General features: G+C 61.8%; 59 protein-coding genes and 1 pseudogene (1 of these 60 running past the window's edge). 14 read left to right on the plus strand and 46 right to left on the minus strand.

Annotation, left to right across the window (positions count from 1 at the left end; translation table 11 throughout):
- From SH809_07300 to SH809_07310, 3 genes are all read right to left on the minus strand, one after another.
- On the minus strand, window positions 1–1,205 hold a 1,205-nt coding region (locus SH809_07300; GenBank protein ID MDZ4699494.1), incomplete at its 3' end, for a D-alanine--D-alanine ligase family protein.
- Between the two features lie 71 nt (window positions 1,206–1,276).
- On the minus strand, window positions 1,277–2,560 hold the full coding sequence (locus SH809_07305; GenBank protein ID MDZ4699495.1) for a dihydroorotase: 1,284 nt from the start codon (window positions 2,558–2,560) through the stop codon (window positions 1,277–1,279).
- A 193-nt stretch (window positions 2,561–2,753) separates the two neighbouring features.
- The gene (locus tag SH809_07310) at window positions 2,754–5,138 is read right to left on the minus strand and encodes a DPP IV N-terminal domain-containing protein (protein ID MDZ4699496.1); all 2,385 of its coding nucleotides are present in this window, start codon (window positions 5,136–5,138) and stop codon (window positions 2,754–2,756) included.
- Between the two features lie 107 nt (window positions 5,139–5,245).
- On the opposite strand from SH809_07310, the gene alr reads away from it, so the two are divergent.
- From alr to SH809_07340, 6 genes are all read left to right on the plus strand, one after another.
- Complete coding sequence (gene alr / locus SH809_07315; GenBank protein MDZ4699497.1) at window positions 5,246–6,388, plus strand: alanine racemase; 1,143 nt, start codon at window positions 5,246–5,248, stop codon at window positions 6,386–6,388.
- Between the two features lie 157 nt (window positions 6,389–6,545).
- Window positions 6,546–7,253: a response regulator transcription factor gene (locus tag SH809_07320; protein MDZ4699498.1), complete on the plus strand. Its 708-nt coding sequence runs from the start codon at window positions 6,546–6,548 to the stop codon at window positions 7,251–7,253.
- On the plus strand, window positions 7,254–8,747 hold the full coding sequence (locus SH809_07325; GenBank protein MDZ4699499.1) for a HAMP domain-containing sensor histidine kinase: 1,494 nt from the start codon (window positions 7,254–7,256) through the stop codon (window positions 8,745–8,747).
- Between the two features lie 144 nt (window positions 8,748–8,891).
- Window positions 8,892–11,015: a dehydrogenase E1 component subunit alpha/beta gene (locus SH809_07330; GenBank protein ID MDZ4699500.1), complete on the plus strand. Its 2,124-nt coding sequence runs from the start codon at window positions 8,892–8,894 to the stop codon at window positions 11,013–11,015.
- A 306-nt stretch (window positions 11,016–11,321) separates the two neighbouring features.
- Complete coding sequence (locus tag SH809_07335) at window positions 11,322–12,332, plus strand: hypothetical protein (GenBank protein ID MDZ4699501.1); 1,011 nt, start codon at window positions 11,322–11,324, stop codon at window positions 12,330–12,332.
- Window positions 12,333–12,337: 5 nt separating this feature from the next.
- The gene (locus tag SH809_07340) at window positions 12,338–13,486 is read left to right on the plus strand and encodes a molybdopterin-dependent oxidoreductase (GenBank protein MDZ4699502.1); all 1,149 of its coding nucleotides are present in this window, start codon (window positions 12,338–12,340) and stop codon (window positions 13,484–13,486) included.
- Between the two features lie 188 nt (window positions 13,487–13,674).
- Here SH809_07340 and SH809_07345 read toward each other — a convergent pair whose 3' ends face one another.
- Together SH809_07345 and SH809_07350 are read right to left on the minus strand one after the other, a co-directional pair.
- The gene (locus SH809_07345) at window positions 13,675–14,844 is read right to left on the minus strand and encodes a cystathionine gamma-synthase (GenBank protein MDZ4699503.1); all 1,170 of its coding nucleotides are present in this window, start codon (window positions 14,842–14,844) and stop codon (window positions 13,675–13,677) included.
- Between the two features lie 172 nt (window positions 14,845–15,016).
- Entirely contained in the window at window positions 15,017–16,222 is a 1,206-nt protein-coding gene (locus SH809_07350) for a tetratricopeptide repeat protein (GenBank protein ID MDZ4699504.1), read from the minus strand.
- Window positions 16,223–16,504: 282 nt separating this feature from the next.
- Here SH809_07350 and SH809_07355 point away from each other — a divergent pair, with 282 nt between their 5' ends.
- Window positions 16,505–17,437 (plus strand): hypothetical protein, encoded by a 933-nt coding sequence (locus tag SH809_07355; protein MDZ4699505.1) that lies wholly within the window; start codon window positions 16,505–16,507, stop codon window positions 17,435–17,437.
- Window positions 17,438–18,195: 758 nt separating this feature from the next.
- Complete coding sequence (locus SH809_07360; protein ID MDZ4699506.1) at window positions 18,196–18,639, plus strand: Hsp20/alpha crystallin family protein; 444 nt, start codon at window positions 18,196–18,198, stop codon at window positions 18,637–18,639.
- Here SH809_07360 and SH809_07365 read toward each other — a convergent pair.
- Together SH809_07365 and SH809_07370 are read right to left on the minus strand one after the other, a co-directional pair.
- The gene (locus SH809_07365) at window positions 18,636–20,201 is read right to left on the minus strand and encodes a HAMP domain-containing sensor histidine kinase (protein ID MDZ4699507.1); all 1,566 of its coding nucleotides are present in this window, start codon (window positions 20,199–20,201) and stop codon (window positions 18,636–18,638) included. The two genes, SH809_07360 and SH809_07365, sit on opposite strands and share 4 nt — an antisense overlap.
- Window positions 20,198–20,923, minus strand: a complete 726-nt coding sequence (locus tag SH809_07370) for a response regulator transcription factor (protein MDZ4699508.1) — start codon at window positions 20,921–20,923, stop codon at window positions 20,198–20,200. The genes SH809_07365 and SH809_07370 overlap by 4 nt, the downstream gene beginning before the upstream one ends.
- A gap of 521 nt (window positions 20,924–21,444) precedes the next feature.
- On the opposite strand from SH809_07370, the gene SH809_07375 reads away from it, so the two are divergent.
- Together SH809_07375 and SH809_07380 are read left to right on the plus strand one after the other, a co-directional pair.
- A complete protein-coding gene (locus tag SH809_07375) occupies window positions 21,445–21,981 on the plus strand; it encodes a hypothetical protein (protein ID MDZ4699509.1) in 537 nt (178 codons plus the stop codon).
- A 126-nt stretch (window positions 21,982–22,107) separates the two neighbouring features.
- On the plus strand, window positions 22,108–22,746 hold the full coding sequence (locus SH809_07380; GenBank protein ID MDZ4699510.1) for a CoA pyrophosphatase: 639 nt from the start codon (window positions 22,108–22,110) through the stop codon (window positions 22,744–22,746).
- 40 nt (window positions 22,747–22,786) lie between these two features.
- Here the strand turns inward: SH809_07380 and SH809_07385 are convergent, their stop codons facing one another.
- The 7 genes from SH809_07385 to SH809_07415 form a co-directional block, all read right to left on the minus strand.
- Window positions 22,787–23,200: a SufE family protein gene (locus SH809_07385; protein MDZ4699511.1), complete on the minus strand. Its 414-nt coding sequence runs from the start codon at window positions 23,198–23,200 to the stop codon at window positions 22,787–22,789.
- Window positions 23,201–23,206: 6 nt separating this feature from the next.
- Window positions 23,207–24,127, minus strand: coding sequence for a DUF4249 family protein (locus SH809_07390; protein MDZ4699512.1), 921 nt, complete (start codon window positions 24,125–24,127; stop codon window positions 23,207–23,209).
- A complete protein-coding gene (locus SH809_07395; GenBank protein ID MDZ4699513.1) occupies window positions 24,102–26,297 on the minus strand; it encodes a TonB-dependent receptor in 2,196 nt (731 codons plus the stop codon). Before SH809_07395 ends, SH809_07390 begins: the two co-directional genes overlap by 26 nt.
- Before the next feature lie 229 nt (window positions 26,298–26,526).
- Entirely contained in the window at window positions 26,527–27,642 is a 1,116-nt protein-coding gene (locus SH809_07400) for an Mrp/NBP35 family ATP-binding protein (GenBank protein ID MDZ4699514.1), read from the minus strand.
- A gap of 90 nt (window positions 27,643–27,732) precedes the next feature.
- Entirely contained in the window at window positions 27,733–28,710 is a 978-nt protein-coding gene (locus SH809_07405) for an exopolyphosphatase (GenBank protein MDZ4699515.1), read from the minus strand.
- Entirely contained in the window at window positions 28,707–29,582 is an 876-nt protein-coding gene (prmA, locus tag SH809_07410; GenBank protein MDZ4699516.1) for a 50S ribosomal protein L11 methyltransferase, read from the minus strand. The genes SH809_07405 and prmA overlap by 4 nt, the downstream gene beginning before the upstream one ends.
- A 6-nt stretch (window positions 29,583–29,588) precedes the next feature.
- Window positions 29,589–31,487 carry a hypothetical protein gene (locus tag SH809_07415; GenBank protein ID MDZ4699517.1) on the minus strand — a complete coding sequence of 633 codons (1,899 nt, stop codon included), beginning with the start codon at window positions 31,485–31,487 and terminating at the stop codon, window positions 29,589–29,591.
- A gap of 330 nt (window positions 31,488–31,817) precedes the next feature.
- On the opposite strand from SH809_07415, the gene SH809_07420 reads away from it, so the two are divergent.
- The 3 genes from SH809_07420 to SH809_07430 are packed head-to-tail and all read left to right on the plus strand — an operon-like array spanning window position 31,818 to window position 34,891.
- Window positions 31,818–33,989 carry a GAF domain-containing SpoIIE family protein phosphatase gene (locus SH809_07420; protein ID MDZ4699518.1) on the plus strand — a complete coding sequence of 724 codons (2,172 nt, stop codon included), beginning with the start codon at window positions 31,818–31,820 and terminating at the stop codon, window positions 33,987–33,989.
- Window positions 33,990–34,041: 52 nt separating this feature from the next.
- Window positions 34,042–34,392, plus strand: coding sequence for an STAS domain-containing protein (locus SH809_07425; GenBank protein ID MDZ4699519.1), 351 nt, complete (start codon window positions 34,042–34,044; stop codon window positions 34,390–34,392).
- 55 nt (window positions 34,393–34,447) lie between these two features.
- Window positions 34,448–34,891 (plus strand): ATP-binding protein, encoded by a 444-nt coding sequence (locus tag SH809_07430; protein ID MDZ4699520.1) that lies wholly within the window; start codon window positions 34,448–34,450, stop codon window positions 34,889–34,891.
- Window positions 34,892–35,058: 167 nt separating this feature from the next.
- Here SH809_07430 and ubiE read toward each other — a convergent pair whose 3' ends face one another.
- From ubiE to aat, 4 genes are read right to left on the minus strand one after another with little or no spacing between them, the layout of a single operon-like run.
- A complete protein-coding gene (ubiE, locus tag SH809_07435; protein ID MDZ4699521.1) occupies window positions 35,059–35,781 on the minus strand; it encodes a bifunctional demethylmenaquinone methyltransferase/2-methoxy-6-polyprenyl-1,4-benzoquinol methylase UbiE in 723 nt (240 codons plus the stop codon).
- A 15-nt stretch (window positions 35,782–35,796) separates the two neighbouring features.
- Entirely contained in the window at window positions 35,797–36,780 is a 984-nt protein-coding gene (gene pfkA / locus SH809_07440; protein MDZ4699522.1) for a 6-phosphofructokinase, read from the minus strand.
- Between the two features lie 39 nt (window positions 36,781–36,819).
- Window positions 36,820–37,725, minus strand: coding sequence for a DUF1460 domain-containing protein (locus SH809_07445; protein ID MDZ4699523.1), 906 nt, complete (start codon window positions 37,723–37,725; stop codon window positions 36,820–36,822).
- Between the two features lie 6 nt (window positions 37,726–37,731).
- Complete coding sequence (gene aat / locus SH809_07450) at window positions 37,732–38,331, minus strand: leucyl/phenylalanyl-tRNA--protein transferase (GenBank protein MDZ4699524.1); 600 nt, start codon at window positions 38,329–38,331, stop codon at window positions 37,732–37,734.
- A gap of 52 nt (window positions 38,332–38,383) precedes the next feature.
- Here aat and SH809_07455 point away from each other — a divergent pair, with 52 nt between their 5' ends.
- Window positions 38,384–38,926: a biotin/lipoyl-containing protein gene (locus SH809_07455; GenBank protein MDZ4699525.1), complete on the plus strand. Its 543-nt coding sequence runs from the start codon at window positions 38,384–38,386 to the stop codon at window positions 38,924–38,926.
- Between the two features lie 13 nt (window positions 38,927–38,939).
- On the opposite strand, the gene SH809_07460 is transcribed toward SH809_07455, so the two are convergent.
- The 28 genes and pseudogenes from SH809_07460 to rpsC form a co-directional block, all read right to left on the minus strand.
- Window positions 38,940–40,004, minus strand: a complete 1,065-nt coding sequence (locus SH809_07460) for a family 16 glycoside hydrolase (GenBank protein MDZ4699526.1) — start codon at window positions 40,002–40,004, stop codon at window positions 38,940–38,942.
- Window positions 40,005–40,122: 118 nt separating this feature from the next.
- The gene (def, locus tag SH809_07465) at window positions 40,123–40,680 is read right to left on the minus strand and encodes a peptide deformylase (protein MDZ4699527.1); all 558 of its coding nucleotides are present in this window, start codon (window positions 40,678–40,680) and stop codon (window positions 40,123–40,125) included.
- Between the two features lie 75 nt (window positions 40,681–40,755).
- Window positions 40,756–41,187, minus strand: a complete 432-nt coding sequence (gene ruvX, locus SH809_07470) for a Holliday junction resolvase RuvX (GenBank protein ID MDZ4699528.1) — start codon at window positions 41,185–41,187, stop codon at window positions 40,756–40,758.
- Between the two features lie 21 nt (window positions 41,188–41,208).
- Window positions 41,209–41,598 carry an HU family DNA-binding protein gene (locus SH809_07475; protein MDZ4699529.1) on the minus strand — a complete coding sequence of 130 codons (390 nt, stop codon included), beginning with the start codon at window positions 41,596–41,598 and terminating at the stop codon, window positions 41,209–41,211.
- 98 nt (window positions 41,599–41,696) lie between these two features.
- Window positions 41,697–43,943: a bifunctional (p)ppGpp synthetase/guanosine-3',5'-bis(diphosphate) 3'-pyrophosphohydrolase gene (locus tag SH809_07480; protein MDZ4699530.1), complete on the minus strand. Its 2,247-nt coding sequence runs from the start codon at window positions 43,941–43,943 to the stop codon at window positions 41,697–41,699.
- 328 nt (window positions 43,944–44,271) lie between these two features.
- Window positions 44,272–44,628 (minus strand): annotated as a pseudogene (gene rplQ, locus SH809_07485) (50S ribosomal protein L17).
- Window positions 44,629–44,726: 98 nt separating this feature from the next.
- Window positions 44,727–45,701 carry a DNA-directed RNA polymerase subunit alpha gene (locus SH809_07490; GenBank protein ID MDZ4699531.1) on the minus strand — a complete coding sequence of 325 codons (975 nt, stop codon included), beginning with the start codon at window positions 45,699–45,701 and terminating at the stop codon, window positions 44,727–44,729.
- Window positions 45,702–45,805: 104 nt separating this feature from the next.
- Window positions 45,806–46,408 carry a 30S ribosomal protein S4 gene (gene rpsD / locus SH809_07495; protein MDZ4699532.1) on the minus strand — a complete coding sequence of 201 codons (603 nt, stop codon included), beginning with the start codon at window positions 46,406–46,408 and terminating at the stop codon, window positions 45,806–45,808.
- A gap of 107 nt (window positions 46,409–46,515) precedes the next feature.
- Window positions 46,516–46,920 (minus strand): 30S ribosomal protein S11, encoded by a 405-nt coding sequence (rpsK, locus tag SH809_07500; protein ID MDZ4699533.1) that lies wholly within the window; start codon window positions 46,918–46,920, stop codon window positions 46,516–46,518.
- Between the two features lie 24 nt (window positions 46,921–46,944).
- Window positions 46,945–47,325 carry a 30S ribosomal protein S13 gene (rpsM, locus tag SH809_07505; GenBank protein ID MDZ4699534.1) on the minus strand — a complete coding sequence of 127 codons (381 nt, stop codon included), beginning with the start codon at window positions 47,323–47,325 and terminating at the stop codon, window positions 46,945–46,947.
- A gap of 36 nt (window positions 47,326–47,361) precedes the next feature.
- Window positions 47,362–47,478: a 50S ribosomal protein L36 gene (gene rpmJ / locus SH809_07510; GenBank protein MDZ4699535.1), complete on the minus strand. Its 117-nt coding sequence runs from the start codon at window positions 47,476–47,478 to the stop codon at window positions 47,362–47,364.
- A gap of 110 nt (window positions 47,479–47,588) precedes the next feature.
- The gene (infA, locus tag SH809_07515; GenBank protein MDZ4699536.1) at window positions 47,589–47,807 is read right to left on the minus strand and encodes a translation initiation factor IF-1; all 219 of its coding nucleotides are present in this window, start codon (window positions 47,805–47,807) and stop codon (window positions 47,589–47,591) included.
- Complete coding sequence (gene map / locus SH809_07520; GenBank protein ID MDZ4699537.1) at window positions 47,800–48,612, minus strand: type I methionyl aminopeptidase; 813 nt, start codon at window positions 48,610–48,612, stop codon at window positions 47,800–47,802. The genes infA and map overlap by 8 nt, the downstream gene beginning before the upstream one ends.
- A gap of 17 nt (window positions 48,613–48,629) precedes the next feature.
- Window positions 48,630–49,946 carry a preprotein translocase subunit SecY gene (gene secY / locus SH809_07525; GenBank protein MDZ4699538.1) on the minus strand — a complete coding sequence of 439 codons (1,317 nt, stop codon included), beginning with the start codon at window positions 49,944–49,946 and terminating at the stop codon, window positions 48,630–48,632.
- 50 nt (window positions 49,947–49,996) lie between these two features.
- Window positions 49,997–50,458, minus strand: a complete 462-nt coding sequence (gene rplO / locus SH809_07530) for a 50S ribosomal protein L15 (GenBank protein ID MDZ4699539.1) — start codon at window positions 50,456–50,458, stop codon at window positions 49,997–49,999.
- Window position 50,459: 1 nt separating this feature from the next.
- Window positions 50,460–50,642, minus strand: a complete 183-nt coding sequence (gene rpmD / locus SH809_07535; GenBank protein ID MDZ4699540.1) for a 50S ribosomal protein L30 — start codon at window positions 50,640–50,642, stop codon at window positions 50,460–50,462.
- 106 nt (window positions 50,643–50,748) lie between these two features.
- Window positions 50,749–51,219, minus strand: a complete 471-nt coding sequence (gene rpsE / locus SH809_07540) for a 30S ribosomal protein S5 (GenBank protein MDZ4699541.1) — start codon at window positions 51,217–51,219, stop codon at window positions 50,749–50,751.
- A gap of 111 nt (window positions 51,220–51,330) precedes the next feature.
- A complete protein-coding gene (rplR, locus tag SH809_07545) occupies window positions 51,331–51,684 on the minus strand; it encodes a 50S ribosomal protein L18 (protein MDZ4699542.1) in 354 nt (117 codons plus the stop codon).
- A 69-nt stretch (window positions 51,685–51,753) separates the two neighbouring features.
- A complete protein-coding gene (rplF, locus tag SH809_07550) occupies window positions 51,754–52,308 on the minus strand; it encodes a 50S ribosomal protein L6 (GenBank protein ID MDZ4699543.1) in 555 nt (184 codons plus the stop codon).
- Between the two features lie 66 nt (window positions 52,309–52,374).
- The gene (gene rpsH / locus SH809_07555) at window positions 52,375–52,776 is read right to left on the minus strand and encodes a 30S ribosomal protein S8 (protein ID MDZ4699544.1); all 402 of its coding nucleotides are present in this window, start codon (window positions 52,774–52,776) and stop codon (window positions 52,375–52,377) included.
- 67 nt (window positions 52,777–52,843) lie between these two features.
- Window positions 52,844–53,113 (minus strand): 30S ribosomal protein S14, encoded by a 270-nt coding sequence (rpsN, locus tag SH809_07560; GenBank protein MDZ4699545.1) that lies wholly within the window; start codon window positions 53,111–53,113, stop codon window positions 52,844–52,846.
- Between the two features lie 42 nt (window positions 53,114–53,155).
- The gene (rplE, locus tag SH809_07565; GenBank protein ID MDZ4699546.1) at window positions 53,156–53,728 is read right to left on the minus strand and encodes a 50S ribosomal protein L5; all 573 of its coding nucleotides are present in this window, start codon (window positions 53,726–53,728) and stop codon (window positions 53,156–53,158) included.
- Window positions 53,729–53,800: 72 nt separating this feature from the next.
- On the minus strand, window positions 53,801–54,187 hold the full coding sequence (gene rplX / locus SH809_07570) for a 50S ribosomal protein L24 (protein ID MDZ4699547.1): 387 nt from the start codon (window positions 54,185–54,187) through the stop codon (window positions 53,801–53,803).
- A gap of 80 nt (window positions 54,188–54,267) precedes the next feature.
- Window positions 54,268–54,636: a 50S ribosomal protein L14 gene (gene rplN / locus SH809_07575; GenBank protein MDZ4699548.1), complete on the minus strand. Its 369-nt coding sequence runs from the start codon at window positions 54,634–54,636 to the stop codon at window positions 54,268–54,270.
- 80 nt (window positions 54,637–54,716) lie between these two features.
- Window positions 54,717–54,983 carry a 30S ribosomal protein S17 gene (gene rpsQ, locus SH809_07580; protein MDZ4699549.1) on the minus strand — a complete coding sequence of 89 codons (267 nt, stop codon included), beginning with the start codon at window positions 54,981–54,983 and terminating at the stop codon, window positions 54,717–54,719.
- Between the two features lie 61 nt (window positions 54,984–55,044).
- Window positions 55,045–55,254, minus strand: a complete 210-nt coding sequence (gene rpmC / locus SH809_07585) for a 50S ribosomal protein L29 (protein ID MDZ4699550.1) — start codon at window positions 55,252–55,254, stop codon at window positions 55,045–55,047.
- Between the two features lie 32 nt (window positions 55,255–55,286).
- Entirely contained in the window at window positions 55,287–55,715 is a 429-nt protein-coding gene (gene rplP, locus SH809_07590) for a 50S ribosomal protein L16 (GenBank protein ID MDZ4699551.1), read from the minus strand.
- A 50-nt stretch (window positions 55,716–55,765) separates the two neighbouring features.
- On the minus strand, window positions 55,766–55,793 hold the 3' end of the coding sequence (gene rpsC / locus SH809_07595) for a 30S ribosomal protein S3 (GenBank protein MDZ4699552.1). Its footprint extends 731 nt past the window's final position; the window shows 28 of its 759 coding nt (coding positions 732–759); its start codon lies off the right edge, out of view — the gene reads right to left on this strand; the stop codon is at window positions 55,766–55,768.

A 55,793-nucleotide genomic window follows, 5' to 3' on the forward strand; every position in this document is an offset into this window, starting at 1 on the left:
CCTTTGGCGCCGCCGGCGCGGAGGGCGAGCAGGTTCACGTCGTACGACCGTACGCGGCGGTTTTTTTCGCGGTGGCGTTGGAGAGCGAGTTGGATGAGGCGGTGGGCGAGTTCGTCGAACGGGACGCCGCTCGGGGCCCAGAGGTAGAAGGAGAAGGAGCCGGGAATGGTGTTGATCTCGTTGAAGAACACCTGGCCCGTGGCGCCGTCCATGAGGAAGTCGATCCGCGCCAGGCCGGCGCATTCGAACAGGGTAAACACCCGCACGGCGAGCGCCTGAACGGCGGCCGTCTGTTCGTGGGATATGGGGGCGGGGATGATCCGATCCAACGAGGCCATGCCCTCGGAAGGGGCGGCCGACTGCTTGCTCCCCTTGGCCCCGGACGCGCCGCGCATGTATTTCTCCTGGTAGGTGAGCAGCGCCTCGCCGGCGCTGGTCTTCGGCTCCTCAAGCACGCTCGCGGTCGCCTCGTCCGGGCTCCCCATCACCGAGCAGTTGATCTCCCGCAGGTTGCGGACGGCGTACTCGACCACTACTTTGTCGTCGTACCGCAGCGCATCCTCGATGGCGGCGTCGAGCGTGGCGCGGTCGCGGGCGAGGCGGATGCCGATGGACGAGCCCAGGCGGGCCGGCTTTACGACCACGGGGTAGCCGAGCCGCCTTTCGCACTCGTCGAGCCACTCTTCCTCCCGGTTGCCCCACTCACTCTCCCGGAAAGCGATGAAATCCACCACCGGAACACCCTGGTCGTGACACACCATCTTCGTGATCACCTTATCCATTCCCAGAGCCGACCCGAACACGCCGCTCCCGGTATAGGGTACATTGTACGTCTCGCAAATCCCCTGGACACCCCCATTTTCCCCCTCGCCGCCGTGCAGGGCAAGGAAAAGGACGTCTAGCCGCTGCGCCGGCGGCGCCTGTTGCCAGAACCGGAGCTTCTCGCGGGTCTGGAGCTCTACCCCTCCGCCGGGCACGGGCGCCAGCGACACCGGAGTGGCCTGCGGGATGAGGGCGTCGAGATCCTTGTACCGCTCCAACTCGAGCATCACATCGCCCGAGTACCAGGCGCCGTTTTTGGCGATGTACAGCGGCACCGGCGTGTACTTCGTGCGATCCATCGCCGCCGCCATCTGCAGCGCCGTGATCACGGATACTTCGTGCTCGGGCGACACGCCGCCGAAAACCAGGCCGATGTTAAGCATTACTTCCAGGTTTTTTCGTTACTACGTGTGGGAATGTCTACAGCCTCCCATACTCATCCCAAGCTATCCCCTCAGCCATTCTTCACCAGCCGCCCTTTATTATAGATCGCCCAGGCGCGGCCGACCATCGGGGCGCCGATAAAGGGGGTATTGACGCTTTTCGAGCGGATGTGCTCTTGGCCAAACACCCAGTGCGTGGTGGCATCGAAAACGGTGAGGTTGGCCGGCTGGCCGGCCTTGATCTCCGGCACCGGGATCCCCAGGATCTGACGGGGGGCGATGGTCAGCTTGTACACGGTCTGCGCCAGCGTGAGCACGCCGGGCGCTACGATCTCCCGGCCCGTGAGGCCCCACGCCGTCTCCAGCCCGAGGATACCAAACGGCGCCTCGATGTACTCCACTTCCTTTTCGAACGAGGCGTGCGGGGCATGATCCGTACAGATCGCGTCGATCGTGCCATCCCGCAATCCCTCCTTCATGGCCTCGACGGACGCCGCGTCGGCGAGGGGCGGGTGCATCTTCGTGTTCGTCGAAAACTCGGTGCGCTCGACCTCTTCGTCGGTGAGCGTGAAGTGGTGGGTGCAGACCTCGGCGGTGATGGGCACCCCCCGTTCCTTGGCGCGGCGGACGAGTTCGACGGCCCCGCGGGTGGAGATGTGCGCGACGTGTACGTGGCCGCCGGTAAAGTCGGCCAGGAGGATGTCGCGGGCGATCATCACCTCCTCGGCGAGGGAAGGAATGCCCGGAATGCCGAGCCGGGTGGAGACATCGCCCTCGAACATGTGACCGCCCAGGTTAAGCGTCTTCTCCTCCATGTGATTGACGATGGGTTTGCCGAGCATCGAGCTGTACTCGAGCGCGCGGCGCATCAGGCCGGCGTTCTGCACCGGCGCTCCGTCGTCGCTGAAGGCCACCGCCCCGCCGGCGACCAGGTCCGCCATCTCGGTCAACTCCAGGCCGGCGCGATCCTTCGACACACAGGCAATGGGGTATACGTCCACCGGCGTCGCCGCGCCGCGCTCGATGACGAACTCCACCACGTCGCGCGTGTGGATGGCCGGCTTCGTATTCGGCATACAGGCCACGGCCGTGAAGCCGCCAAACGCCGCCGCCGCGCAGCCGCTGGCGATCGTCTCCTTGTATTCGAAGCCCGGTTCGCGGAGGTGGACGTGCATGTCCATCCACCCGGGCGAGAGGATCCGGCCGGCGCAGTCGTAAACCGGCGCATCGCCGGCGTCGAGATTGGGCCCGACGGCCGCGATACGGCCTCCTCGGATCAAGACATCGTTTCGTTCGAGCCGGCCCGAAACCGGATCGAGGACGGAGCCTCCTTTCAGGAGTAAGTCTGGGGTCATTGAAGGAAAAAGGGGAAAGGAAAAAGGGAAAAGGGAAAAGGAAAAAGGGAAAAGGAAAAAGGGAAAAGGGAAAAGACAACGGGAGAAAGAGGGCTACTCTATGTGCTGCGACACGTCTAGCATTAGGACTCTCTGTCGCCTTTTTCGTAAATCGTACCTCACACGATGCACGATTCACCTTGCCTTTTGCCTTTTACCTTCTCCCTTTTGCCTTTTCTCCCCCTTCCGTCTCCACCACCGTTTGTTGCAGGCTTTCGCGCACGAACTCCGTCATCATCGTATGTAAATGGAGCCGGGTATTGCCGCCGTAGATGCCGTGGTTGCGGCCGGGGTACATCATAAACTGGAATGGCTTATTGGCTTCCTGCAGCGCGTCGGCCATCTGGACTGTGTGCTGGAAATGGACGTTGTCGTCGAAGTCGCCATGCACCAGCAACAGGCGTTGATGGGGCGCCAGCCGGCTCGCGTAATTCACCGGGGCGGAAATCGTGTAGCCGTCGGGGTTATTGGCGGGGGTAGACATGTACCGCTCGGTATAGATCGTGTCGTAGAGGCGCCAGTCCGTCACCGGGGCGACAGCCATGCCGAAGCTGAACACGTCCGGCCCCGGTCCTGTGAGCATGGACATCAGCGACATATAGCCGCCGTAGCTCCATCCCCAGACCCCCATGCGGTTCTCGTCCACATACGGCCGTTCGCCCAACGCGCGGGCGGCGGCGATCTGGTCGGCCGCCTCGAGGATGCCGAGCTGGCGATACGGCCGGCTCTTGAATGCCTTGCCGCGCCCCCCGGTGCCCCGATTATCCACGCTCGCCACGATCACGTTCAACTCGTCGGCCAGATAGGCATGCCACAGGTAGCGGGCTCCCCCCCAGCTGTCCACCACCGTCTGCGAGCCCGGACCGCCGTAGACGTACATCAGGACCGGATATTCGGCCTCGGGGTCGAACGTGGAGGGTTTGATCAGATAGGCGTTGAGCGGCGTGCCGTCCGCCCCGGGGATCGTCGTGAACTCCGGCTCGGGCAACGCATACCGGGCGAGCCGGTCGATCAACGTCTGGTTGCTTTCGAGGACGCGGACGGGCTCGCCATCGATTCGGTGCAGGGTGACGACCGGGGGTGAGGCGGCGCTGGAGTAGGTGTCGATATAAAACTTGGCGTCTTTCGAGAGGCTGACGACGTGGGTACCGGGCTGCGGCGTGATTTTACGCGGCAGCGAGGCCGGGGTATTGGGGGTGAAGGCCTGTCGATAGTCCGTGGCATAAAGATGCCGCTCGAGCGAGCTGGTGAGGGCGCCGCTGAAATAGACCACGCCGGCGGCGGCGTCGATCCCTTCGACCTTGCTCACCTCCCAGTTGCCCTGCGTGACGGCCCCGATCCGGATGCCTCCGTTGCGGTGGATGTACAGGTGCCAGTAACCGTCGCTCTCGCTCATCCAGAGGAAGTGTTCATTGTCATCCAGAAACCACACCTTGCCCTGGGCGACATCGATCCAGGAGGTCTCCGTCTCCGTATAGGCCGTGCGGACGAGGCCATCCGCGGGGTCCGCGTACAGGAGGTCGACCCGGCTCTGATCGCGGTTCAGGCGGAGCATCCACACCAGATGTGTCCCGCCGATGGGCGGTGTCCAACCCATCCGCGGGACATACTCGTGGTCATCCCCGGCGCCGAACCAGGTCTCGGTCTCGAAAAATAACATCTCACCGGAACGGACCTCCACGACGCCGACGCGGACTTCGCTATTGGTTTCGCCGGCCTTCGGGTAGCGAAAGGGCACCTGGCTCGGATACTGCTCGCGCAGATCGGCCAGGAAGAAGTCCCGTGTGTTAGACTCGTCGAATTGAAAAAACGAGATGTGCCGGCCATCCGGGCTCCACGACCAGCCGTCGCGCAGGCCAAATTCCTCCTCGTACACCCAGTCCGACGTGCCATTGATGATGGCCCCTTCGCTGCCATCGTGGGTCAGCGCCCGCTCCTCCATCGTGCGGAGGTCCACCAGGAACAGGTTGCGGTCGCGCACAAAACCCGCATGGCGTCCGTCCGGGCTAAGCTTGGCGAACATCTGGAACCCGAGGTCGCGCCGGCTGAGGGGTTTCAGGGCGCGGGTGTCGACATCATAGAGGTAATAAAAACCCTTCGTATTGGCGCGCCAGACGGGCTCGGAGTCGGTATAGATCAGCGCGGTCTTGCCGTCCGCGCTGAAGGCATACCCTTCGATGGCGATGCGCCGGCCGACATCGTCCGCCAGGAGTGTGTACCCATCGATCAGCCGCTCGGACGCCTTCGTCTCGAGGTCGAACCGCATCAGGTGCGTGAGGCGCTGGGCGGCATCCTCATCGATGTACGTCACGACAGGCCCGGTCGGCGCCCACTCGCCACCCTCGAAGGAGGCTCCGGTGAAGAGGCTCGAGGCATGGATATCCTCCAGCGTTATGCGGGGGCGCGGCTCGTCGGACGCCGGGGCGGCGGGTTGCGCGAGGGTGGCCGGCGCAAGCAGGGCCGCCCATAAAGCAACAGCATGCCACAGAAGCAGGAAAGGGGGGGATGACGACGATTCGGAAGTGAGTACGGAGTTCATACAGACCGAATAAAGTAGGCGGACGCGTGTCGAAAGCCATAAACAGCAGAGGAACCGGATGGATCCTGATGGATACATGCCCGGCCCCGTCCTCAGCGTCCATCCCCATGACAACCCTCACTCCGTCGCACATAGCGCAGGCGAGCCCGACGCGCGCCGAGTTATTGCTGGACCGGCTTCGGTCGAATGTACGCGTTTTGTCCCGCCTTGCCGCGCCGGCCGGCCTTCTGGCCGTCGTCAAGGCGAACGCTTACGGCCATGGCGCGACCCGCATCACGCGGGTGCTCGAAACCGAAGGCGTCCGGGATTTCGCGGTGGCGCGGCTCGACGAAGCGCTCCGGCTGCGGAGCGAGGGCTGCGAGGCAAACATCCTGGTCATCGGGGCCCCCCTCATCGAACACATCCCGTTGTATCGGCGCCACCACATCGGGCTCACCGTGTCGTCGGTCGCGGTGGCCGAGGCCGTGCGGCAGCCGGCGCCCGGTGAGGGCCGGCTGGACGTTCACGTCAAAATCGACACAGGGATGCGGAGGATCGGGGTGGCGCCGAACGAGGCTGCCGACGTCATCCACCGGCTGACGGCCGCGCCCGGGGTGCGGGTGGCGAGTGTATGGACCCATTTTGCATCCGCCGGCGCACACGATACGACCTTCGCCCTCGAACAGATCGCCCATTTCGACGCCGTACAGGCCGCGATCGGTCCGAACAACCTCCCCCTCCACATCGGCAACACGGCGGCGGTGCTCCGCCTGCGGGACCGGCTCTGTACAACCGACCGCGAGCGGATCCGCGTCGGCGGCGCCCTCTACGGCGTTTCCCATGAACCCGCTCGGTTGAACGACGCCGGCCTGCTTCCCGTCATGCGCCTGGTCTCGCGGGTCGTACATGTCAAGACCGTGCCGGCGGGCGACAGCGTTTCCTACGGCCGAACCTGGTTTGCGACAGCCCCCACCCGGATCGCCACGGTGGCCACCGGATATGCCGACGGGTACCCGCGCGCGTTGTCGAACCGCGGCTTCGCCCGGATCGGCGAACAACTCTACCGAATTGCCGGGACGGTGTGTATGGATATGACGATGCTCGACCTCGGCGCGCCCGACGGACCCGGAGCGGCCGTCGCGGCCGGCGACGATGTTGTCCTCTTTGGACCCGAGGGGCCCAGCATTTACGATGTGGCCGCATGGAGCGATCGCACCCCGTACGAGATATTGTGCGGCATTTCACCCCGCGTTCCCCGGTTCGACCGGTAAGCCGGCAAAAAATGGACGTTACTGGAAAACAAAAAAATGTATATTGTGAAGACGGCGCATCCAGCGTCCGGCCACCCGGCCACCCCGTGGACCCTGTACGTCCCACTGTCTACGACTCAACCACTACGGCTTAACTAAGGCCCCATAGATAGATAACATGATCACGACCGACTCCTCCCAGATCAATGTGCTCGTCGTAGACGATGAAGAAGACGTCGTCGAAGTTGTCAGCCACTTTCTTCAACAGGAAGGCTACACTGTCCACACAGCGTTTGACGGCGAAGAGGCCCTCCAGAAGGCCAATCCCGATATCCACCTGATCCTGCTCGACGTCATGCTGCCGGGCCTCGATGGATTCGCCGTGTGCCGCGCCCTCCGTTCCCGCGCAGAGACGGAAACCATCCCGATCATCTTCCTCACCGCCAAGGTGGAAGAAGAGGATCAGGTCCGCGGCCTGATGATGGGCGGCGACGACTACATCACGAAGCCGGCTTCGCCGCAGGTCATCATCGCCCACGTCAAGGCGGTGCTCCGCCGCACGGGCGTCGATGAAAGCCGGATGATCCACGTCAACGACCTTGCGATCTACGAAGACGAGTATCGGGCCACGATCGACAGCAAGGACCTGGGCCTCACGCTGACGGAATTTGAACTGCTGCGGTACCTCGTCCGCCACCCGCGCAAGGCCTTCACCCGCCAGCAGCTGCTCGAAACGATCTGGAAAGACGCCATGATGGTCACCGAACGGACGGTCGACGCACACATCAAGAACCTGCGTGAGAAGCTGGGCGGGTTCGCCCAGCACATCCAGACGGTTCGGGGTGTCGGCTACCGGTTCGTGGAAGACGAAGTGCCGCAGGAATAAATGACCTGGCTACGGCGTCTTGCCTCGTGGATCGCGCTCGTTTTTAAGGAGGCGTGGTCGCTCGCCTATCCCAAACGGGCTCGGACGCAAACCTGGATGTTTTTGACGTTCGCCCTCTTTGTGGGCGCGGCCGTCCTCGGTGTGGGGCTTTACGCCGGCCTCGTCCTCAAAGGCCAGTTCGAGAACGCGACCAAGCGCATGCTCCGGGACCAGGGCGTGCGCCTGGTCGCCGCGCTCGTCGATGCCCCCAGCGAGGCCGATGCCTGGTTCGCGATGGATCAGGCGAGCCGTCTGCTGGACATGCGCATCATCGTCTTGCGCAACGACACGCTCCTGTTCGACGTCCGCGGCGAGCCGTTTAAACACAATATCCACCTCCCCGCCAATCTGGAAAGCATGCCCGTGTTGCCGGGCCGGCTCGACTTCCTGGAGCACACCACGGAAGAGGGCACGACGATTCTCATCGGGGTGATGAAACCGCCGGATTCGCCCTACTCGCTGCGTCTCATCGTCCCCGAACCCCCCCTCTACGCGCTCGTCAACCAGATGATGATCGCCCTCATTGGCGGCATGGTCGCCACGTTTATCCTGACGCTTTTCGGCAGTTGGGTCGCCTCGCGCGAGGTCACCAAGCCCCTCGAAGCCATCAACAAAAGCGCCAGCAGCATCAACGAGGGCAAGTTCGACCAGAAGATATACGTCGATTCCCGCGCCGCGGAGTTCCAGGACCTCGCCAAGAACCTGAACCGGATGTCGGATCGATTCCGCGGGAAGATCGAGGACCTCCAGAGCCTCGCCCGCCTGCAGGGCGAGTTCATAGGCAACGTCTCCCACGAGGTCCGCAACCCCATCTTCGCCGTCAGCGGCTACCTCGAAGCCCTCTCCTCCCCCAACCTCTCCCCGGATCAGCAGAAACGGTACGCCCAGAAGGGGCTCGCGAACCTGGAGCGGCTGAGCAACCTGTTCAACGACCTCATCGAGATCGCGCGGCTCGAGTATCGGGAGGATCTCATCAAGCCGGCGGTGTTCGACCTCCAGGAGCTGGGGCTCGAGGTGGCCGAAATGCTACGGCCGAAGGCCGACGCCAAGGATCTGGAGCTTGAGGTCATCAACGCCCCGCAGAGTGTCCTCGCGGATCGCGACCGCGTGCGCCAGGTGCTCGTGAACCTCATCGAGAACGCCATCGTTTATACAGACGCAGGCCACGTCCGCTTCCGATTCCGCCGGCGCGGCCAGAAGGTGCGCCTCGAGGTGGTGGATACGGGCCGCGGGATTCCAGAGGACCATCTGGAACGTATTTTTGAGCGCTTCTACCGCGTCGATCCGGACCGATCGCGCAAAAGCGGCGGCACAGGGCTCGGGCTGAGCATCGTGAAGCAGATCCTGCTTGCACACGACGAACAGATCCACGTGGAAAGCACTCCCGGCCGCGGCACCCGATTCTGGTTCGATCTCCCGTACGCCGGCGAAAACGCCGAACACGATGTCGACTAAGGCGTTCGTATGCGGGTTCAGGTTTTGCCACCGCGCCATGCCGCCGATCCGTTCAGAAAACGCCGATAGGCTCTGTACGATCGCCGTGCCACCGGAGGCGGCCACTACCCTTACGCCTTGGATTTAACCACCAGTACGATTCGCATGGCCAAGCCCAAGACCGCCCCCGGTAAAACAGCGCACAAGCCGCTGGCGCTCCACGCCCCCGACAGCGTCGAAGCGTCGAACGGCACCCTCACGGTTGGCCTCGACGTCGCGCCGCTGCAGCCGGCCGACTTCGAGCCGTCGACGCTGCTCGACATCTACCGCACGATGCTTACGTCGCGCCGGTTGGACGAGAAGATGATCACGCTCCTCAAACAGGGCAAAGGCTTCTTCCACATCGGGTGCGCCGGCCACGAGGCCGCGCAGGCGGCCGTGGCGCTCTACTCGCGTCCGGGGCATGACTGGTTCACCATGTACTACCGCGACATGTGCATGGCGCTGTCGCTGGGCATGACAGCCCGCCAGATCCTGCTCGCCCACCTCGCCAAAGCCGACGACCCCAACTCGGGGGGCCGGCAGATGGCGGAGCACTTCGCGTCGGTCGAGCTCAACATCTTCCCCACGTCCTCATCCGTGGGCGCGCAGTTCCTGCCGGCCCTCGGCGCCGGCATGGCCATCCAGCGGCAGAACGAAGACGGTTATTCCTACGTCTCTTGCGGCGAAGGCGCTACCTCCCAGGGCTCGTTCCATGAGGCGCTCAACTGGGCTACGCGCATCAAGGCGCCCGTCTTGTTTTTTGTCCAGGATAACAAATACGCGATCTCCGTCCCGGTGTCCGAACAGACGGCCGGCGGCTCGCCCTATAAGCTCGGCGCCGGCTACGAAGGCCTCGTGCGCGCGCGCGTAGATGGGACCGATTTCTTCAAGACGGCCGCCGTCGCCCGCGCCGCCATCGAATACATCCGCTCCGGCCACGGCCCGGCGTTGATCGTGGCGGACGTCGTCCGCCTCCTCCCGCACTCGTCGTCCGACAACCACATGAAGTATCGGACGCCCGAGGAGTTGGAACTCGACCGCCAGATCGACCCGATTGCCCGTCTCGAACTGGCGCTCAACGAGGCCGGCATGCTAGACGAAACGTCGATGGCCCGGATCCGCGCGGAAGTCCACCAGAGCGTCGACCAGGACGCCGTCTGGGCCGACGCCCAGGCGGATCCCGTGCCAGACACCGCCGCCCTACACGTGTTTTTCGAGGGCGTGGTGGACCTCGACTACGAAGCCTCAACGCCGGCCGGCGAGCCGATCGTGATGGTGGATGCCATCAACCACGCCCTCCACGAGGAGATGGAGCGCGATCCGCGTGTCATCGTCTACGGCGAGGACGTCGCCGGCGGCAAGGGCGGCGTGTTCACCGCCACCCGCGAACTGACGGCACGCTTCGGCGCGGACCGGTGCTTCAACTCGCCCCTCGCCGAGGACTCGATCCTCGGAACGGCCGTCGGCATCAGCGCCGCCGGGTTTAAGCCTGTCGTCGAAATCCAGTTCGCCGATTACATCTGGCCGGCGCTCCAGCAACTCCGCAACCAGCTGTCTACCTTCCGCTACCGGTCCAACGGCACCTTCGGCGCCCCGGTTGTCATCCGCGTCCCCTGTGGCGGCTATATCCACGGCGGACTCTGCCACTCGCAGAACATCGAGGCGTTTTTTGCGCACATGCCAGGCTTTCTCATCGCGATGCCCTGCACCGCGGCCGACGCCAAGGGCCTTCTGAAGACGGCCATCCGCCTGCAGGATCCGGTCATCTTTCTCGAACATAAAGCCCTTTACCGCGCCGCGAACGCCCGTTCACCCGAACCCGATGCCGACTACCTGTTGCCGTTCGGCAAGGCGCGCGTCGTCCAGGAAGGCGCAGACCTCACCATCGTCACCTACGGGATGATGGTGCATCGCGCCGTCGCCGCCGCCAAAACGCTGGCCCGCGAGGGCGCTTCGATCGAGATCATCGATCTCCGCACCATCGTGCCGCTCGATAGCGAAACGATCCTTGCCTCGGTCCGCAAGACAAGTCGCGCACTCGTGATCTACGAAGATTGTGAATTCGCGGGCTTCGGCGCCGAGATCTGCGCCCAGATCGCCGACAAGGCCTTCGAATACCTCGACGCCCCGGTTCGCCGGGTCGCCGGCGCCTTCACCCCCGTCCCCTTCGCCGATCCCCTCGAACGCGCCGTCCTCCCGCAGGATCAGGATATCCTGGATGGGATGCGCGCGATGCTGCAGTACTGAGGCTGCATGTAATCCTGAGCGAAGCGAGAGTTCTCCGAGAGGCACCAGTTCAAAGGTGAATGTCCTCCTGAGCGAAGCGAGGGAGCTTCGAGCGGCTCCAGGCCTAAGGCCGCCGCAGGTCTCCGGGATCGCTCCGACTGGACAGGTTGCGCTTCACGCAAGGTTCTGCCTGTCGAAGATCCCTCGCTGGCGCTCAGGAGGACACGGCGATTTGCTTGTCCTCCTCGGCGAAACAAGGGTTTACCCGGCGCTTTTCTGGCACAGCTATTGTCGATGGGCCAGCGCAGGGATTCGAAAAAACCGGGTATGATCGCGCACACCATTCGTAACAGGAAGTCGCACACGGGCTGGGGACAACCACGGTGGATCGGGACGTTCGTCGCTCTCGCCCTGATCGGGGCCCTGACGCCGGCGCCGGCGTGGGGCCAGGCCTGGCCGGCATCCCGGGGCGCCTTTTACGCCAAAGTGGCCCGGAGCGACATCCGCGCGAGCGATCAATTCACGTTTGATGGCCGGCGGAGCGATTTCATCGACGGCGTCGCCGGCAACGCGTTTGTCGACCAGAGTTATCATCTCTACACCGAATGGGGACTGCTGGACAACCTCACCGTGGTGCTCTCCGCTCCGTTCAAGCAGCTCGCCGTCCACGACCTCGCCTTTCGGTATGAGACCGCGGCGATCGGCTCGGTGAGCATCGGGTTACGCTTCGGCCTTTTCCCCTTGCTCGGCATCCGCCCATCCGCCATTGCGATGGCGATGAATCTGGGCGCCACGGTGCCCACCGGCTACACACGCAATCTCACCCCCAGCGCCGGCGCCGGCCAAGTGGACGCCCATGCGTTGATCGGCATCGGGCTCAGCTTCTGGCCTACGGCGGCCTACGTGCAGGCCGCCGGCGGGTACCGGTATCGTTCGTCGTATTACGGTCTGTCGAAGGCCGTAGCGTGTACGGCCGGTGTCGATCTGTTTTGCATCCGCGACACCCGGCCCGCCTTTGGCGATGAGTGGCTTTTCCAGGCCGAAGCCGGCCTGACGCTGCTCAGCGGCACCTTTTTCGTACAGGCCCTCGGCCAGGGCGTCTGGTCCGTCGAGACCCCCCGAATTGGCTTCACCGCCCTCAACCCGATCCCGACACACCAGCGCTACTTCAAGGCTGGCGCCGGTCTTACGGTTTACCCCTTCAAACTGACCCGCGCGTTTCGTTTCGAAAACGTAGGCTTCGGCGTCCAGGCGTTTCTCACGCCGTACGGGCGCAACACCATCGACTCGCAGGACTTTTTCTTCGGGATCGACTTTCGCGGCGACTTTTTGCGTTGATGTCCATGATTGATTCTCCGGGGCGCGCCGATGTATCGCGCCGCACCTTTGTCGTCCGGCTCGGAACGGCCGCGCTCGGCATCGCCCTCACGCCGATGGCCGGCTGCGAAACCAACAGCGTCGCCCCCTTCGTCGAGGGCACCGACATCCCGTTTTTGACCCCGCTCACCGACCCCAATCCGGACCGCGCGTTTTTTGTGCAGTACGGGGCGGATGGGACGGTGGAAAACTGGGCCGGCCCGCGCCAGATCGCCCGCGATTCGTGGGGTCTGACGATCGACGGCCTTGTCGCGACGCCCCGCACGTTTTCGTATGCGGATCTGCTTCGGTTTTCCGGCGAGGCAGTCCGCCTCGTCAGCACCCTCCGCTGCATCGTGGACAGCACGTTTGTCCCCGGCCTCATCAGCACCACCCTGTTCACCGGCATCCCACTACGGCTCGTGCTCGAAGCCGCCGGCGTGGACGCTGCCGCCCGCCGCATCCGCATCTATGGGGCCGACGGCTTCACGAACAACCTGCGGGTCCTCGAAGCCATGGGGCCGTTCGCCGCCGAGCAGGTAGAGCCTCTGCTCGTCTACCAGATGGGCGACGCCCCGCTGACACCGGACCACGGCTTTCCCGTTCGGCTGCTGGTGCCCGGCCAGTACGGCTACAAAAGCGTCAAGTGGGTCACGCGCCTCGAAGCCACGGCCGATGATTCCGCCTTCGGCAGCTACCAGCAAGCACTCGGGTACACGGACGACGGGCGGGTACAGGTGGTGAACAAGGCGACCAACCCGCTCCGCAACGCGCAGCTGTCCGCCGGCCCCGTCGCCATCTTCGGCTATGCGCTAAGCGGTATGGCCGGCATCGAGCGGGTTGAGGTGTCCATCGACGACGCCCCGTTCGCCGCCGCGTCGCTGGTCGATCTCCCCGAAGTACTCAGCGCCAACCCGACCCTGCGTTCGACGCTCCAGGTGGACAATGCCTCCCGCTTCCCCTACCCCTTCCGCGGCGTCTGGGCCCTGTGGCAGCACCCCTGGACGGCTACGGCCGGCGCTCACACCATCCGTATCCGGGCCATCGACCGCGCCGGCAACACCCAGCCCGAAACGGATGAGGTGGTGGAGGATGGGGAGAATCCGATCTTCCGGATCAACGTAACCGTAACATGAGTCGCTCAGCAAGCGACGCGATCTGATTTGTTGCCGAAACACGGCGTCCCAACAATGCCCGTCATCCCCAACTCGATTGGGGATCCATAGAAGGCCCGTTGGTTGCATGGATTACTTCGTAAGTCGCTACGCTCGTTTCCCGCCTTCGTGGGGATGACAAGCGCGCTTCGCTACGTAACGCCCCAACGTTAAACGCCCGCGAGCGCCTGGTCCAGGTCCTCGATCAGGTCCTCTACATCCTCGATCCCAACGGACAGGCGGATGAGCGAGTCGCTCAGGCCGTTTTTGATCCGCTCCTCGCGCGGGATCGAGGCGTGTGTCATTGAGGCCGGGTGCCCGATGAGGCTCTCCACGCCACCGAGGCTCTCCGCCAGAGCAAACACGCGGGTGCCCGAGAGTACCTTGTAGGCGTTTTCGACAGAATCCGCCGCGAGGGTGAACGACAACATCCCCCCGAAGTCCTTCATCTGCTTTTTGGCGATCTCGTGGCCCGGGTCATCCGGCAAGCCGGGAAAGTAGACACGGCCGACCTTGCGGTGCCCCGCGAGGAAAGCGGCAATCGCATGAGCGTTCTCGCAGTGCTGGCGCATGCGGATGTGCAGGGTTTTTGTGCCCCGCAGGTTCAGGAAGCAGTCCATGGGCCCCGGCACCGCGCCGGCGCACTTGACCTGAAAGCGCAGCTTCTCGTTCCAGTCGTCCCGGCTGGTGCAGACCACGCCGCCGATCAGGTCCGAGTGACCGCCAAGGTACTTCGTGGACGAGTGCAGCACGAGGTCCGCTCCGAGCACAATCGGCTGTTGGAGGTAGGGCGAGGCGAAGGTGTTGTCCACCGCCACATCGATCCCGTGTGCTTTCCCGAGGGCGATCAGTTTGTGGAGATCGAGGATACGGATGAGCGGGTTCGTCGGCGTTTCTAGCCAGAGCATCTTCGTCTGCGGCGTGACGGCCTGCTCGACGGCGTCGAGGTCGCGCATGTCGACGAACGAGAAGCGGAGGCCAAAGGGCTCGTAGACCTGGCGAAAGAGGCGGAAGGTGCCCCCGTAGAGGTCGTTCGTGGACACCACGTGATCGCCCGGGCGGAGGCCTTTCAGTATGGCGTCGATGCCGGCGACACCCGAGGAAAAGCAGATGCCGTGTTCAGCCTGTTCGAGGGCGGCGAGGTTGTGTTCGAGCGCCGTGCGGGTGGGGTTGTTGACGCGGGCGTATTCGTAGCCTTTATGATCGCCGGGCGCGGCCTGTACGTAGGTGGACGTCTGGTAGATCGGCGTCATGATCGCGCCGCTGACGGGGTCCGGCTCCTGGCCGGCGTGGACGGCGAGTGTGCCGAAGCGAAGGGTAGTCCGGGTGTCGACGTGCATGGCGGAGAGAAAAGGATACGACGGGAGGTGACACCGTTAGAAACGGTACTAAAATGCTCAAAAAAAATAAGTCACCCTGAGCGCAGTCGAAGGGCCTCTCGATCGTTCGGGAGGTCCTTCGACTACGCTCAGGATGACACTATTTGGGGTTTCGGATACGCTCCGTGTTCGATCAGTTTAGATCGATCCCCGCGCAGGCGGCCGCTTCTTCGGCTTTTTCCTGCATGCCAGACTGCACGTAGGCCGTGAAGAGCGCATTGCAGGTCAGCGCGGCCTCTTCGCCGGCGGCTACCTGGAGGTCGCGCGCTTTTTCGAGCGGCTCGATGGCCTGTTCGAAGAACGACTTGCGCTGTTCGGCGAGGGCCTCCAGTTCGCCTTCCGCCTGCGTCACCTGGCTCGAGGAGAGTGTACTGCGATTCTGGCGGAGTGCGTCGTCCTTGACGGAGATCTCGTCATTGACAGAGACCGCTTTGTTGACGAACGTGGCGCCGAGGTTGTAATAGGCCACGCCGTATTCCGGATCGAGGCGGATGGCGGCGCGGAATTCAGCTTCCGCGGCGTCGTACTCCTCGGCTTCCAGAAGGAGCGTGCCGTAGTTGTAGTGGTACAGCTTGTTGTCCGGCTCGCGTTCGACGGCTTCCTTGTACACCTGGCGCGCGCGTTCCATCTGTCCGGAGGAGATGTAGGCGTTGAGCAGCTGGCTCTGAAGCTCCGGCTTGTCTGGATACATGTCGCGCCCTTTCTCCAGCAACGCAATCGCTTCCCCGGTCTGCTGATTCTGCAGATACAGGTTCGAGAGGAGCACGTACGTATCCGCTTCGGACTCGCCGAGCGAGATCGCCTTCTCAAACGTCGGGATCGCCTGATCCGACATGCCCGCATTGATCATCGCGTAGGCGGCGTTGACGTAGGGGGCGGCGGAATCCGGCTGGATGACGGACGTATTCTGGAAGAACGTCACGGCCTCCGTGTAGGCCTCCGTGTTCTCGCGGCCCCGGTTAAACGCCTGGAATCCGAGTTGGAATTCGGCGACGTAGGCCTGGCGGAGCTGCTGGATCACGGACGGGCTGCCCGGCGTGATTTCGAGCGCCTTGCCGTAGGCCTCCACCATCTTCTTGACGATCTCGGTGTGCTGGGCGGGGTCTTTCACTTCGCCGGCCTGCCGCTGGAGCAGCTTGCCTTTCACCTCGTACGCCTCCGCATTCGCGGGATCGGCCGCAATCGCCTGATCGAGTTTCCCATAATACTCGTCGTAGTTGACCTCGTCGAGCGTCAGCGCGAGCTTGGCGCCTTCCACGTTCGGATCACCGCCGCAGCCGGCCGCCAACGACAGGATTCCGACCACCATCAGGCCGCAGTACATGACTAGATTTCTCATGGCTCTTTTAGCCTCGTTGATTCTGTTCACAGGATATGATGACTTCCAGGCTGCGTGGGTGTGAAGCCGGAAACGATAGGATGCGTCTACTCAGAAACTATGTAAACTACTAACCGCGCTGCCATATTGTAAATGCACTGGCGTAAACTTCACGGATTAGAAAGGGGTTCAAGGTTCGAAGATCAAGGGTTAAAGTACCATCAGGTAAGATCAAGCGCTCAAACCACACCCTTAAACCTCAAACCTCGAACATCAATCCTGAAACCCCGAACCTTAAACCCCATGCCCTCTCCCTTCCTCGCCGGCCTCATCGACTACGCCGGCCTCTTCCCGCCGGCCGGCCTGCCGCTGGCCGACGCCGCCGCCAACTACCTCCGGTACCTCGCCGGCCCCGATGCCTGGATGCTGGGCCGGTTCGTCTGCCCCGCAGGCCAGATCGCGGCGCTCGACGCCCTCCTGCCGGCCGAGGCCCCCGTTCGCCTCGCCGTCCTCCCCACCGGAGGTCCGGACGCCGAGGCGTTTTTCGCGACCTTCGAGGCCGACCTCGCCGCATCGCGCGCGTTCCAGGACCTGCGCGGGCCCCACGCCGGCGTCGACCTCCTCGAAATCCGCCTCCCCGACGCCCTGTTGGATCCCTTCGAGCCGGGTGATATCCTTCGCTTCCTGGAGCGCCTCCCCCGGCACGTCGACGACGCCGGCCTGGCCGTCGAACGCCTCTTCATCGAAGGCCCCGTCCTGGATCCCGACGACCCGCGCACCGGCCTGCTCGTCGGACTCCTCCACGACGCCGGCGCCGGCCGCTTCGGCTTCAAGATCCGCACCGGCGGCCTCCACGTCGACGACTTCCCCGCTCCCGACGCCCTCGCCGAGGCCATCGTCGCCTGCCGCGACGCCGGCGTGCCATTAAAAGCTACCGCCGGCCTCCACCACCCCGTCCGCAGCCATCGTGCCGAGGTGGGCGGCGCGATGCACGGCTTCCTGAACGTCTTCGGCGCCGGCGTCCTCGCCCACGCCCGCGGCCTCGACCGAGAAACCCTCGCCGCCCTCCTCTCCGACACCGACCCCACCCATTTCACCCTGTCCGACGCCGGCTTCGCCTGGTCCGGCTACCACGCCACCCCCACCGAAATCACCCACGCCCGGTCGTTCGCCACCTCCTTCGGCAGCTGCAGCTTCGACGAGCCGCGCGAGGAACTGGCGGGATTGGGTCTTTAACCTTTCCACGCTCAACCATACCCTCCTCACTCGAGGAGGGTCGCCGCCGGCTCGCCGGTGGCGGGGTGGTGCCCGGAGATGGCACAACTTCCTCCCTTGTTACTCCGAACGTACGAGCCTGCCCCGTACCGCATACGGAGAGGGACCTCCCGAATCACAGCGGAAACCTCCCCGCCACGTCATCCTGGACTCGATCCAGGACCCAAAACCGAATGCCGACACCCCGGAGACGCCCCACTCCCCACATTGTCACCCCGAGCGTAGCCGAGGGGCCTCCCGAATCACAGCGGAAACCTCCCCGCCACGTCATCCTGGACTCGATCCAGGACCCAAAACCGAATGCCGACACCCCGGAGACGCCCCACCGGGGCGTCTCTACAAAAAGCGCCATCCCCGGCCCCTGAACGCCCCGGCATTTGCGTTCAGACCCGGAGGGTTTCTAAAACACTCCGGGGCTCTTCCGGTGGGACTCGCTATCCCGGGCACTCGGTCGCCTCGGCGGGCCTTTGCCCGCACCGGGGAGGTCGGCGTGGTGGGGGAGGTAGAGACGCCAGGTATGGCGTCTCTACGGGGCCACCCTGCCATCTTGTATGGACACCCATGGCGTGTCCCTGCCAATCCTTCCACCTCTCTCGGGAACGCCCCTGCACAACTTGTCCGGCCGGCCGCCAAAATGGCGTAATTGCGCCCACTGGCACACGGGTTGTTCGACAACGCTCATCAACCACTACCCTCCACCAACCTTTCGAGGTACAGCCATGTCTAACATGACACGCTTTTTCCCGAGCAACGACCTGAGCCGCATGCAGCGCGAATTCGACCGGCTCTTTAACGACTTCTTCCCGGCCACCACGCCGGCCGAAGGCAACGGCAAGCGGTCCTGGATTCCCTCGGTCGATCTCTCCGAGACGAAGGATGCCTACAAGGTCCACCTGGACGCCCCGGGCATCGCGAAGGAAGACATCACGATCAACTACCACGACGGCGTCCTCACCGTGAGCGGCGAACGCAAGTCGGAGGAAAAGACGGAGGAAACGAACTACGTCCGCCTCGAACGGAGCTTCGGCAGCTTCTACCGCAGCTTCAACCTCCCCACCGCCGTCAAGGCCGACGCCATCAAGGCCAACTACAAGGACGGTGTGCTGGACATCGAAGTCCCGAAAAAGGAGGAGGTGAAGCCAATTCGGGTGAAGGTGGGCTAAACGGCTCCATTCCCGCCGGCGGAGCCGTCCAGCGGCAACGCGAGCGTGAACACGCTGCCCTCTCCGGGCGTGCTGCGGACCGTCAGGGTTCCGCCGTGCGCCCGGGCGATGGCAGAGCTGATGGGCAGACCGAGACCGGTTCCGAGCCGGCGGGTCCGCGCTCCCGTTCCGGTGTAATACCGGTCGAAGATGTGCTCGAGCACCTCCGGCGTCATCCCGCAGCCGGTATCCCGCACTTCGATCAACGCGTGGCCGTGATCCACCCGCGCGCCCAATTCCATCTTCCCACCCGGCTCGGTGTGGTGCATGGCGTTGGAGAGCAGGTTGTCCAGCACCCGCAGCAACCGCACGCCGTCGCCCTCGATCATCGGGAGGGACGGAGAGACATCGAGCAAAAACTCGATCTCGGCCTTTTGCAGCGCACGGCGGTGCGAGTTCGCGGCGTCGGATAGCAACTCGCCCAGGGGAATCGGCTCTTTGCGCAGCGGGGCGTTGGCACTGTCGAGCAGGCTGAGTTCAAACAGATCTCCCACCAGCTGCTGGAGGTACTTGCCCTGCCGCTCGGCGACATCGAGCGCGCCAGTCGCGGCGTCTTTGTTCGCCTCTTCCATGTAGCGACGCGTCTCCTCGAGGTAGCCGAGCAGCGCGGCGAGCGGCGTCCGGAGATCGTGCCCGAAGTTGGCGATCATCTGCCGGCGCAACATGTCGGTCGCCCGCAGGGCCTCGACACTGTCCTCCACCTGGTTGGCCATCTGGTTGATGACCGACGCCAGGCGTCCAAACTCGTCCTCCTTACGCAGCGCGATACGCGCGCTGTAGTCGCCGGCGCCGAAGCGCTCGACTTGTTGCATCACGTCCCGCAGTGGCTTCACAATCAGCCAGGTGAACACGGCCCCGAAGATGAGCGCCGTAAACACCGACAGGGTGATGATGATGAGGAAGGCGGAGACGTAGGCCGAATTCGTGTCGGCCAGTTCGCGGCGGATGGAGTTGGTGAGCGGTTGGACGAGCAGGCCGCCGACGAGGCGGTCGCTGGCGTCGTAAATGGGCGCCATGGCCCAGGTGGTCTCCCCCGACAGGCTCATCTGGTCCAGGCGGACGTGCACGCGGCTCCGTTCGAGGCGCTGCCGGATGTGGTCCGGCGCGGTGACGATCAGCGGGCCGGCCTCGAGGCGTCCCTTGAACACGGCCGGGTTCGGCTGGATCGTGTGGAGCACCTGGCCGTCTTCGTCCAGCAGCGAGATGGGATCGGGGAAGCGGGAAGCGAGGTCGAGGAGCAGCGCTTCGGGCAGGGGGTCCTGCAACGAGCGCACCTTTTCCGGCGAAGAGCCCGGCGGAAAGGCGCGTCGTTCTACCTCGCCGGCCAGGTCGTCCAGACGCACACGGATCGTCTTTTCGACCAGGTTCAGGCTGCGGTCATACGCAAAGTAGGCGCTCAGGGCCACGGCCAGCAGGCCGGTAGCCACCTGAACACCCACCAGGATGCCCGCAACCTTCCAGAAAGCAGAACGCGACAGACTGAACCACGGTGCGGGTTCGATGTCGTGCTCTTCGTGGATCATGCCTCGATTTCAGCCTGGAATTTGTACCCGACACCCCAGACGGTTCGGATGAACCGCGGGTTGCCTGGGTCGTCTTCGATTTTAGCTCGGAGGCGCTGGACGTGGGAATCGACCGTTCGGTCGTACCCTTCATATTGGATCTCCCACACCTTCCCCAGGAGCTGCGTCCGGGTGAAGGGGCGATCGGCATTGCGGCAGAGGAACAGCAGGAGGTCGAACTCGCGCACCGTCAGCCGGATCAGTTCGCCGTGGAGGCGGACCTCGCGGCGGATCGGGTCGATGTGCAGATCGTCGAACACGAGGATCGACTCTTCGTCCTCCCCGTCGCCGGCCGGTTTCTGCTCGGCCGTCAGCCGGAGCCGACGCAGCGCCGCGCGCACGCGCGCCACCAGCTCCTGGAGGCTGAACGGCTTCGTCACGTAGTCGTCCGCCCCCACCTCGAGGCCCACCACACGGTCCAATTCATCGGCCCGCGCCGTGAGCATGATGATGTACAGGAGCGGATGGCTGGAACGGAGCCGGCGACAGACCTCCAGGCCATCCATTTCGGGGAGCATCACATCGAGCAGCACCAGGTCCGGCGCTTGCTCTTCGACACGGGCCAAGGCTTCCACGCCCGTGGCGGCCGTCCGCACGTTGTAACCGGATTCACGGAGCCTACCTTCCACCAACGAACGCAACTCGGCGTCATCCTCAACCACTAAGATTCGGGGTTCTTGCATATACTGGGCTGATCAAAACTAGTCTAGACGTGGTGCGCGGGCACGAATTCATGCGGCGAGCGCCCTGAACATTGCGCAAGAAGCGTAAACTACGCAAATCGTGTGCGGTTCATCGCCCGGGGGCCGAGGCTGTATTTCCAATATAAATGATGTCGATCCATCACTCATCTACTCCGCAAAAAACCAAATAACCGTGATAGATCCGTGACACCTCTTGCGGGCATATTATGGTATCATGAAGTGCATTTTACTGCAATCATTACCCGTATATGATGAAACGCCTCTCTTTTGTGATGGGCTTGTTTCTCGTCCTGTGGATTACCCCTCCAGCAAGGACGCAAGAAACCCGCACAGGCCCTACGGTAGCCGAGGCGAATCCACCTTCTCGCACGGAAGCGCGCGTATTGTACCAGGCATGGCGCTCCTTGCAACGACAAAACAGCCGCACCATACAGCGCATCAGCGTTAAGGAGCGACTCGATTCGCGATTCGATGGCCCGACCGGATCGTGGAGTACGTCGGTGGACCTTAGCCTCCTAGGCTACCCCGATCAGCCCGGTTGGCAGATCGATATCTTGAGTTTTATGAGTGACGGCCGGCCCGTTTCGGAACCGGAGTCCGATGCGCTTCTCACCGAGTGGGAAGGGCTGCTGGGCGAGCCGTTTGCCTCGCTCATCCAGGATCCGGCCCTGCCGATGGACCTCCTCGAATACATGAAACCCGCCGGCTCCGTGCAGGAAGAACTGCTGGACGAGGCGGTTCACTACCGTATTGAAATGGTGCCGATCAACGGCGGCACGCTCTACCAGCGCATTACGATGTGGGTCGATAAATCCGGCCGGCTCACCCGCACCCGCTCCTCATCCGTCAACCGCCGCGCGGAATTGACCACCGTCACCCACTACCGCCGCGAAAACGGCGTGGACCTACCCGCCAGCCGCACCTTCCAGGGACATGTCCAGTCCCGCCGGCGCTCCCGCGTCTCTACGCTCTTCTTCAGTATCGAGGCCGATTACGAGATGTTTGCGTTCGAAGAGACGCCTGACGCCGAAGGCTGATCCACCTACGTTTGGGATCCACACGCAGCCCTCGCAGGTTCTCGCTCGACCCTACCGCGCCTACCTCTTCCTCGGCTCGCCGGATACTCTGGATGCCCTGGCTGCTCTGGCGCCCGAGCCCCTCCTATGGCCGATCGTCCGTTCCACGTGCTTGTCGCGCACCTCCGCTCCCGCCTCACGCGCCCACTGCCCGGCGCCGGTGCCCACCTGACGATGGCGCCAGCGTACCGTAGCCAGCCGGATAAACTCAGCATCGAAGGAAAACCCTGCCGCAGCGCCGGCGTCCTCGCGCTCCTCTTCCCCGACGGCGACCACACGGCCATCCTTCTCACCGAACGCCGGCACGACCTCAACCGCCACGCCGGCCAGATCTCGTTCCCCGGCGGCAGCAGCGAACCGGACGAACCCCTCCACCAGACGGCCCTCCGCGAAACACACGAGGAAATCGGCCTCCCACCCCACGCCATCGAACTGCTCGGCGCCCTCTCTCCGCTCTATATCCAGGTCTCGAATTTCTGCGTCTACCCCTTTGTCGGCGTTCTGGAGACGCCCCCCAAAAACCTGGTCCTCCAACCCTCCGAGGTGACGCTCATCCATACCCTCCGCCTTGCCGATCTCCGCCTCCCCGCGACCCGATCCTATGAACCCCGGCTGGTGTACGGACAGACGGTGGACGTCCCGGTATTCGCCGTCAACGGCCTCTCCATCTGGGGCGCCACGGCGATGATGCTCGCGGAGTTGCTCGCTGTCTGCGGGGATGGGTAGGCTGGGGGGGGGTGACGACGCTCCTCCTTCCCATACTCCGTCAACCCGCCTCCTTCAGCCGCCTATAAATCGCCCCCAACCCCTGCCGGCGACGCATACCCAACGCCACGGCCAGGCCCAGGACGCCGAGCAGATCCTCGGGGGCGTCGCGTACTTCCTGGCAATCGGCCCCGTCAAACGTCTCGATCAACATCGACACAAAACCGCGGGCGACCGGGGCCTCGGCCGGCACGTCAGCATGGATCCGCACACACCCCTCGGCGCAGAACGCCACAAAAAATACCGGCGCCTGGCACTCGAGCACGAGGTGCAGGCCGGCGTCGCGGGCCGCCGCCCAGGTTGGATCCAGCGGCGGCAGCCGGCCGGCGTAGTCGGTCAGTACCTCGAGCCGCTCGGCCGCGTCGAGGCCGGCGAATAACGCGGTAAGGGCCTGGAGACGGCTCGCATCGCCCATCGTACCTTATGGGGTCTGGTTCGGGACGATGTTGACAACAAACGAGGAACGGGCGTAACTCCCGAACACCCCCGTGCCGCCATCAACCCGCTCGATTACATTCGGAATCTCCCCGGGCGACAGCGACGACCCTACCTGCTGGACGGACTGGGTCCGGATGAAGTCGTACAGATTATCGTCCAACGCACTGGCGGTCAGCCGATTCTCCCCATAAAAAGCCACGGCGATCCACGGCAACTTGATGGTCAACGTGCCATCCGGATTGGCGACGTAGTTGGCTTCGTTGATCAAGGGCGAATTGGTGATGCGCAGGCCGGCGACATCGTCCTCGTCGTCGCCGGCGACATCGCGATAAAAGGGCGTCAAAAACTCGGCATTGGGCTGAAGCGACTCTGTCGAGAAGATGTAGATGCTCTGCCGGCCGGCATACACGCTGCGCGTCACATCCAGCTCGAGCTGGCTAGCGCCCTGATACACGATGGTGTCCGCATTCGCACTCACGAGTTCGAAAGCGCCCGGCACAAGCGTCTCCGCCGTCACCGCCTGGGCCTCTCCCTGGACCTGGATCTCGAGCCGGTAGGTTCGTTCCGGCAGTACGTTGTCTACCGACGAGGGCAGATACACACCGGGCTCCTGGTTCAGGGCGGAGTAATCGTACACGACATCTATCGAACCATCCGCCGCCAGCAGCAGGATCCGCACCGTAGCGTTTCCGATGGCGTTTTCCTCAAACACATACACCTCGTCCACGTCCGTGCTACGGCTCACGCGGACTTCCGGCATACGCTCGCCGACGAGGAGGTAGGACTCGACGACAACTTCGGGGATGTGGTCGGACGGCGACGTGCTGTCGCAGCCGGCCAGCAACACCAGCGCCACCATCATTACTCCGGTTACGCGGCTAGAAACGAATGCTGAAGGAGACATTGGGAATGGGTACGGGAATCTGGGGAATTTCATTTCGGGTGACGGTATTGTCGTCTTCGAATTCAAAGAAGTAGAACCAGATATTCCGGCGGTTATAGACGTTGATGAGCTGGAGTTGGAGCTCCGACTCGGCGAAGCGGAAGAACTTCCCCTTTCGCGCAAAACCTACGTCCAGCCGGTGATACATCGGCAGCCGGGCGTCGTTAAACGGACTGATGAGCACGTCCACGCTGCCGCTGGTGAACGGGTCGTCCACCAGCCGGTACTGGCTCGCCGGCTCGGTATAGGCCTGGCCCGAGGCGAGGTTAAAGACGCTCGTGAGGCTCCACTTCCGGGACAGGCTGTAATTGCCCACGATGTTCACCTCGTGCCGGCGGTCGTACTTCGGTGGGTAATAATCGAAGTTGTTGATGTCCGGGAAACGCCGCTTTGTCAGGCCGATCGTATACCCGATAAACCCGTTCAACCGGCCTTTTGGCTTCTGGAGCAGCAGCTCGGTGCCATAGGCAAAGCCCTCGCCGAACGTAAATAGATCCGAATACGCCAGGCCGGCCGCGTCCGGGAGGAACGGATCGAGCTGGAAGAGCTGGCGCATGGTACGGTAATAGACCTCGACATCGGCCTGGAGGTCTGCCCCGATGTTGGTCTTGAGCCCGGCCACGAACTGGTCGCCGTACGCCGGCTCCACGCCGTCGTCGGTCGTGAGCCAGAGGTCGAAGCCCGAAAAAAGCTCGCTGGAGATCAGCGTCAGGAACTGGTAGTACCGTCCGTACCCCAACTGTAGCCGGATATTTTCGTCGGGCCGATGCTCGGCCGAGAGACGAGGCTCGAGCCGGAAATAGCGGCCCTGATCGAAGTAGTTGGCCCGCAGGCCGGCCTGAATCTGCCAGTCGGGTTTCGGGCGGAAGATCTCCTGGGCGTACACGGAGAGATACGGGGATTGGATGCGCTCCTCGAGCCCGACAACATCGTCGAACGTGTCGCGCAGCCGGAGGGTGAACATCCCGCTCCAGAAGCCCACTTCGAATTGATGGCGCTCGTTCGGGATGTACTCGAAGTCGCCCTTCGCCGACAGGTCGTATACGTTGTTCGTACGGCTGGATTCGCTGCCGGCGATGCTAAACAGCGGCCGGTTGAAGTACCGCGAATAGGTGAGGGTGAAGTTGGAGAACAGCTTCTGGTTAAACAGATGCGTCCAGTTCGTGCTCAGCGTCCGATTACCGTACGCCAGTTTGATGCGGGCGTCGTCGACAAACGGCAGGTCCAGCTCGTCGGTGCCGCCGTAAAAGGCGACCGACAGCCGGTCGTTTTCGCCGGCGTCGAAGTTCAGTTTCCCGTTGACGTCGATGAAGTAGAATCCATCGGGAATCCCGTCGACATCCGCCTTGCGCAACGCGCCGAGGAGCGGCTCCAGCGTGGAGCGCCGAACGGCCAGCATCCACGATCCCTTCTTGTAGGGTCCCTCCAGAATTGCCCGGCTCGCGAGCAGGCCCAGGCTCAGGCCGCCTTGGGTTTTCAGGCGGTTGCCGTCTTTGTTGTAGATATCGACCACCGACCCGAGCCGGCCGCCGTACTCCGCGGGGTATCCGCCCTTGTAGAGGCGCACATCCTTGATCGCGTCCGGGTTGAAGGTGGAGAAAAAGCCAAAAAAGTGGGTCGGATTGTAGACGGTCGTCCGGTCCAGCAAGATGAGCGTCTGATCCGGGCTCCCGCCGCGGATGTAAAGGCCGCTGGAATAGTCCGATGCCGCCTTCACCCCCGGTAGCAGCTGCAATGAGCGGAATACATCCGGCTCCAGGATGGTCGGCACCTGGCGGACGATCTCGGTCGTCATCTGGGTCACGCCGATCCGCCGGATCTCCTCCTCCAATTCTTTCTCCGCCGTCACGGTGACGCCTTCGAGCATCACACTCTCTGGGGACAGTTCGATATCCAGCCGGCGCGCCTGCCCCGGCTGGAGCGTGACGGGGATGCGGAGCGGCTGATAGCCGATGTAGGTACCGATGACGATATAATCGCCGGCGGGCAACCCGTTCATGGCATAATAGCCGCTGTTGTTCGTCGCGGCCCCATAATCGGTGTCGAGCAGGACGACGTTGGCCAGCAGCAGCGTCTCACCGGAGGTGGCATCCTTGACGAATCCGCTGATCGACGCTGTATTTTGACCCAAAGCGGGGACTGCGAGAAGCGAAACCAGGAAGAGAAAAACAAACGATCTATACGTCATGAATACAGATTGGCAGATGGAATGCCTGGCGCGAACGGCCGGACTGCGCCGGGTACGAGCCCGCGCTCGCGAGGTTTCGGCTCGATTAGCCGACACGCATTAAGAAACGATTAGCCTTTTGACAGGACTACACGGCATCGTTGAAGGATGCCCAGGGGCGGGTCAAGAAAGATCAGCGGTAGAGGATTTCAACGCGGGTCTGGGCCGATTTTCGGGCCCGATGCAACGCGATATGGGTAGCCGCCTGCTCGGCCAGGCCCTTGAAGGCGCGCGCCGACGGCCCCTCCTCATCGGCTATGACGATCGGCACGCCGGCGTCACCGCTCTCTCGCAGCTTCTGCTCGATCGGCACTTCGCCCAGGAACGGCACGTCGAGCGTTTCGGCCAGCCGGCGGGCGCCACCCTGGCCAAAGAGATAGTACTTCCGATCCGGCAGGTCCGGCGGCGTGAAATACGCCATGTTCTCCACAATGCCCAGCACAGGGACGTGTACGTTCTGGAACATGGAGACCCCCCGCTTCGCATCGGCGAGGGCGACATCCTGCGGCGTGGAGACGATGATCGCGCCGGTCAAGTCGAGCGTCTGGACGATGGTCAGCTGGATGTCGCCGGTGCCCGGCGGCAGGTCCAATATGAGGTAATCGAGATCCCCCCACGCGGCGTCGGCCAGGAACTGGCGCACGGCACCGGATACCATCGGACCCCGCCAGATTACGGCCTGATCGGTGTCCGCCAATAACCCCATCGAGAGGAGCCGCACGCCGTAGCGTTCGATCGGGACAATCTTGCGGTCCGCGTTCACGCGGGGTTTTTCATGCTGGATGCCGAACATCGTCGGGATCGACGGACCGTAAATGTCGGTGTCGACGAGCCCCACGGCGAAGCCTTGCTTCGCGAGGGATGCCGCCAGGTTCACGGCCACCGTGCTTTTCCCCACGCCTCCCTTGCCCGACGCCACGGCGATCGTACTCGTCCGCCCGAATTCAACCCGCCCCGGCCGGCCCGCATCCGCCGGCGTTCCGCCCATTCCGAGCGAGATCATCTCATGATCCAGGGCCACGGCCACGTCCACGCCGGCGCCCAACTCGCGCGTGAGGGCGTCGGTCGCCAGCCGGACGGCCTGGGCCCCGAATGTGTTGCCGGGGTCGGACAATACCAGCGTCAGCGAAACGCGATTTTCGCCCAACTGAAGGTCTCGGACGCGGTCGTTGCGCACCAGGTCGAGCCCGTTCGAGGGGTCGATGACCGTTCGTAAGGCACGGAGGATTGATGCGGGGTTGGGCGCCATCTCGATAGCTCTGGAGGCTCGTTTAAGTCGTGGTGGAAGAGGTGCACCTGAGCGCCGAGTGGGACCTAGGCCCGTGGGCTTTGTTCCGTCTTACACGCCGGCGAGGCCCCGCCAGTGACGCAACGCCAGCCCGTGGCGGAGGCCGCGGTGCGCCGCCCGTATCGTGGGCGTTCCTGAGAGCCGCATCACGGTTTCGAGGATGAGCAGGCCGGCCGGAAACACATCCGCCCGCCCGTTCATAACGGCCGGATTGATGGCCAGCACTTCCTCGAACGAATGGGCCATCAACCGGGTGCGCCAGCGCTCGACGTCCTCAAGACGCAGCACCGGACGCGGGTCCGGTAGATCCTCCCAGCGGCTAACGCCCTGCGCGATCAGGGCGAGCGAGGTCGTGGTGCCGGATGCGCCGAGCAGTAGCGTGTCTTCGGGGACAGTCAGATCGGCCGTAGCCAGGGTTTGCCGCACCCACGCGGCCGCGGCGTCGATCTCGGCCGGCGCCGGCGGTTGAGAGGTAAAGAAACGCTCGGTCAGGCGGACGCCCCCCAGGTCGAAGCTGACGGCGTCGTGGACGCGCCACACGCCGGCGGCGGCATCCCAGGCGCCGACCACCCGCTCCGTCGATCCCCCACCGATGTCGAGCGTAGCGACCAACCCGGGCCGAGGAGGCAGGTCTGAGAGTGCGCCGTTAAAACTCCACAACGCCTCCTCCTCGCCGCTAAGAATCTCGTAGCTCAGCCCGGTCTCGTCCCGGACGAAGTCGACCAGTTCCTGACTGTTCTTCGCATCCCGGGAAGCGCTCGTCGCGGCGACGATGATGGTTGATGCGCCCCATCGGGCCGCGGTGGTTTTGTACGCGAGTAGGGCTTCACGAAGCCGGGTCATAGCCTCGGGCTGGATCCGGCGGTGTTCGTCGACACCGGCGCCAAGGCGGACAAAGCGATCCTCGGTGGCGCAGACCCTGAGGCCGTCGCCCGTGCGTTCGGCTACCAGCAACAACGCGGTGTTGGTGCCTACATCGATCGTCGCGACGCGATCCGGTGTGCCCGTAGCCGGAAAAGTCGACATCATGCCGGGCTCAACGTAAGATGCACGGCCCACCAGGCGTTTTCACGCGCTTCGTGTACGAGCGAAAACCCGTTACGCTCGGCTTCGGCGAGCATCTCCTCCCGATCGACCACCAGCAGGCCGGCCAGCGCCAGCGCTCCGCCGGGCCGTAGCTTACGAGCCAGGTGCGGCAGATACTCGATCAGCACGCTTTTGTGGATATTGGCAAGGATCGCGTCGAACCAGGCATCCGAGATCACATCCAATTCGCCGATACGAACCTCCACCTCCCCACCCGCCGCATTGGCCGCCACATTCTCGCGGGCATTGTCCAGAATCCAGGGGTCGTTATCAAACGCGACCACCCGCGCGGCGCCGAGTTTCTGGGCGGCGATGGCGAGGATGCCCGTGCCGGTGCCGGCGTCTAGCACCTGCATGCCGGGGGCGACGATCCCGGGGGCCAGGCCCAGCATGAGACGCGTGCTTTCGTGGTGCCCGGTGCCAAAGCTCATCTTGGGGTCGATCACCAACTCGATCGGGTGCGCCTCGGACGCCATCGGCGGGTGCCAGCTGGCGCGGACGACAAACGGGCCGGCGGCCACGGGTTCGATCGACGCCTCCCAGGGGGCATTCCAATCCTGCATCGGGATGCGCCGCTCTTCACCGGGACGAGGAAGGCCGGCATCGTCCAGACCGGCGAAAAGCGCCGCCCGACGGGCCTCGTCCCACGCCAAAGCCGGCACGTAAGCGTTGAAGCGATCATCCTCCTGCAAAAAAGCGACAAAACCGCGCGCGTCCAGTTCGGCGATCAACACCTCCTGCTCGTCAGGCGCGGCGATAAACGTCAGCTCGACCGTATCGCCGGACGAGGTGTCTACATGGGGAGCGGTAGTCAAAAGCGGTCAGGGGGTTTCATGGATGCGGCTGATCACGAGGCCCCAGGCCTCGGGGTGGGTCGGCGGGTCGTTGTCAAAATCGCCAAAGGCGTGGGTGCCGTCCGTTTCGTACCGAGCGAGATACCGACCGGCTTCGAGGACGATTCCACCTTCGAACATGCGGTTGGCATTCCCGCCGCCGGCGTGGGTGGTGTTGTCGCGGCTCATGCTCCACACCACGGTTTGGTCCTCCTCTCGAAGGATCTGTCCGTAGTCGTACAACCCGCCGCTCAGCGAGATTTCGCCCATGGCGCGGATGTGGAGCACGGTCTTGCCGGAGAGCTCGAACGCCATTTCTCGGGTTTCGTTGCTTCCGACCGATGACAACGAGATCAGCACATTACCCGGCAACGGCTGGAAAGCCGCGATCGCCGGCATCGGCGGCATGGGTGGCAGGGCCGGCTCGGGCGTGACCTCGACCGCGACTTCTGCGTCCGGATTCAGGTCGAATGTGCCCTGAGGGGTGAAGGGCGGAGGGGTATCGGCGTGGAATCCAAAGAGGGAAATTCCCCACCGATCAGAATGGCGGGCACGATCCCGACGCCAGTCACCGTGGGCGTGGGCGTAGTCCGATACGTAGTACAACGCATAGCCGCCCGGCGCCAGCCGAAGGACGTCGAATTGCTCTCGATTGTCGTCGCTCCCGCCGGCATGCTGGCTGACGTCATACGTCATTTCCCACAGGCTTTGGGAGGGATCGGGACTGACATCTCTATTTGTCAGCGCGCCCATCCGATTGGCCGGCACGCGTTCGATCCAGCCGTAGTCGAAGCGGTCGTGCTCGGTCAGTTCACCCATGCCGTAGACCATAAACACAGACGGTGCGTCGACCGTGAAGTAGGATACTTTAAACGCATCGTTGCCCACGCGGTCCATGGCGACGAGCGGCACGCTATCGGTCCAGGGGTCGATCGTCTGGAGGGCGGCGCGTTGCTCCGGGTGTGTGATCGAGAGGGACATGCCCCAGCTCTCGGGATCGAAGGGAGGATTCGCGAGCCATTCCGCATAGGCGTGGGTCTGATCGGTATGGTACACCGCCCGGTAGATCCCCGCGGGCAAAACGATCGCCTCGGTGACGGTCCGGTTCTCGGGAGCGCCGCCGGCGGGACGGGTGCCGTCGGCCGACATCTGCCACACCTTCAGGCCGGTCCCTACATCCTCGATCCACCCGGTATCGTTGGCTTCGCTGGTGATCTCCCCGGTGGCCCGGATGCCCATCGAAACGGCCTCCTTGAGGCGAAACAGGGTATAGCGGGTCTCGGCATTACCCACAGCCGTGGCGGCCCAGAGGAGGTTATCCGACGAGAAGGCCGGGTCGTCCGCGGGATGGTCCGCCGTGGCGCCTTTGCCAGCGTCGTCCGTGGCGTCGATGACCACCTGCCAGCGCCGGGCATCGTCCTGCCAGCGCTGCCGTGTCAGGAGGCGATCGAAGAGCGTATTCGACGGCTGGCCGAGGCTGGAGCCTGAAAGAAAGCCGCCGTAAGACGCGAAATAGACCCCATATTCCCCGGCGGGGAGGACAAGCGAGTCGTCGCTCTGCGCCAGCAGCCCGCGGCCGGCCACCGTATTCGTGCCGGGGTCCATTTTCCAGACAGGCTCCCGCGAGGCGCGGTCCAGAATCCAGGCGTAGGCGGCCAACTGTCGCGTCTCGCCGGCGCGGTGATCGTAGGCGCCGACCGCGTGTATGGAGAGGCGAGTCCGCGTGGCGAGCGAAAATGACTCCTCGTGGAGTTCATGGGCGCCGAGGTCGTCCATGACTACGAGACCATCGGGCGAAGGTGGCCCCAAAATGACGCGCACGAGCAGTACTACAGTGATGCCGGCGAGTGCCATCAACTGCCAACGAACGACTTTATTCTTTTCCATGAGCGCTTTGGGGATCCGGCCGAGTGTGAAGCATGCCCTTGCTACGAGCCGACTGGCTGGAAGTTACCGCCGGCCGGGTTTTTCGCGGGCCCTCGGAGGGATGCGAAAGTCCCTCTCCTGATGTAGCTTGAAGCGTGACCGGTTCCGCATCAGGTGTAACAAATCACATGCTGGGCAGTAGGAGGAAGGGTTCGAAAACTCGCCTATGGCCCGCGCTCCGATCTTCGCCTCCAGGCGCCTCACATGCCCGTTCAATTCCTAGCCAAAGCAGTAGACAGTACGCGCTGGTCGAAATTGGACTCGCGGGCTGGGCGTACTGCGCTGCTGATCGTGGCGGCCGGCAGTGTTGTGCTGGGCTTCATCTACCATGTCATGGCCATGAGGGCCGGGGCGCCACCGACCTTCTTCGTGTCGGTGCTCTACAATGTGATGGTGATCGTCGGCTATGCCTCGATCGGGCTCCTCCTGGCCTTCCGCTTCCAGCGCAGAACCACCTCGCCGGCGCGGGTATTTTGGACGATCCTCTTTTTCGGGCTGATTTTTATTGCCATCGCCAGCTACATCACCTCCATCGGCCGCGAAGTCGACGAGGTCTTGCTGGACCTTTATGAGGCGGAGGGTGAATTCGACTACTACACCGGCGTGCCGCGTGTGTTTGTCACGGTCATCAAGATCAACCTGCTGAGTCTCCTGGGGTCGATCTTCGCCTTTTACGTGCTGATCCGCATCGGCAGCCTCGTGTTGTTTAAGCGGACAAAGCTCAGCCAGCGCAACTGGCAGATCATGATGGCGCTGTTCGGCCTTTCGGCGGCGACGGCATTCATGAAATCGCCCCAGTCGGATCCCGACATCTACCAGCTGGTCGCCCTCATCCCCGCCATCGGATTTATGATGGTCAACTCGTTTCGGGCCTCCTGGATCGTATACATGACGTTCCAGGAGAAAATGATCAGCATCGGGTTATCGATGCTGCTGCTGCTGTTCCTGTTGATCGGGTTGGGCATCACGTCCATCGCCAATCCGTTGCCGTTCCTTTCGGACCTTCGGGTCTACGTGCTCTACTACAACTACGTCCTGTACCTCTTCGTAATGCTCGTTCTGGGTTTCGGGGTGATGTACACGACGGCGTCGTTGTTGCTGCTCCTCTTCCATCTCCCTACCACGGGCGATTTCCAACGGCGCACCCACGAACGCGTGGTCATGCAGTCCCTGACCAATCTGGTCTCGCAGGCGTTCGACCCCGAGAAGCTGTACACCACCGTAGCCTCGTCACCGGTCGAAGCCGGCACAGCGGATACCGGCTGGCTGGCCATAGCCGATCCCAAATCAGGGTCGCTCCAACCGGACATTGTAGCGTCGGCGAACATCACCCCGAATCGGGTTACCCGGCTGATGGACATCGCGGCGCTCTACGGCGAACTCAGTGCGTCGCGGACTTCGCTCTACCTCGAGCAGGCCTCCACGGACCATCGGTTGAACGTACGACCCGGCGACGGCTTCAGCAGCCTGCTCGCCGTCCCGCTCGTGGCGCGGGAGGAAATGCTGGGGGCGTTGTTCGTTACCAAAGAGGTAGCGCACGGCTTCGAGAAAGACGACATCGAGTCCATCCACATGTTCGCCGCCCAGGCGGCCCTCGCGCTGGATAACGCCCGGCTCTTCAAGGAGCAGATCGAAAAAGAACGCCTCGCGCGAGAATTGGATATCGCGCGCGAGGTACAGCGCAAGCTGCTCCCGCAGTGCCTGCCGCGCTTCAAGGGTCTCAGCGTGTATGCCTCCAACGTCTCGGCCCAACAGGTGGGCGGGGATTATTACGACTTCCTGCAGCTCGATGAACACCGTCTGTGCGTCGTCATCGGCGATGTCTCCGGCAAAGGCGCCTCCGCCGCGTTTTACATGGCGGTGATGCAGGGCATCTTCCAGTCGGTCAGCCGGCTCGCCCCCCGCCCGATCGATTTCCTCCGTCATGCCAACGCCGCCCTTGCGCACTCGCTCGACAAAAACGTATTTATCTCGCTGATTTATGGTATCCTGGACATCCAGCGGGAAGAATTCGTGTTCGCTCGCGCTGGCCATAACCCGCTGGCCACGATCAATTTGCACGGCGAAGCGAAGTATATTCGCCCCGACGGCATCGGGCTGGGGCTCGATCGGGGCGGGCTCTTCGAGCGATCGCTCCAGGAGGTCACCGTGCCGCTCCAACCGGGCGACGCGTTTGTGTTGTACACCGACGGCCTGGTCGAAAGCCGAAATCTCCTGGGCGAGGAGTATGGCTACGACCGCATGCTCGAGGCGATGCGCCGCCACCGAGACGAAGAAGCCGCCGGCCTGCATGATGCCTTGATCACGGACCTACAACAGTTCGTGGGGCCCAAACCCTACGACGACGATATGACGCTCATGGTCTTCAAATGGCATGGGATCGACGTGCCCACCGGCGGCCACGCCTCCAGCCAGCAACGAACGGCGACGCCCCCGGTGTCGCTGCTCGGCGCTAAACCCTGAGCGGGCGTCTACCGCCATCATTTGTTGAAGCAACGATAAGACACCCAAAGCGATGAGCAATTTTTCAGTCGGATTCCGATCCAACACAACTATCGAGGTGCTGGATCTCAATGGAGAACTCGACGCCCATACGGCTTCCGAACTCGAAGCCGCGATCCAGAAATGCAAGAACGAGGCTACGTACCGGATTGTCGTCAACGGCGCCAATCTCCAGTATATCTCGAGCGCCGGCCTCGGCGTGTTCATGGCCTATATTGAAGAACTGCGAGCCAAAGGCGGCGACATCAAGATCGCTGCCCTCCAACCCAAAGTGTATAACGTGTTCGATTTGCTGGGCTTCCCGATGCTGTTCGACATCGTCGATACCGAAGCCGAAGCCATCGCACGCTTTAATCGCACGTAAGCCTGTTTCCTCCCGCCTCCACCCTGCGACCAGCCCACTTATCCATGTAACTTCCGTGGCTCGCTCAACTTACCAACTCTCCATTCCCAGTTCGACGCGCTATCTGGAAAAGGTGCGCCGTTTTGTGGAAACGCACACCGTTGAGGCCGGCTTCTCGCTGGAGTCGGTGGAGCAGTTCAAGGTGGCTGTGGACGAAGCGTGTACAAACGTCATCAAACACGCTTACAGCGGAGACGAAACGCGGGTGCTGGACATCAGCGTCATCCTGGAGGGCAACCAATGCACCATTCGCATCCGCGACGATGGGTATTCCTTCAAGCCATCGGAGTATGCTGAACCCAACATCTTCGAACTCGCCAAAAAACGCCACGCCGGCGGATTCGGCGTCCACATCATGCGCCGGCTGATGGATCGCGTCGAATACGAATACGACGACGGCATCAACGAAGTGCGGCTGATCAAATTCCTGGACAAGAAGTCCGCGCAGAATGGAGCCTGAGAAAGGAAAAAGTGAAAAGGAAAAAGTGAAAAGGAAAAAGGTAAAAGGAAAAAGCGAGAAGTACGGTGTCAGAACAGGCATCGGCATGGTGGATGCAGGCCAGCACTTGCCATTAGCAATCACCTTTTACTTTACCCTTTTACTTTACCCTTTTACCTTTTACCTTCCTACGCCACTCCTTTATACAGCGACACAATCCCCAGCGTCAGCGGGCGGGCGGCGACATCGGTGAAGCCGGCCTGGCGCAACTCTTGCAAGAAGGCTTCGCCGGAGGGGAACGCGGCGATCGAATCCGGCAGGTACTTGTAGGCCCCACTGTCCTTCGATATGGCCCCGCCGATGCGCGGAAGCAAAAACCGGGTATAGAACTGGTAGATCTGCTTCACGGGAAACAGCGTCGGCTGACTGAACTCGAGCACGACGAACGCACTCCCGGGCTTCAGCACGCGGCGGATATCTTTCAGGCCGGCCTTCAGGTCCTCGAAATTACGTACCCCGAAGGCCACCAGCGCCCCATCGAACTGCCGATCGGAAAACGGCAGCCGCTCCGCATCGCCGCGCTGCAGCATGATCTCGTCGGTATACCCCAGCCGGGCGATCTTCTCGCGACCGATACGCAGCATCTCCTCCGAAATATCTACCCCCACGATTTTTTCGGGCTCGATCGAACGCGCCTCGATCGCCAGATCCGCCGTCCCCGTCGCCACGTCCAGGATGCGCCTCGGCTTGTATTCGGCCAGCCAGGCCACCGCCTTCTTACGCCAGGCGCGGTCGATACCGCCACTCAACAGCCGGTTCAACAGATCGTAGCGAGGCGCTATCGCATCGAACATCGCCTCAACGTGTTTCTTCTTACCTTCGACTTCTCCGACGGGCGGGTAGTGTTTCATGGGTCAGGGTCGTGCTCAGCTGATCAACTGCGTGAGCTTGAGCAATTCGTAATCGATGTTTTTCTTGCGGCTCCACACGTTCCGCATGGGGGTGAGTTTCACTTCGTTGTTCACGATCCCGACCATCACATTCGCATGGCCTTCGAGCAGGGCCTCGACGGCATGCGAGCCGAGAAGGCTGGCCAGGACGCGGTCCCGCGCATTCGGCGAACCGCCCCGTTGTGTATGGCCCAGGATGCACACACGCAGATCGATGGCGTCGAACGCCGGATCGGCCTTCAGCATCTCCGCAATACGCGTCGCGCCGCCAAACTCTTCGCCCTCGGCCACGATGACGATGGAGGAACGCATCTGAGCAGACATGAGCGAAAAAATCCGGTCCTTCACGGAGTCCATGTCCGTCAGCGTCTCGGGAATGAGCACCAGTTCCGCCCCGCCGCCGATCGCACAGTTGAGCGCGATGAAACCGGCGTCGCGCCCCATCACCTCGACGATGAAGAGCCGGTCGTGCGCGTCGGCCGTATCCCGGATCCGATCGATGTTCTGGATCGCGGTATTGAGTGCCGTGTCGTACCCGATCGTTTCGTCGGTGCCGAACAAATCGTTGTCGATGGTACCCGGGCATCCTACAGTAGGCACACCGTGTTCTTCAAAAAATAGGGCCGCCCCACGCAGCGTGCCGTCCCCACCGATGCCCACCAGGCCTTCGATGCCGGCCTCACGCAACCGATCCGCGGCCTTTTGCCGGCCCTCCTTCGTCCGAAACGCGTCCGAGCGCGCGCTTTTCAGGATCGTTCCGCCCATCTGGAGGATGTGGGAAACGGAGCGGGCATCCATTTCCACGAAGTCGCCGTCGATCATGCCGGCATACCCCCGCCGGATCCCGAGGACGTCCAGGTCGTGCGCCAGCGCCGTGCGAACGACGGCGCGTAGACAGGCGTTCATCCCCGGCGCATCCCCGCCACTGGTGTAGACACCTATCCGTTTGATCACATCCATAGTCGTAACAAAGCCTGAAATGGGAATCCCGGAGGGGCGTTACAACGGTCTCGCCACCACAATACCGATCTGACGCCGATTGTTTTCCACGTACGATTGAAGATCCGGCGAAACCGTCACCCCGGCGGAGGTCGACGCATGCAGCAGCCCGATGCGCCCGTCGCCAAACGCATACACCAGACCCGTATGCGCGACATCCAGCCCCTCGATATCCGTCGCCAGCGCCACGATGTCGCCCGCCTGCAGCCGCTCGTATACCTCGTGGATACGCTCCTGCGGGATGTACGTCAGGCGCAGCGACTGCAGCCGGCCCTCGATCGTCCGGAGTTCGCCAAACAGGCTGTCGCTGCGGACCAGTTGCGGATAACTCGCCCGGTGTTCGCTCATGAACGTAAGCGATTTCTCGAGCGGAATGCCTCCCAACGACTCGGTGAGGGGCGCGACGATCCGACGCCGTCCGTTGTCCTCAATCCACTCCGAAAAATAGTGGAGCCGGCTACAGTAACCCTCAAGCTGCCCGTCGCGATAGCGTTGCTCGGTGAGGTGGCGGGCGAACGACGCGTAATTATACGCCTCGTCGCGGATCCCACGCGCCATGGCGAGCATGGATTCGACGAAGGTGACGCAATCGAAACCCATGAAGCCTACCACGAGCGTCTCCTCCTCGTTACGATCCAGCGTGCCGGCCTCGTAGGGTGTCTCCACAAGCGTTTCCCCGAGCGCCTGCATGATCTCGCCGATAGGCTTTTCGGATAGTCGATTCGCCCGCGCAAAAGCCATCGCCGTCTCAAACCGGCGCGCCGTCGCGCTATCGGGCGGGGCTATGGCAGCCACCTGAACGACGGGTAACGATGCCCCGGTAACCGGGGCGGACTCCTGCTGGCAGCCGGCGGCCAGGATACCCGGCATCAACACGACAACAAAAACGAAGGAAGGTCGAAGCATGATCATCTAACAGATTTCGGTTGTCCAGGGTCGCGGATGCACGTTCAGCGCGGCTTGAAGCCGCAGATCATATGCGTCGCGCGGGATTTCGACTACACCAAACCGCACGAGATGGGGGGTGGTGAACTGGGTATCCAGCAGCGTATAACCCAGCGCATTGAGCTGTCGGACGAGATGAACCAGCGCGACTTTGGAGGCATCGCGCTCGCGAGAGAACATGGACTCCCCGAAGAAGGCGCCGCCTATGGCCACGCCGTAGAGCCCGCCGACCTGCCGACCATCCAGCCAGCACTCGATACTGTGCGCCTTGCCGCGACGATGCAGGGCGGTGTACGCGGTCACGATCTCTTCCGAAATCCACGTAGCCGGCCGATCGGCGCAGGCGCGCATCACGCCCTCAAAATCGCGATCTGAAACGACTTCGAACCGCTCCTGGCGCACGAGCTTCAGCAGATTCTTCGACGCCCGGAAAGCATCCAACGGCAGCACGGCGCGAGGATCGGGTGCATACCAGTAGATGGCGCCGCCCTCCCGATCGTCCGCCATCGGGAAAACGCCCATGGCGTAGGCGCGCAGCAACAATTCCGGCGTCAGTTCGGTATGCATGGCCCGGCGCGATCGAGTCGGCTTTGTAATGAACAACCCTACGTTTCGGACCGTGCAAAGTTCATCAGGCCTTCCCCCTACGCCGCCAGCCGGCCAACAAACGACGCGTTACCGCGTCCACATCGACGAGGCCACCTTCGACGTTTCGCTGCACGTCCTCACGGCCCGAGTCGGCGATACCACCCACACGGTTTCCCTCGAAGTAGCGCCGGGCGGCTTTTCGCTGATCGTCGACGGCCGCAGCTACCGGGTCCGGGGCGAGGCGGACGCCCGGGGCGTCCTCGACCTGACGGTGGATGGGGTTACCCGAACCGCGACGGCAAAAAACGAACGCGCCCTGCTGCTTGAACAATACGGCGGCAGCGACACGTCGAAAGCCAGCGAGCTGGAAGTCCGCGCCCCGATGCCAGGTCTCGTCGTCAAGATTCTCGTGGAAGCCGGCGCCGCCGTCAAGCGCGGCCAGGGCCTGGTGATCCTGGAAGCGATGAAGATGGAAAACGAACTCCGTGCGCCACAGGATGGGGCGATCCATCGGATCCTCGTTGCCAGCGGCGTGGCGGTGCAGAAGAATCAGATCCTGATCGAGCTGGTCTGAAACGAACCTGCGCTCAGTCGGCCCGGCGCGCTGTGTACACTCCGCCCCCCATGTGGAAGGTCACCCCGGTCGGTTTTCCCTCGGCATCCAGTTCGAACACAAACTCGCCCCCCGTTTTGTCGAGCGCGAACGTCGTCAGCGAGTGGGGCGTGATGGCAAGCTTGCGCCCGTTGACCTGGGCGTAGAGACGATCCCCATCGCGGCCGACGGCATAGGCATTTCCGCCGGCTACGTACCGCCCGAAGTAACGGGCAAGCACCTCGTCGGGCAGGGCGATGGCGCGGCCCTGATACGGCTCGGTGGCCACGATGGCAGACTCATCGAGCTCTCTAAGCCAGACATTGCGAAATAACACCGGATTTCCGTGATCTTGGAACGCCAACGGCAGGCGCTCGGAGTGGGATGCGTACGGCTTGTTTTCGAGCCATTCCGTGGGCCCCCAGATCTCCACGTTGTCCTGCACCAGCACGTTGTTGTGAAGGACGGTTACCCGCGCCGGGGTGAGCAGCTGTCCATCGGCGGCGAAGCGTGGCCGGCGAAACACGATGTCGTACGTCTGCCATTCACCGGGTGGGCGCGCCACATTCACCAGCGGTGGGTACTGTCCGTAGACGGCGGCGGCCTGCCCGTCCGGGTAGGTGTCATTGCCGTACGAATCGAGCACTTGCACTTCGTACAGGCCCATCAGGAACACCCCGCTATTGCCGCGGCCCTGGCTCTGGCCCATCGCCGGCACCGGCGCCGCCCATTCGACGTGCAGCTGAATATCCCCAAAACCCTGCTTTGTCCGGATATAGCCGGCGCCCGCAACGGACTCCATGTTGCCCCCTTCGATCACCCATTTTGTCGGAGTGCCGTCCGTCGCTTCCCAGTGTTCCATCGAGGAACCATCAAACAACACGACGGCATCGGACGGTGGCGCTACCGGGAGCTGCAGCGCGGGTGGGACGACGACGGCGGGACGAGGCCGTTCAATGTCGTGCGACCGCCACCGGGGTTGTGCGATAGCGGCGGCCGGCGCAAGAAGCAGTACCGTCAAGGCGAGGAAGCGGGAGCAGGAGCCGTGGGAATGACGCATGACCATCGAGGAGTCCGGTGGAAGGTATCGACCCGGCCGGAGGTAGCCGAGCGGGGCGGCAAATTCAGCAAAAAAGCGGTGAGATAAAAGAGGGGGCGCAAAAGTCCTCACCAGGCCCTCAAACCGCCATCTTCAGCGGATAATCGGCTTCGACCTCCCCGTTCGCCATGTCGCGCAGCCGGCGTTTCAGGAGGCGCCGGCGAAATGGGCTGATGTGGTCGATGAAGAGAACGCCGTCCAGATGGTCGTATTCGTGTTGGATGACCCGCGCCAGCAATCCGCCGGCCTCCATCTCTTGATCGACAAAATGCCGGTCCTTGTACCGGATCCGTACCCGCTCTGGCCGGGCGACGTATTCGCGTAAATCCGGGATCGACAGGCAGCCCTCCTCGAACTCGATCAGGTCCTCACTTTCGGCGATTATTTCGGGGTTGATAAATACGAGGGGCCCGATGAGCAACTCCTCCTCGGCCTCCTCGGCCATGGGGGTGAGATCGGCAACAAACAACCGCTGGGAACTCCCCACCTGCGGCGCCGCCAGCCCGATGCCCGATGCGCCATGCATCGTTTCGATCATGTCGTCGATGAGCTGCTGGAGCGCATCCGAGCTTTCACGGATGGGGAGGGCAGGATGGCGGAGTTCGTCCGCGCCGTAGACATAGATGGGAAGGATCATGCGTGTGCACGTCAACTGATCACGAATGGCACATAATACGATGTCGGTCCCAAGGGGTTCGCCCGTCCCGAGCACCTAATCGTCCCCATGTTCCAAATAATCCTGGAGCAGGATCGCAGCGGCGGCGGCATCGATGCGCTCTTTTTGACGACGCCCCTTCCGCCCCACGCCGGCATCGACGAGGGCTTCCACGGCGCGCCGGGAAGTAGACCGTTCGTCGACCTTCAGCACCGGGACCCCGCGCAGGCGTTTGGCGAGGCGGTTGATATATTGCTGAACGCGTTCGGTGGCGGGTCCCTCGTCACCATCCGGCGTGAGCGGCCACCCCACTAACACACAGGCGATGCCCGTGTCGCGGTGGATGTCCTCGATAGCCTTCACCGCATCATCCGGACTGAACGTCCCGTACGGCCGGGCAAAGAGGTGGAGCGGGTCGCTGATGGCAACACCCACCCGTCGTGTGCCGTAATCCACCGCTACGATGCGAGGAGGGTCGTTCGTGTCCATAGCAGGGCGCAGAGGGCTGCCTCAGGGTCGGTTCCGCCCGTTCGACAGGGCCTCCGTTTCGTCCGCGCTCCCGTCCGGAATGGCATACTGGAGCTTCTTCAGCGGCACCTGGAGAATCTTTTTAAGCCGCTTGCTGGGCTTGAAATGGGTCTTTCGCCGGCTCGGAATAAACACCGTCTCGTTGGTTTTGGGGTTGCGCGCTTTTGGCTTGGCTTTGGTGCGTTTGACCTCGAAAACGCCAAAATCGCGTAATTCGATGCGCACTTCAGGATCCGCCTCTACCATCAACTCGGCCAGGGCCTGGATGACGGCACCCACCCATGGCTCGCTCTTGTAAATCGGCTCGTCCATAATATCCGAAACCTTGCGGGCGACGTCTTTCTTGGTGAGCGTCTTGATGCGATCCTCCATGCGAGCGTATCACGTTTGTGGCTAGTTGCATGGAAAGTAATTACTTACGCGAAAGAATGCCAGCAAAAAAACGAAGAGCATTCGTTCGTGTTATTCGGTTACTTCTCAAAACGGTATACCCCGTGGATGCTGGTCACGCGTCGGATCCGCTCCATGAGCCGTTTAAGATGTTCGAGATCGCTGACGCTGAGTACGATCGTACCCGTAAAAACGCCGTCTTCGGTATCGACGGTGATCGAGCGGATATTCGTCTTAAGATTCTTTGAGATCACCGTTGTGATATCACTCAGGATCCCGACGCGGTCCTCCCCGACGACGCGCAGCGCCGCCACGAACTCAACATCCTTCTGCCGGCTCCATTCAACCTGCATGATCCGGTCGGCGTGGTTGATGAGCAGGTAAGGTGAATTCTTGCAGTTGACGCGATGGATTTTGATGCTGCCGTTTTTGCTGAGATAGCCGTAGACTTCATCGCCTGGAATCGGGTTGCAACATCCGGCATATCCGGTGACGATGTCCGTATGGAGTTCGCCATCGATCATCAGGGCGGGTGAACCCGATGACTGGGCGGCATCCAGAAACGAGCTGTACTGGAGCTGGGCCGTCGTATCCTGAACCTCCGGCGTCACCTCCTCCTCGGCCGGCGTCTCGGGTTTCGCCTGGATCTGACGCAGGAGTTCATTCGGATCGAAGAGGCCGGCTCCGATCTCATAAAACATGTGCTGGGGACTGGGAAATTTGAGCCGCGTCGCGTGTCGCTGGAGCTCCCGATCGTCGATCTGGAGATGTGCGCGTTTGATTTTCCGCTTCCAGATCGTCAACCCGGCCTCCACCGTCTGCCGGCGTTGTTCGTTGATCCAGTGGCGAATCCGGCTCCGCGCCTTGTGGGTCACCACAAACTTGATCCAGTCCGCCCGCGGCGTCTGTTTCTTGGAGGTGATGATCTCCAGCTGGTCGCCGCTCGCCAGTTCGTGTGAAAGCGGCACCATCTTGCCGTTCACCTTCGCGCCGATGCAATGGTACCCGACCTCCGTGTGCACCTGGAAGGCGAAGTCGACCGGCGTAGCGCCACGCGGAAGGTTCAGGAGCGACCCTTTCGGCGTAAAAACGTAGATTTCTTCGTCATACAGGTTGAGACGGAACTCCTGGACGAATTCGGTGGCATGCTCGGGCCGAGGGTTTTCGAGCAGGTCGCGCACCCACGATAGCCACTTATCCATGTGGACATCGGCGGTCTCGAAGCCCTCCTTGTATTTCCAGTGGGCCGCGAGGCCGCGTTCGGCCACCTCGTGCATCTCCTGGGTGCGGATTTGCACCTCCACGCGCCGGCCTCGTGGGCCCAGCACGGTCGTGTGCAGGCTCTGGTAACCGTTCGACTTGGGCACCGAGATAAAATCCCGGAAGCGTTCGGGCAGGGGCCGGTACAGGTCTGTGATGATCGAATACACCCGCCAGCAGTCCTCTTTCCCTTTCCGTCCGGTGCTCTTCGTTACGATGCGTATGGCGAAGAGGTCGTAGATCTCATTCAGCGGCTTGCCCTGCTCGCGCATCTTCCGGTAGATAGAGAAGATGCGTTTGGGCCGGCCGTAGATGTCGACATCAAACCCTTCTTTTTGCAGTCGATCGCGTAGGGGTTCGATAAATGAGGCGACGTAGGCCTCGCGCTCCTTCTTTGTGGCGCTCAGACCGCGGGCGATCTCCGAGTACGCCTCTCGTTCAAGGGCTTTGAGCGACAGGTCTTCCAGTTCGCCTTTGATCGCAAAGAGGCCGAATCGATGGGCCAGCGGAGCGTAGAGTTCGAGCGTCTCGCTGGCGATCTTGAGTTGTTTTTTCTTTGGCAGCGAACTGAGCGTCCGCATGTTGTGGAGGCGGTCCGCGAACTTGACCAGGATGACTCGGATATCCGAGGCCATCGAAAGCATCAGTTTGCGGACGTTTTCGGCCTGCCCGGTCTCGCGCGAAGAGAAGACATCCGCGATTTTCGTCAGACCATCGATGATGAGGGCCATGGCCGGCCCGAACTCCTGACGGATGTAGTCCAGCGAAAACTCCGTATCCTCCACCACGTCGTGCAAGAGCGCGGCGGCAACGCTGACATCGTCAAACCCGACTTCTTGAGCAACGATCAGCGCTACCTCGAGGGGGTGGCTGATGTACTTTTCGCCCGATGCCCGCACGTCGTTGCGGTGCGCCCAGTACCCCAGCTTAAACGCGCGCTCGATCAGGTCCTCATCGACACTTCTCAGATTGGCGCGACAACTCCTGAGCAGCTCCAACAGCTTCTCCTGATACCCCGGTTCGACGCGTAAGTCCGAGTTATTAAGTCGTGATGAGGCCTGAATCATATCCTGTTTAAATAGGCGTCTTCAGGACGGTTCCAGTGCGTTGTGAGGAGAGCCGGGGAAATTCTGATGGCCGGTTGGGTGGGCTGGTGTGGCAAGAGGGCATTCCGCGACGGCTAAAAACGGAAAAGGCGCCCCGCATGGCAGGGGCGCCTGATTCCAGAATCGTTCCGATTTCGCCCGTTTACTCTTCGGCGGCGTCGTCTTTAGGGGCCGCTTCCTTTTTCGGCTTGGATTTCGGCTTCTCCTCGCCGGCCGGTTTGGCGACGCCACTCCCACGACGAGTGCGGCGGCGTCCGGCTTTGGCTGGCGCGGCATCGGACGAGGTCGCGTTATAGTCGACCAGTTCGATCACGGCCAGTTCGGCGGAGTCGCCGGCGCGCTGGCCCAGTTTGACGATCCGCGTATAGCCGCCCGGGCGGTCAACGACTTTGGCTGCGATCTCACCAAAGAGTTCCTTGACGGCTTCCTTGCTGTGGAGCGAACGGAAGGCCAGTCGGCGGCTGTGCGTCGAGTCGTCTTTAGCCCGATTGATGATCGGTTCGACGTACATCCGGAGCGCACGCGCCTTGGTGAGGGTCGTGGTGATACGCTTGTGGGTGAGCAGCGCCGTGGAAAGGGCCTGGAGGGTCGCCTTACGGTGGGAGTGCGTACGCCCGAGTTTAAAGCCTTTATTCTGGTGTCTCATGACTTCGACTGATGGTACGGCAGCCGGCGTATCAACCGCGACTGGTCGTTAGGATCGGAGATCGTGAAGATCGAGGGATCTGCCGGCACGAGGCCCGCTTAATCCTGGAGATATTTGTCGACATCCATGCCGAAGTGAAGGCCGCGCTCTTCGAGCACCTGCATCAACTCCTGCAGAGACTTACGGCCGAAGTTTCGAAACTTCAGCATTTCGGGTTCGTCGCGGCGGACGAGGTCGCCGATGTTCTTGATATTGGCTGCCTTCAAGCAGTTGTGCGCCCGGACGGAAAGGTCCAGTTCGTCAACAGATTGAAGCAACAACTCGCGGATGCGCTGGACTTCGGCGTCGACCTCCTTCTCGGCCACCGTCGGCTGGGACGGCTCGTCGATCCGTAGGAAGAGCGCGATGTGATCCCGCATGATAAGGGCGGCATGATGCAGCGCCTCATCCGGAGCGATCGACCCATCGGTCGTGATTTCGAAGATCAGGCGCTCATAGTCGATCCGCTGACCCACACGGGTCGGCTTCACGGTATATTTCACATTCCGGATCGGCGTGAAGATCGAGTCGATCGCAATGATCCCGATGGGGTCGTCGGACTGCTTGTTGTCATCCGATGCAACGTAGCCGAGGCCACGCCCCATGCGCAATTCAACGGATACTTCAGCGCCGTCGGACAGCGTGGCGATGTGGAAATCGGGGTTGAGCACCTCATAGGCGCTGGTGACCTTGCCCAAATCGCCGGCCGTCCATTCGCCGGGTCCTTTCAGCATCAGGTGAATGTTGCTGTCGGATGTGTCGAGCGGCTTGAAGCGAACCCCTTTCAGGTTCAAGATGATATCCGAAACGTCCTCGATCACACCGGGGATCGTAGAGAACTCGTGCTGCACGCCATCAATCTTGATCGCCGTAATGGCCACGCCCTGCAGCGAGGACAGCAACACGCGACGAAGCGCATTGCCTATCGTCACCCCATACCCCCGTTCCAGCGGCTGAACGACAAAAACGCCGTAGGTTCCTGTTACTTCCTCCGGCTGAACGCCATCCGGCATCTGAATCGCGTAAGTGCTCATAGTGGACAATGCTGTTCTAATGTTCGGTGACCCGACGTGGCGGGAGTCAGGGCGAGGGCGCCCTTACGCGTCAACTGGCGGGGCCCTCTTCGCTCAGCGCAAGGTTACTTCGAGTAGAGCTCGACGATGAGCTGCTCGCGAATATTCTCGGGAATATCCGTCCGATTCGGGAAGTCCAGGAATTTACCCTGGAGTTTCTGCCGATCCACTTCCAGCCACGGGAACGTGCGCCGGCTCCGTTTGGCGGACTCGCGAATGGATTCGACGTCCTTGCTGCGTGGGCGGATGGACACGATGTCGCCTGCGCGCAACTGGAACGACGGGATATTCACCACGCTGTCGTTGACCAGAATGTGGCAGTGCGTCACGAATTGACGGGCCTGCCGGCGCGTCATCGCGAAACCAAGGCGGAACACCGTGTTGTCCAGACGGGCCTCGAGGAACCTGAGCAGGTTCTCGCCGGTGACGCCTTTTTTGCGCGCCGCCTTCTCGAACAGGTTCCTGAACTGACGCTCCAGTAAGCCGTAGGTATGCTTGGCTTTCTGTTTCTCCTTCAGCTGAACCGAGTACTCGCTCTCTTTTGTCCGACGAGTACGTCCATGCTGCCCCGGGGCATACGGCTTCTTTTCAAGCGACTTGCTGGGGCCAAAGAGCGGCTCACGAAAGCGCCGCGCAATCTTCTGTTTTGGGCCTCGGTAACGGGCCATAGGGTTATCTCCTCGTTTGTGTTAGCACACGAACAAACGTACGACAGCTCCCCGCAGGAGCAGCCGCAACCGGTACTTATACCCGAATCGGCGTTCCGCCTGACGAATCAGACGCGACGCCGCTTGGGAGGCCGGCAGCCATTGTGTGGAATAGGTGTAACGTCGCGGATAGTAGCGATCTCGAGGCCAACCGCGGCCAGCGCCCGAATCGCGGACTCACGACCCGAACCCGGGCCTTTTACAAAAACTTCGACTCGACGCAACCCGAGATCGTAGGCTTCCTTCGCCGCCGTGCTGGACGCCACCTGGGCGGCATACGGCGTATTCTTACGGCTACCTTTGAAACCCATCTTCCCCGAACTGGCCCAGGAAATGGCATTGCCATACTGGTCAGTCAACGTCACCTGTACGTTGTTGAAGGTAGCCTTGATGTGAGCCTGGCCGTTGGCTTCAACCACGACCTTCTTCTTGCGTACGGCGCGCCCGGCGGCGCCTTTCTGTTTCTTGGACATAGTGCTGTTCTACAGGATGCTCTGTTATTTACGCGGCGCCTTCTTCTTTCCGGCCACCGTACGCTTCCGACCTTTACGCGTACGGGCGTTGGTCTTCGTCCGCTGGCCCCGCACGGGCAGTCCCTTACGGTGACGAAGCCCACGATAACACCCGATGTCCATCAATCGTTTGATGTTCATCGACACTTCAGTCCGCAATTGCCCCTCAACCTGGTACTCGTCTTCAAGCAACTGACGAATCTGACGCGTCTGCTCCTCCGTCCAGGCGTTCGGACGCGAGTTCCGATCAAGCCCGACGCGCTCGAGAATCTCAATCGCACGGGAACGACCGATCCCAAAGATGGAAGTCAGAGCGACCTCGCCGCGCTTGTCGTTCGGTACGTCAACTCCAGAAATACGTGGCATATCTTACCGGCTCAAATACGCATTGTGCAGGGGGCATCAGCCCTGGCGCTGCTTATGCTTCGGGTTCTTCTTGTTGATGATGTAAATGCGCCCCTTGCGGCGGACGATCTTGTCGTCCGCGCTACGCTTCTTGACACTGGCTTGAACTTTCATGGGACACCTGGTACAGGTTAACAGCAAGTATGACTTTTTCCGCAGACACGCCTAAACGAGCACGCCGGCAAAAAGTTCTCTCAAACGTCGTCCAGCCCTCTCGCTTCCGCCTACTTATAGCGGTAAACAATGCGTCCTTTCGACAGATCGTAGGGAGACAACTCAATCTTCACACGATCACCGGGTAAAATCTTGATGAAGTGCATCCGCATCTTGCCCGAAAGCAACCCCAGGATCTCGTGCCCGTTTTCAAGGCGCACGCGAAACTGCGCGTTCGGGAGAGCATCAATCACTTCTCCGTCCTGTTCTATGGCGTTTTGTTTAGCCATTGGTAAGTTCGATGGTGTATGGGGCCTCGATTAAAGCCTCGATATAGGAAAACGTACTCAATACCTCGGCTTCCCCCCGCCGGACGAACACCATGTGCTCGTAGTGCGCGGAAGGCGATGCGTCGATCGTTACAACCGTCCACCCGTCTTCCCGCGTCGTCACTTCGTACGTCCCGGCATTGATCATCGGCTCGATGCAGAGGGTCATGCCCTCCTTCAACTTCCGACCCGTGCCCCGACGCCCGTAATTCGGCACTTGCGGATCTTCGTGAAGGCTCCGGCCGATGCCGTGCCCCACAAGATCCCGCACGACGCCGTACCCGTGCGACTCACAATGCGCCTGTATGGCGCCCGATATATCCCCGATTCGATGACCAACCGTCGATGCCTCAATCCCCAGATTGAGCGCCTCGTACGTGACACGGCACAACTGCACCTTGTCGGCCGTCAATTCGCCTACGGCAAAGGTGTAGGCGCTATCGCCATAAAAACCGTTTAACCGCACGCCGCAATCCACCGTTACGAGGTCCCCTTCCTGCAACGCGTATCCGCCGGGGATACCATGCACCACCTCCTCGTTCACGGAGATACAAAGCGTGGCGGGAAACGTCCTAGGGCCCACTTTATACCCCTTGAATCCCGGCGTGCCGCCATGGCCAGCGATAAACGCCTCGGCCACCGCATCCAGCGCACCCGTCGTTATACCCGGGCGAATATGCCCGGCCACTTCCGCCAGGGTCTTGCTCACCAGCGTAGCGCTCGCTCGCAGAGACTGCACTTCCTGTATGTTCTTTAAATAAACCATTGGATCTTGAAGGCGCGCTATCGGGCACGCCCACGGACGCGGCCTGACTTCAGGAAGCCGTCGTAATGGCGCATGAGCAAATGGCTCTCGATCTGCTGCAGCGTATCGAGTGTAACTTGCACGAGAATGAGCAGACTCGTTCCGCCAAAGAACAACGCAAACTGCTGGGTGACCCCCGCTTGCATCGCAATCGCCGGCAAAATAGCCACGAGCCCCAGGAAAACGGCCCCGGGAAAGGTGATACGGGTGAGAATGTTATCGATGAACTCGCTTGTCTGCTTGCCAGGACGAATACCCGGCACAAAGCCGCCCTGCCGCTTCATCGTATCCGACATCTCTTTCGGGTTCACGGCGATGGCCGTGTAGAAGTAGGTAAAGAATACGCAGATCAGGAAAAATACAAACGAATAGCTGGCGCTGGAGATATCGCTAAACCACCCCCCGAACTGCTGCATGAACGGACTGTTCGGGAAGAACTGCGCGATGGTCGCCGGCACGAACATGATGGACTGCGCGAAGATGATCGGCATGACGCCCGCCGCGTTGATGCGAATCGGGAGGTATTGTGTCGTACCGCCATATACCTTCCGCCCCACGACGCGTTTGGCGTACTGCACCGGCACTCGGCGCGTCCCCTGCGAGATCAAGATTACGAAGGCGATCACCAACACCAGCACGGCGATCTCGATCAGGAAGACGAAGAAGTTGGGCGCCAGATCGAATTCGTTGTACAACGCTTGGGGTAGGAAAGCGATGATGCCGACCATGATGATCAACGAAATCCCATTGCCGATGCCTGACTCGGTGATCCGTTCACCCAGCCACATGACGAACATGGTGCCGGCCGTAAGCACCATCACTGTGCTCAGCATAAACATGGTCGGGCCGGCCACAATCGCCTGCCCTGTCGCGCCATACCGAAGGTTGATCACGTAGCCGACCGCCTGGATCGCCGTGATCACAATTGTGGCGTAGCGGGTATACTGGGTGATTTTCCTTCGCCCCTCCTCCCCCTCGCGCTGCATCTTCTGGATGGCCGGCGAGACCGCGCCAAGCAGCTGGAAGATGATCGACGCCGTGATATACGGCATGATGCCGAGGGCAAAGATGCCGGCCGCGCTAAACGCGCCCCCCACAAACAGGTCGAGGAAGCCGAACAGGTTGTTCGCGCTATTCTGTTCGTTTACGACGGCCAGGATGCTCGCGTCGACACCGGGCAAGGTTACCTGAGCGCCGAGGCGATACACCAGGAGCAGCGTGATGGTGTAGATGATCCGCTTACGCAGCTCTTCTACCTTCCAAATGTTACGGATACTATCGGCAAATCCAGCCATAACGCGTGCTTATTAAAATACGTCCGCCCATCAGGGAGCGGAGGGAGTGGCTACTTGATGACTGTTGCCGTACCGCCGGCGCCTTCGATTTTCGCACGCGCCGAGGCGCTGTACGCATGTGCCTGGAACTGCAGGGCGCCACCGGGCTCACCGCCGCCCAGAATCTTGATGCGTTCGTTCTTGCGAACGAGGCCGATCGTCGCGAGCACCTCGGGGGTGATCGGCTGCGAGGCGTCGCACAGCCCGGACTCCACAAGCTTCGTTATCCGCTCCAGGTTCACGCCGCGATACTCGACGCGGAAACGATTCTTGAAACCGAACTTTGGAATACGACGCTGAAGGGGCATCTGGCCGCCTTCAAAGTGCACCGGAATGCTAGAGCCGGCACGGCTCTTCTGGCCCTTGTCGCCCCGCGTAGAGCTATGACCACCGTAGCCCGAGCCCACGCCGCGTGCAATGCGCTTCTCCTTTTTCGTAGCCCCTTTCGCGGGCTTCAGATTGCTCAGATCCATGTTACTTGCTCTCTTCGATGGTGACCAGGTGATGCACTTTCACCAGCATGCCGCGGAGCTGAGGGGTGTCCTGGTGCTCGACGGTCTGGTGCATGCGGCGCAACCCGAGCGCTTCCATATTGCGCTTCTGGTTTTTCGTCTGACGGATCAGGCTCCGCGTCTGCGTAATTTTTATCGTACCCATGGTAAATCCAGTATGCGAGATCGTTCTGTGTTGGCGCACGCAAGACCGCCCCTCGGGAGCCCGAACAGGGCAGACACAACAGGGCAGACACGACAGGGCGCGCGTGTTACCCTTCGAACACCTTGCGAAGTGGGATGCCTCGACGATGCGCCACTTCGATCGGATCTTCGATAGTCGTGAGCGCATCCAGCGTGGCAGCCACCTGGTTGTGCGGATTGCTCGAGCCGAGCGACTTCGACAAGATGTCCTTGATACCCGCACATTCCAGCACGGCGCGTACGCCGCCGCCCGCCTTCACGCCCGTACCGGGTGCCGCCGGCCGTAGCAATACCCGCCCGGCGCCCTGCGTCCCTGTGACAGGGTGCGGGATCGTACCCTTCCGGATCGGCACCGACACCACGTTCTTCTTGGCGTCCTCCGTCCCCTTCGCTATCGCGCTGGCGACTTCGTTGGCCTTGCCCAGCCCGGCGCCGACGAGGCCGTTGCCGTCTCCCACCACCACCACGGCGTTGAAGGAGAAGCGGCGACCGCCCTTAACGACTTTCGCTACGCGATTCACCGAAACAAGGCGCTCCATCCATTCCTTCTGCGGAGCGCTGGGCTTTTCCCGGTCGCGACGATTTCTTTCTTTTGCCATGTGCGTTCGATATAAAACCCGGTCGGTGCGGTAGCGCCCGACCGATCAACGTTAAAACTGGAGCCCGCCTTCTCGCGCGCCTTCAGCCAGCGCTTTGACGCGTCCGTGATACTTGTATCCGTTACGGTCGAATACGACCACCGCAATGCCGGCTGCCTTCGCTCGCTCGGCCAGGGCCTGCCCGACCCGCTTGCTCGCTTCAACCGGCTTACCGGCCGCATCATCCATCGCAAAGGTCGACGCCGACGCCAGGGTGTTCCCGGCTAGATCGTCGATCAACTGCGCGTAAATGTGGCGATTTGATCGGTAGACGCTGAGACGCGGCCGCTCACTGGTGCCCGAAAGCTTCTTGCGGATGCGAAGCCGGATCCGCGCCCGGCGCCTGTTCTTATTGGAATTTTGCATGTCTGTGTTGCTCTATAGCCAGAAGATTCCGACCCTCCGGCCCGATGGAACAAAGAGGACATCCGCCGACTATCGAGCGGCGGTCTTGCCGGCTTTACGCCGCACATGTTCGTCGATATACCGAACCCCCTTGCCTTTATAGGGCTCCGGCGGTTTCAGATTCCGGATCTTGGCGGCCACCTGGCCCACCATCTGCTTGTCGATCCCTTCGATGATGATGATCGGATTCTTGCCGCGCTTCGTGTCCACGTCCAGGGCCACGCCGCGCGGGGGCAAGAAGTAGATCGGGTGGGAGTACCCGAGCGCCAGCTCGAGAACACCATTGTTCACCACGGCGCGAAATCCGATGCCGATCACCTCGAGTTCCTTCTTGAAACCCGTGGAGACACCGGTCACCATATTATGGATCAGCGCCCGGTAAAGGCCGTGCATGGCACGGTGGCGCTTCTGCTCCGTCGGCCGCTTGACCAGAAGCTCTTTATCCTCTTGTTCGAGGGTGATATCGGGATCAACCTGCAAAGACAGCTCGCCTTTGGGCCCCTTTACCGTCAGCAGGTTGTTCGAGGCCACGTTGATCGTAACCCCGTTGCTCAAGCCTATCGGCAGCTTTCCAACACGAGACATCGCGTACCCTGACTAAGATCTAAGTGAGTCGCGGCGGCCGGCTCAGGCCACGCGCCATACAGCTGATTAATACACGAAGGCCAGCACTTCGCCGCCCACATTGATGCGACGCGCTTCCTTGTCGCTCATCACCCCTCTCGACGTGGAGAGAATGGCGATACCCAGCCCGTTCTTCACGCGCGGTAGTTCATCCGAACCAACGTACTTCCTGAGCCCCGGCTTGGAGATACGCGTGAGCGTGTGAATCGCCGGCCGCCCCTTCTGGTCGTACTTGAGGTAAATCCGGATCAACCCCTGCTTGCCGTCATCGACATCCAGGTAGCTCTTGACGAAACCCTTCTCCACCAGAATCTGCGTCATGGCGCGCTTCAGCTTTGAGGCCGGCACATCGACATGGCGGTGACGAGCCTGATGCGCGTTGCGCACTCGGGTGAGGTAATCCGCAACGGGATCGGTAATACCACTCATAACATGCTCTTATTTTCGGGCCGTTTCGCCTCTCCGGCGACGCGCTCGAGTGATCGTAAACGATGGATTACCAGCTCGATTTCCGAATACCAGGAATCTTGCCTGCAAGCGCCATCTGCCTGAAAATGATACGCGACACACCGAACTTACGGATGTAGCCGCGGGTGCGCCCGGTGAGTGCGCACCGGTTCTTGAGCCGCACAGGGCTCGCATTACGGGGCAGCTTCTGCAACCCTTCGTAATCGCCAGCCGCCTTTAAGCGCTTGCGCTTTTCGGCGTATTTGGTGACAGCTGCGCGTTTTTTGCGCTCCCGGGCCATCCAGCTTTTCTTCGCCATAATCGGACTCTGCGATTCGGTTTATACCTAGGTGTGTGCGGTTCAGACCGCAACAACGGCTTCTTCACGACGCACGAACGGCATGCCCAGCGCTTTCAACAACGCCATAGCCTCTTCGTCCGTGTTCGCGGACGTCACAAATGTGATGTCCAGCCCCGTGATCTTATCAATCTTATCGACGTTGATCTCCGGGAAAATGATCTGCTCCTTCACGCCAAGCGTGTAGTTGCCCCGGCCATCAAAGCTACGATCGGAAACGCCGCGGAAGTCGCGCACGCGCGGCAATGCCAGCGTCACCAGGCGATCGTAGAACTCCCACATGTGGTCGCCACGCAGCGTCACATGGACACCAACAGGCATCCCTTCGCGCAATTTGAAGTTCGAAATGCTTTTCCGGGCCTTCGCGACGACGGGTTGCTGGCCCGTGATGATGCGCAACTCCTGGACCGCGTCGTCGAGAATCTTCTTGTTGCCTGTGGCTTCCCCGATGCCCTTGTTCACGCTGATTTTCAGCAGGCGGGGATTCTGCATCGCACTGCTGTAACCGAACTGCTTCTGCAGTTCGGGGGCGATCTTTTCCTGGTACAGTTGCTTGAGTCTCGGTGTGTACGCCATGGTTGTTCTTACACTCAACAGGTCTATCAGGCAGCGAATCAGGCCGGCATGCAGCCCGCACCGTCGCCGGGACTATCGGTCCAGTTCTTCTCCCGTGGTCTTTGCAAAGCGAACCCAACGTCCACGCCCGGTCTCCGGATCTTCAATCCGTTTCCGGCCCACGCGGGTCCGATTCCCGTTTCCATCGATCGGCATAACGTTGGAAATATGGATCGGCATCTCACGCTGGATACGGCCGCCCTGGGGATACAACTGATTGGGCTTCGTGTGTCGAATGCGGATGTTCACGCCTTCGATGATCACGCGGTCCTTCTCAGGATAAATCCGAAGCACTTTCCCGACATACCCTTTCTGACGGTCGGAAGTGAGCGACTTCGCACTGGTGATAGCCTTATTCAGCATCACCATGTCCCCTTTTTTAATGTGCAGCTTTTTCTGCTTGTTCTTCGTGCGAGGCATGATGCTACGAGTTCAATTGAGTTTGCACACAGGTTGCACAACAATGGCCGGCTTGATCGAGCCGGCGCCTTCGGTTGGGTTCAAAGTACTTCCGGAGCCAGTGACACGATGCGCATGAATTGCTTCTCACGCAGTTCGCGCGCCACGGGTCCAAAAATACGCGTTCCCCTCGGCTCGTCGTTGTTGTCAAGCAACACGGCGGCGTTCTCATCGAAACGAATGTATGTACCGTCCTTGCGTCGAAATTCCTTGCGGGTGCGTACGACAACGGCCGGGCTCACCTCGCCTTTTTTCACATTGCCGCCCGGAATGGCGGACTTGACGCTGACGATAATCTTGTCTCCGACACGGGCATAACGGCGTTTCGTGCCGCCGAGAACACGGATGCAGAGCACTTCTTTGGCGCCGCTATTGTCGGCTACGGCGAGTCTGGTTTCCTGCTGGATCATGGCTTATGAAGTCTATTATACTGTGAGCGATACCCGGGAAGCACGCTTACGCGGACCGTCAGGCCGCACGCTTGCCGCTTCTACTTGGCCCGTTCGATGATTTCGACCAGACGCCAGCGCTTGTTCTTGCTCAGAGGGCGCGTTTCCATAATGCGGACCGTGTCCCCTTCCCGTGCGTCGTTCGTCTCGTCGTGGGCCATCAGCTTGCTCGTCTGCTTGATGAACTTGCCATAGATCGGGTGCTTTACCTGACGCTTGATGGCGATGCTGATCGTCTTGTTCATCTTCGCGCTCACGACGACGCCGATGCGCTCTTTCCTTCTGTTGCGGATTTCTTCTGTTGCCATGGTATGCTGGGGCTTGGTGAGCCGTAAACCGTACCTCACCAACTACCCGTTTGGTGTGCTCTCAGGCTGCCGTGCCGGCCGCCGTGGATTCTTTCTGGGTGAGGATGGTGCTCAGGCGAGCAATAAGCCGGCGAGCGGTCCGCATCTGGATCGGGTTCTGCACGTCGGCAATCGCGTGCTGGAACGACAGGTGGTCCAGCTGCGCCTTCTCCTCGCGGATCCGCTGACGAATTTCGTCTGCGCTCATCTCTCTAATTTCTTTCGCTTTCATCTCGGCGTCCTGTTAATCGGCCCGCATCCGGGTCATGTCGCTTCGTGATAGTCAGGCCTGGTTACAAACTTCGTCTTGATGGGCAGCTTCTGCTGCGCCAGGGCAAGCGCCTCCTTGGCGAGGTCCTGCGGGACATCGCCGCCGATTTCAAAGAGCACGTTGCCCGGGCGCACAACGGCTACCCAGAACTCCGGCGCGCCCTTACCTTTACCCATTCGGGTTTCGGCCGGCTTCTTCGTAATCGGCTTGTCCGGGAAGATGCGGATCCATACGCGGCCCGCACGCTTCATGCGGCGGGTCATCGCGATACGAGCCGCCTCGATCTGGCGGCTTGTGATCCGGCCCGGCTCCAGCGCCTTGATCCCGAAATCACCAAAGTTGATCACCGTTCCGCGGGTCGCATTCCCTTTGATGCGACCTTTCTGGTGCCGACGGAACTTTGTGCGCTTGGGCATTAACATGACGTCACCTACTCTCCTTCAATAGTTGAATGGTCTGGCTACCCGTGCGATTATTCAGCGCCCGGCTTTCCACCGGCG

This window comes from Rhodothermales bacterium (assembly GCA_034439735.1).
Taxonomy (GTDB): domain Bacteria; phylum Bacteroidota; class Rhodothermia; order Rhodothermales; family JAHQVL01; genus JAWKNW01.

What these genes read in the sequence shown, in the direction of transcription:
- rplP (MDZ4699551.1), bottom strand. Translation starts at nt 55,715, where the DNA reads ATGTTAATGCCCAAGCGCACAAAGTTCCGTCGGCACCAGAAAGGTCGC.
- rplX (MDZ4699547.1), bottom strand. Translation starts at nt 54,187, where the DNA reads ATGCCTCGCACGAAGAACAAGCAGAAAAAGCTGCACATTAAAAAAGGG.
- ruvX (MDZ4699528.1), bottom strand. Translation starts at nt 41,187, where the DNA reads ATGGACACGAACGACCCTCCTCGCATCGTAGCGGTGGATTACGGCACA.
- rplN (MDZ4699548.1), bottom strand. Translation starts at nt 54,636, where the DNA reads ATGATCCAGCAGGAAACCAGACTCGCCGTAGCCGACAATAGCGGCGCC.
- rpsH (MDZ4699544.1), bottom strand. Translation starts at nt 52,776, where the DNA reads ATGAGTGGTATTACCGATCCCGTTGCGGATTACCTCACCCGAGTGCGC.
- def (MDZ4699527.1), bottom strand. Translation starts at nt 40,680, where the DNA reads ATGATCCTTCCCATCTATGTCTACGGCGCGGACGAACTCCGCCATCCT.
- SH809_07460 (MDZ4699526.1), bottom strand. Translation starts at nt 40,004, where the DNA reads ATGCGTCATTCCCACGGCTCCTGCTCCCGCTTCCTCGCCTTGACGGTA.
- infA (MDZ4699536.1), bottom strand. Translation starts at nt 47,807, where the DNA reads ATGGCTAAACAAAACGCCATAGAACAGGACGGAGAAGTGATTGATGCT.
- SH809_07330 (MDZ4699500.1), top strand. Translation starts at nt 8,892, where the DNA reads ATGGCCAAGCCCAAGACCGCCCCCGGTAAAACAGCGCACAAGCCGCTG.
- rpsK (MDZ4699533.1), bottom strand. Translation starts at nt 46,920, where the DNA reads ATGTCCAAGAAACAGAAAGGCGCCGCCGGGCGCGCCGTACGCAAGAAG.
- SH809_07405 (MDZ4699515.1), bottom strand. Translation starts at nt 28,710, where the DNA reads ATGATGTCGACTTTTCCGGCTACGGGCACACCGGATCGCGTCGCGACG.
- SH809_07425 (MDZ4699519.1), top strand. Translation starts at nt 34,042, where the DNA reads ATGAGCAATTTTTCAGTCGGATTCCGATCCAACACAACTATCGAGGTG.
- SH809_07325 (MDZ4699499.1), top strand. Translation starts at nt 7,254, where the DNA reads ATGACCTGGCTACGGCGTCTTGCCTCGTGGATCGCGCTCGTTTTTAAG.
- SH809_07350 (MDZ4699504.1), bottom strand. Translation starts at nt 16,222, where the DNA reads ATGAGAAATCTAGTCATGTACTGCGGCCTGATGGTGGTCGGAATCCTG.
- rpmC (MDZ4699550.1), bottom strand. Translation starts at nt 55,254, where the DNA reads ATGAAAGCGAAAGAAATTAGAGAGATGAGCGCAGACGAAATTCGTCAG.
- secY (MDZ4699538.1), bottom strand. Translation starts at nt 49,946, where the DNA reads ATGGCTGGATTTGCCGATAGTATCCGTAACATTTGGAAGGTAGAAGAG.
- SH809_07370 (MDZ4699508.1), bottom strand. Translation starts at nt 20,923, where the DNA reads ATGCAAGAACCCCGAATCTTAGTGGTTGAGGATGACGCCGAGTTGCGT.
- aat (MDZ4699524.1), bottom strand. Translation starts at nt 38,331, where the DNA reads ATGCATACCGAACTGACGCCGGAATTGTTGCTGCGCGCCTACGCCATG.
- alr (MDZ4699497.1), top strand. Translation starts at nt 5,246, where the DNA reads ATGACAACCCTCACTCCGTCGCACATAGCGCAGGCGAGCCCGACGCGC.
- SH809_07385 (MDZ4699511.1), bottom strand. Translation starts at nt 23,200, where the DNA reads ATGGGCGATGCGAGCCGTCTCCAGGCCCTTACCGCGTTATTCGCCGGC.
- SH809_07345 (MDZ4699503.1), bottom strand. Translation starts at nt 14,844, where the DNA reads ATGCACGTCGACACCCGGACTACCCTTCGCTTCGGCACACTCGCCGTC.
- rpsN (MDZ4699545.1), bottom strand. Translation starts at nt 53,113, where the DNA reads ATGGCGAAGAAAAGCTGGATGGCCCGGGAGCGCAAAAAACGCGCAGCT.
- SH809_07400 (MDZ4699514.1), bottom strand. Translation starts at nt 27,642, where the DNA reads ATGGCGCCCAACCCCGCATCAATCCTCCGTGCCTTACGAACGGTCATC.
- rpmD (MDZ4699540.1), bottom strand. Translation starts at nt 50,642, where the DNA reads ATGGGTACGATAAAAATTACGCAGACGCGGAGCCTGATCCGTCAGACG.
- SH809_07380 (MDZ4699510.1), top strand. Translation starts at nt 22,108, where the DNA reads ATGGCCGATCGTCCGTTCCACGTGCTTGTCGCGCACCTCCGCTCCCGC.
- rpsM (MDZ4699534.1), bottom strand. Translation starts at nt 47,325, where the DNA reads ATGCCACGTATTTCTGGAGTTGACGTACCGAACGACAAGCGCGGCGAG.
- map (MDZ4699537.1), bottom strand. Translation starts at nt 48,612, where the DNA reads ATGGTTTATTTAAAGAACATACAGGAAGTGCAGTCTCTGCGAGCGAGC.
- rpsQ (MDZ4699549.1), bottom strand. Translation starts at nt 54,983, where the DNA reads ATGGCAACAGAAGAAATCCGCAACAGAAGGAAAGAGCGCATCGGCGTC.
- rplO (MDZ4699539.1), bottom strand. Translation starts at nt 50,458, where the DNA reads ATGGATCTGAGCAATCTGAAGCCCGCGAAAGGGGCTACGAAAAAGGAG.
- rplE (MDZ4699546.1), bottom strand. Translation starts at nt 53,728, where the DNA reads ATGGCGTACACACCGAGACTCAAGCAACTGTACCAGGAAAAGATCGCC.
- rpsD (MDZ4699532.1), bottom strand. Translation starts at nt 46,408, where the DNA reads ATGGCCCGTTACCGAGGCCCAAAACAGAAGATTGCGCGGCGCTTTCGT.
- SH809_07355 (MDZ4699505.1), top strand. Translation starts at nt 16,505, where the DNA reads ATGCCCTCTCCCTTCCTCGCCGGCCTCATCGACTACGCCGGCCTCTTC.
- SH809_07305 (MDZ4699495.1), bottom strand. Translation starts at nt 2,560, where the DNA reads ATGACCCCAGACTTACTCCTGAAAGGAGGCTCCGTCCTCGATCCGGTT.
- SH809_07340 (MDZ4699502.1), top strand. Translation starts at nt 12,338, where the DNA reads ATGATTGATTCTCCGGGGCGCGCCGATGTATCGCGCCGCACCTTTGTC.
- pfkA (MDZ4699522.1), bottom strand. Translation starts at nt 36,780, where the DNA reads ATGGATGTGATCAAACGGATAGGTGTCTACACCAGTGGCGGGGATGCG.
- SH809_07390 (MDZ4699512.1), bottom strand. Translation starts at nt 24,127, where the DNA reads ATGTCTCCTTCAGCATTCGTTTCTAGCCGCGTAACCGGAGTAATGATG.
- SH809_07475 (MDZ4699529.1), bottom strand. Translation starts at nt 41,598, where the DNA reads ATGGAGGATCGCATCAAGACGCTCACCAAGAAAGACGTCGCCCGCAAG.
- SH809_07480 (MDZ4699530.1), bottom strand. Translation starts at nt 43,943, where the DNA reads ATGATTCAGGCCTCATCACGACTTAATAACTCGGACTTACGCGTCGAA.
- SH809_07320 (MDZ4699498.1), top strand. Translation starts at nt 6,546, where the DNA reads ATGATCACGACCGACTCCTCCCAGATCAATGTGCTCGTCGTAGACGAT.
- rpmJ (MDZ4699535.1), bottom strand. Translation starts at nt 47,478, where the DNA reads ATGAAAGTTCAAGCCAGTGTCAAGAAGCGTAGCGCGGACGACAAGATC.
- rpsE (MDZ4699541.1), bottom strand. Translation starts at nt 51,219, where the DNA reads ATGGAGCGCCTTGTTTCGGTGAATCGCGTAGCGAAAGTCGTTAAGGGC.
- SH809_07415 (MDZ4699517.1), bottom strand. Translation starts at nt 31,487, where the DNA reads ATGGAAAAGAATAAAGTCGTTCGTTGGCAGTTGATGGCACTCGCCGGC.
- rplR (MDZ4699542.1), bottom strand. Translation starts at nt 51,684, where the DNA reads ATGCAAAATTCCAATAAGAACAGGCGCCGGGCGCGGATCCGGCTTCGC.
- SH809_07360 (MDZ4699506.1), top strand. Translation starts at nt 18,196, where the DNA reads ATGTCTAACATGACACGCTTTTTCCCGAGCAACGACCTGAGCCGCATG.
- SH809_07445 (MDZ4699523.1), bottom strand. Translation starts at nt 37,725, where the DNA reads ATGCTTCGACCTTCCTTCGTTTTTGTTGTCGTGTTGATGCCGGGTATC.
- SH809_07310 (MDZ4699496.1), bottom strand. Translation starts at nt 5,138, where the DNA reads ATGAACTCCGTACTCACTTCCGAATCGTCGTCATCCCCCCCTTTCCTG.
- ubiE (MDZ4699521.1), bottom strand. Translation starts at nt 35,781, where the DNA reads ATGAAACACTACCCGCCCGTCGGAGAAGTCGAAGGTAAGAAGAAACAC.
- SH809_07335 (MDZ4699501.1), top strand. Translation starts at nt 11,322, where the DNA reads ATGATCGCGCACACCATTCGTAACAGGAAGTCGCACACGGGCTGGGGA.
- SH809_07365 (MDZ4699507.1), bottom strand. Translation starts at nt 20,201, where the DNA reads ATGATCCACGAAGAGCACGACATCGAACCCGCACCGTGGTTCAGTCTG.
- SH809_07490 (MDZ4699531.1), bottom strand. Translation starts at nt 45,701, where the DNA reads ATGAGCACTTACGCGATTCAGATGCCGGATGGCGTTCAGCCGGAGGAA.
- rplF (MDZ4699543.1), bottom strand. Translation starts at nt 52,308, where the DNA reads ATGTCTCGTGTTGGAAAGCTGCCGATAGGCTTGAGCAACGGGGTTACG.